At 70.7% G+C, this 57,671-nt stretch carries 42 protein-coding genes (2 of these 42 only partly in view); 17 read left to right on the forward strand and 25 right to left on the reverse strand.

What is annotated here, in order from left to right:
• Positions 1 to 179: the end of a serine hydrolase domain-containing protein gene (locus ACGFIO_RS06575; RefSeq protein WP_392822936.1), read on the forward strand. The gene continues 988 nt to the left of window position 1, outside the view; the window shows 179 of its 1,167 coding nt (coding positions 989–1,167); its start codon lies off the left edge, out of view; its stop codon occupies positions 177 to 179.
• 29 nt (positions 180 to 208) lie between these two features.
• Here ACGFIO_RS06575 and ACGFIO_RS06580 read toward each other — a convergent pair whose 3' ends face one another.
• The 7 genes from ACGFIO_RS06580 to ACGFIO_RS06610 form a co-directional block, all read right to left on the reverse strand.
• Complete coding sequence (locus ACGFIO_RS06580; protein WP_392822939.1) at positions 209 to 1,279, reverse strand: VWA domain-containing protein; 1,071 nt, start codon at positions 1,277 to 1,279, stop codon at positions 209 to 211.
• On the reverse strand, positions 1,279 to 2,232 hold the full coding sequence (locus ACGFIO_RS06585) for a VWA domain-containing protein (protein WP_392822941.1): 954 nt from the start codon (positions 2,230 to 2,232) through the stop codon (positions 1,279 to 1,281). The genes ACGFIO_RS06580 and ACGFIO_RS06585 overlap by 1 nt, the downstream gene beginning before the upstream one ends.
• Positions 2,229 to 3,116: a DUF58 domain-containing protein gene (locus tag ACGFIO_RS06590; protein WP_392822943.1), complete on the reverse strand. Its 888-nt coding sequence runs from the start codon at positions 3,114 to 3,116 to the stop codon at positions 2,229 to 2,231. The genes ACGFIO_RS06585 and ACGFIO_RS06590 overlap by 4 nt, the downstream gene beginning before the upstream one ends.
• Before the next feature lie 91 nt (positions 3,117 to 3,207).
• A complete protein-coding gene (locus tag ACGFIO_RS06595) occupies positions 3,208 to 4,188 on the reverse strand; it encodes an AAA family ATPase (protein ID WP_392822946.1) in 981 nt (326 codons plus the stop codon).
• A 13-nt stretch (positions 4,189 to 4,201) separates the two neighbouring features.
• Positions 4,202 to 5,041 carry a S1C family serine protease gene (locus tag ACGFIO_RS06600; RefSeq protein ID WP_392822949.1) on the reverse strand — a complete coding sequence of 280 codons (840 nt, stop codon included), beginning with the start codon at positions 5,039 to 5,041 and terminating at the stop codon, positions 4,202 to 4,204.
• Positions 5,042 to 5,171: 130 nt separating this feature from the next.
• Positions 5,172 to 5,798, reverse strand: coding sequence for a hypothetical protein (locus ACGFIO_RS06605; protein ID WP_392822951.1), 627 nt, complete (start codon positions 5,796 to 5,798; stop codon positions 5,172 to 5,174).
• A 113-nt stretch (positions 5,799 to 5,911) separates the two neighbouring features.
• Positions 5,912 to 6,172 carry a chaplin family protein gene (locus ACGFIO_RS06610; RefSeq protein ID WP_392822954.1) on the reverse strand — a complete coding sequence of 87 codons (261 nt, stop codon included), beginning with the start codon at positions 6,170 to 6,172 and terminating at the stop codon, positions 5,912 to 5,914.
• Positions 6,173 to 6,323: 151 nt separating this feature from the next.
• Here ACGFIO_RS06610 and ACGFIO_RS06615 point away from each other — a divergent pair, with 151 nt between their 5' ends.
• From ACGFIO_RS06615 to ACGFIO_RS06625, 3 genes are read left to right on the forward strand one after another with little or no spacing between them, the layout of a single operon-like run.
• A complete protein-coding gene (locus ACGFIO_RS06615) occupies positions 6,324 to 7,697 on the forward strand; it encodes an APC family permease (protein ID WP_392822956.1) in 1,374 nt (457 codons plus the stop codon).
• A complete protein-coding gene (locus ACGFIO_RS06620; RefSeq protein WP_392822959.1) occupies positions 7,694 to 8,704 on the forward strand; it encodes an acetamidase/formamidase family protein in 1,011 nt (336 codons plus the stop codon). Before ACGFIO_RS06615 ends, ACGFIO_RS06620 begins: the two co-directional genes overlap by 4 nt.
• Before the next feature lie 20 nt (positions 8,705 to 8,724).
• A complete protein-coding gene (locus ACGFIO_RS06625) occupies positions 8,725 to 11,100 on the forward strand; it encodes a ricin-type beta-trefoil lectin domain protein (protein WP_392822961.1) in 2,376 nt (791 codons plus the stop codon).
• A 92-nt stretch (positions 11,101 to 11,192) separates the two neighbouring features.
• Here the strand turns inward: ACGFIO_RS06625 and ACGFIO_RS06630 are convergent, their stop codons facing one another.
• Genes ACGFIO_RS06630 through ACGFIO_RS06650 form a run of 5 tightly spaced genes read right to left on the reverse strand, consistent with a single transcriptional unit; the run spans position 11,193 to position 26,727 of the window.
• On the reverse strand, positions 11,193 to 16,403 hold the full coding sequence (locus ACGFIO_RS06630; RefSeq protein ID WP_392822964.1) for a LysM peptidoglycan-binding domain-containing protein: 5,211 nt from the start codon (positions 16,401 to 16,403) through the stop codon (positions 11,193 to 11,195).
• A 19-nt stretch (positions 16,404 to 16,422) separates the two neighbouring features.
• Complete coding sequence (locus ACGFIO_RS06635) at positions 16,423 to 21,198, reverse strand: LysM peptidoglycan-binding domain-containing protein (protein ID WP_392822966.1); 4,776 nt, start codon at positions 21,196 to 21,198, stop codon at positions 16,423 to 16,425.
• Positions 21,195 to 22,628, reverse strand: coding sequence for a hypothetical protein (locus ACGFIO_RS06640; RefSeq protein WP_392822968.1), 1,434 nt, complete (start codon positions 22,626 to 22,628; stop codon positions 21,195 to 21,197). The genes ACGFIO_RS06635 and ACGFIO_RS06640 overlap by 4 nt, the downstream gene beginning before the upstream one ends.
• Positions 22,625 to 26,011, reverse strand: a complete 3,387-nt coding sequence (locus tag ACGFIO_RS06645; RefSeq protein ID WP_392822969.1) for a hypothetical protein — start codon at positions 26,009 to 26,011, stop codon at positions 22,625 to 22,627. Before ACGFIO_RS06645 ends, ACGFIO_RS06640 begins: the two co-directional genes overlap by 4 nt.
• Before the next feature lie 38 nt (positions 26,012 to 26,049).
• Complete coding sequence (locus ACGFIO_RS06650; protein WP_392822972.1) at positions 26,050 to 26,727, reverse strand: hypothetical protein; 678 nt, start codon at positions 26,725 to 26,727, stop codon at positions 26,050 to 26,052.
• A gap of 318 nt (positions 26,728 to 27,045) precedes the next feature.
• On the opposite strand from ACGFIO_RS06650, the gene ACGFIO_RS06655 reads away from it, so the two are divergent.
• A complete protein-coding gene (locus tag ACGFIO_RS06655) occupies positions 27,046 to 27,495 on the forward strand; it encodes a pyridoxamine 5'-phosphate oxidase family protein (RefSeq protein WP_392822974.1) in 450 nt (149 codons plus the stop codon).
• Positions 27,496 to 27,612: 117 nt separating this feature from the next.
• Positions 27,613 to 30,003, forward strand: a complete 2,391-nt coding sequence (locus ACGFIO_RS06660; RefSeq protein WP_392822977.1) for an ATP-binding cassette domain-containing protein — start codon at positions 27,613 to 27,615, stop codon at positions 30,001 to 30,003.
• Here the strand turns inward: ACGFIO_RS06660 and ACGFIO_RS06665 are convergent.
• On the reverse strand, positions 29,975 to 31,135 hold the full coding sequence (locus ACGFIO_RS06665) for a hypothetical protein (protein ID WP_392822979.1): 1,161 nt from the start codon (positions 31,133 to 31,135) through the stop codon (positions 29,975 to 29,977). The two genes, ACGFIO_RS06660 and ACGFIO_RS06665, sit on opposite strands and share 29 nt — an antisense overlap.
• Complete coding sequence (locus ACGFIO_RS06670; protein WP_392822981.1) at positions 31,132 to 31,650, reverse strand: SigE family RNA polymerase sigma factor; 519 nt, start codon at positions 31,648 to 31,650, stop codon at positions 31,132 to 31,134. Before ACGFIO_RS06670 ends, ACGFIO_RS06665 begins: the two co-directional genes overlap by 4 nt.
• Positions 31,651 to 31,750: 100 nt before the next feature.
• Here ACGFIO_RS06670 and ACGFIO_RS06675 point away from each other — a divergent pair, with 100 nt between their 5' ends.
• The 4 genes from ACGFIO_RS06675 (at position 31,751) to ACGFIO_RS06690 (ending at position 36,913) form a co-directional block, all read left to right on the forward strand.
• Complete coding sequence (locus ACGFIO_RS06675; protein WP_392822984.1) at positions 31,751 to 32,707, forward strand: alpha/beta fold hydrolase; 957 nt, start codon at positions 31,751 to 31,753, stop codon at positions 32,705 to 32,707.
• Entirely contained in the window at positions 32,704 to 33,735 is a 1,032-nt protein-coding gene (locus ACGFIO_RS06680) for a hypothetical protein (protein ID WP_392822986.1), read from the forward strand. Before ACGFIO_RS06675 ends, ACGFIO_RS06680 begins: the two co-directional genes overlap by 4 nt.
• Positions 33,736 to 33,802: 67 nt before the next feature.
• Entirely contained in the window at positions 33,803 to 34,747 is a 945-nt protein-coding gene (locus tag ACGFIO_RS06685; RefSeq protein WP_392822988.1) for an aminoglycoside phosphotransferase family protein, read from the forward strand.
• Positions 34,748 to 34,927: 180 nt separating this feature from the next.
• Entirely contained in the window at positions 34,928 to 36,913 is a 1,986-nt protein-coding gene (locus ACGFIO_RS06690; RefSeq protein ID WP_392822990.1) for an NACHT domain-containing protein, read from the forward strand.
• On the opposite strand, the gene ACGFIO_RS06695 is transcribed toward ACGFIO_RS06690, so the two are convergent.
• Positions 36,914 to 37,786: a CPBP family intramembrane glutamic endopeptidase gene (locus ACGFIO_RS06695; RefSeq protein WP_392822991.1), complete on the reverse strand. Its 873-nt coding sequence runs from the start codon at positions 37,784 to 37,786 to the stop codon at positions 36,914 to 36,916.
• A gap of 58 nt (positions 37,787 to 37,844) precedes the next feature.
• Between ACGFIO_RS06695 and ACGFIO_RS06700 the strand changes: the two genes are divergently transcribed.
• Together ACGFIO_RS06700 and ACGFIO_RS06705 are read left to right on the forward strand one after the other, a co-directional pair.
• Complete coding sequence (locus ACGFIO_RS06700; protein WP_392822993.1) at positions 37,845 to 38,828, forward strand: ATP-binding cassette domain-containing protein; 984 nt, start codon at positions 37,845 to 37,847, stop codon at positions 38,826 to 38,828.
• A complete protein-coding gene (locus ACGFIO_RS06705) occupies positions 38,825 to 39,652 on the forward strand; it encodes an ABC transporter permease (RefSeq protein ID WP_392822996.1) in 828 nt (275 codons plus the stop codon). The genes ACGFIO_RS06700 and ACGFIO_RS06705 overlap by 4 nt, the downstream gene beginning before the upstream one ends.
• 48 nt (positions 39,653 to 39,700) lie before the next feature.
• Here the strand turns inward: ACGFIO_RS06705 and ACGFIO_RS06710 are convergent, their stop codons facing one another.
• The 4 genes from ACGFIO_RS06710 to ACGFIO_RS06725 form a co-directional block, all read right to left on the reverse strand.
• Positions 39,701 to 42,913 (reverse strand): BTAD domain-containing putative transcriptional regulator, encoded by a 3,213-nt coding sequence (locus tag ACGFIO_RS06710; RefSeq protein ID WP_392822998.1) that lies wholly within the window; start codon positions 42,911 to 42,913, stop codon positions 39,701 to 39,703.
• 143 nt (positions 42,914 to 43,056) lie between these two features.
• Complete coding sequence (katG, locus tag ACGFIO_RS06715; RefSeq protein ID WP_392823001.1) at positions 43,057 to 45,300, reverse strand: catalase/peroxidase HPI; 2,244 nt, start codon at positions 45,298 to 45,300, stop codon at positions 43,057 to 43,059.
• Positions 45,300 to 45,719: a Fur family transcriptional regulator gene (locus ACGFIO_RS06720; protein WP_392823004.1), complete on the reverse strand. Its 420-nt coding sequence runs from the start codon at positions 45,717 to 45,719 to the stop codon at positions 45,300 to 45,302. The genes katG and ACGFIO_RS06720 overlap by 1 nt, the downstream gene beginning before the upstream one ends.
• Positions 45,720 to 45,972: 253 nt before the next feature.
• The gene (locus tag ACGFIO_RS06725; protein WP_392823006.1) at positions 45,973 to 46,497 is read right to left on the reverse strand and encodes a DUF4190 domain-containing protein; all 525 of its coding nucleotides are present in this window, start codon (positions 46,495 to 46,497) and stop codon (positions 45,973 to 45,975) included.
• 135 nt (positions 46,498 to 46,632) lie between these two features.
• Between ACGFIO_RS06725 and ACGFIO_RS06730 the strand changes: the two genes are divergently transcribed.
• The gene (locus tag ACGFIO_RS06730) at positions 46,633 to 48,255 is read left to right on the forward strand and encodes a S8 family serine peptidase (protein WP_392823007.1); all 1,623 of its coding nucleotides are present in this window, start codon (positions 46,633 to 46,635) and stop codon (positions 48,253 to 48,255) included.
• Positions 48,256 to 48,350: 95 nt separating this feature from the next.
• Here the strand turns inward: ACGFIO_RS06730 and ACGFIO_RS06735 are convergent, their stop codons facing one another.
• Positions 48,351 to 49,328 (reverse strand): AraC family transcriptional regulator, encoded by a 978-nt coding sequence (locus ACGFIO_RS06735; protein ID WP_392823009.1) that lies wholly within the window; start codon positions 49,326 to 49,328, stop codon positions 48,351 to 48,353.
• Positions 49,329 to 49,882: 554 nt separating this feature from the next.
• Here ACGFIO_RS06735 and ACGFIO_RS06740 point away from each other — a divergent pair.
• Complete coding sequence (locus ACGFIO_RS06740; RefSeq protein WP_392823012.1) at positions 49,883 to 50,650, forward strand: acetoacetate decarboxylase family protein; 768 nt, start codon at positions 49,883 to 49,885, stop codon at positions 50,648 to 50,650.
• Positions 50,651 to 50,992: 342 nt separating this feature from the next.
• On the forward strand, positions 50,993 to 51,835 hold the full coding sequence (locus ACGFIO_RS06745) for a mycofactocin-coupled SDR family oxidoreductase (RefSeq protein WP_392823014.1): 843 nt from the start codon (positions 50,993 to 50,995) through the stop codon (positions 51,833 to 51,835).
• Positions 51,836 to 52,082: 247 nt separating this feature from the next.
• On the opposite strand, the gene ACGFIO_RS06750 is transcribed toward ACGFIO_RS06745, so the two are convergent.
• Entirely contained in the window at positions 52,083 to 53,570 is a 1,488-nt protein-coding gene (locus tag ACGFIO_RS06750) for a fibronectin type III domain-containing protein (RefSeq protein WP_392823017.1), read from the reverse strand.
• 269 nt (positions 53,571 to 53,839) lie between these two features.
• Between ACGFIO_RS06750 and ACGFIO_RS06755 the strand changes: the two genes are divergently transcribed.
• Positions 53,840 to 54,745, forward strand: coding sequence for a hypothetical protein (locus ACGFIO_RS06755; RefSeq protein WP_392823019.1), 906 nt, complete (start codon positions 53,840 to 53,842; stop codon positions 54,743 to 54,745).
• Here ACGFIO_RS06755 and ACGFIO_RS06760 read toward each other — a convergent pair.
• The 4 genes from ACGFIO_RS06760 to ACGFIO_RS06775 all read right to left on the reverse strand — a co-directional run bounded on the left by ACGFIO_RS06760 (position 54,737) and on the right by ACGFIO_RS06775 (position 57,032).
• Entirely contained in the window at positions 54,737 to 54,913 is a 177-nt protein-coding gene (locus ACGFIO_RS06760) for a DUF4236 domain-containing protein (RefSeq protein ID WP_392823021.1), read from the reverse strand. The two genes, ACGFIO_RS06755 and ACGFIO_RS06760, sit on opposite strands and share 9 nt — an antisense overlap.
• Positions 54,914 to 54,979: 66 nt before the next feature.
• Positions 54,980 to 55,435: an Rrf2 family transcriptional regulator gene (locus ACGFIO_RS06765; protein WP_364316882.1), complete on the reverse strand. Its 456-nt coding sequence runs from the start codon at positions 55,433 to 55,435 to the stop codon at positions 54,980 to 54,982.
• Positions 55,436 to 55,512: 77 nt separating this feature from the next.
• Positions 55,513 to 56,415 carry a helix-turn-helix domain-containing protein gene (locus ACGFIO_RS06770; protein ID WP_392823024.1) on the reverse strand — a complete coding sequence of 301 codons (903 nt, stop codon included), beginning with the start codon at positions 56,413 to 56,415 and terminating at the stop codon, positions 55,513 to 55,515.
• A 185-nt stretch (positions 56,416 to 56,600) separates the two neighbouring features.
• Entirely contained in the window at positions 56,601 to 57,032 is a 432-nt protein-coding gene (locus ACGFIO_RS06775; protein WP_360288561.1) for an SsgA family sporulation/cell division regulator, read from the reverse strand.
• Positions 57,033 to 57,307: 275 nt separating this feature from the next.
• On the opposite strand from ACGFIO_RS06775, the gene ACGFIO_RS06780 reads away from it, so the two are divergent.
• Positions 57,308 to 57,671, forward strand: partial view of a TIGR02611 family protein gene (locus tag ACGFIO_RS06780; RefSeq protein ID WP_392823027.1) — the 5' portion only. Its footprint extends 44 nt past the window's final position; only the first 364 of its 408 coding nucleotides appear in the window; its start codon is at positions 57,308 to 57,310; its stop codon lies beyond the right edge, outside the window.

Consider the following 57,671-nt stretch of genomic DNA (forward strand, 5'->3'; position numbering starts at 1 on the left):
GCGGCTACTGGGGTCACCCCGGTGACGTGCCCGGCACCAGCATGGTCCAGGGCGTCACCCCGGACGGCCACAAGGTCACCGTTCTCTATCGCACCACCGGCCTGGCCGATCCCGGGAAGTCGGCGGCCATGGACGCCCGCTCCTTCGCCCTCCTCGACACCACCCTCTGCACCCCCTGATCGCACGCGGAGGTACCCGGGGCGGGGGCTCAGCGGCGGCGGGTGGCGCGGTTCCACCACAGCGAGAGGCCTACGCCGGTGAAGACCAGCAGGACGGCCGCCAGCACGAAGAAGACGCTGATCTCGGTCTCCTTCCGGTGCAGGCCGATCTCCTGCGGCAGGTCGCCCAGGACGTCGGTGAGCTGGCCGGCGTCCTGGGCCCGGAAGTAGCGCCCCCCGGTCTTGTCGGCGACCTGGGTCAGAGCGTCCTCGTCGATCTCCAGGGCGCGGCGGCCGCCGCGGAAACCGCCGCCGCCGAACATGCCGCCGGGGCGGCCGAACTGCGGGCCGGGGCCGATCTGGTCGGCCGTGCAGACCATGGGGGACGGCTCCGTGGTGCCGAAGCCGATGGTGAACACGCGCAGCCGGCGGGCGGCGGCCTGCTCGGCGGCGGTCACCGGGTCGACGCCGGTGGTGTTGGAGCCGTCGGTCAGCACCACGATGGTGTCCGGCTGGTAGGCCGCCTGGTTCTGGTTGGGGTCGGGTTCACCGAGGTCGACGCCGGTCCGGGCGACCTGCGGGTTCGACTCGGCGATGGCGTCGATCGAGGTGAGGATGGCCTGGCCGATGGCCGTACCCCTCGCGGTCTTGAGGGTGTCGATGGCCTCGAGCAGTTTGTCCTTGTCGGTGGTGGGCGGCACCATCAGGCCGGCGATGCCGGAGAAGGTGACCAGGCCGATCCGGGTGCCGCGGTCGGCCTTCTCGACGAAGTCGTGTGCCGCCTTGCTGGCCGCCGTGATCCGGTTGGGCTGGACGTCGGAGCTGCACATGGACGACGAGACGTCGATGGCGAGCAGGATCGAGGTGTCGTTGGACGGCACCGAGACGGTGGCCTGGGGCCGGGCGACCGCGCCGGCCAGGGCGATCAGGCCGGCGACGAAGAGGGCGACCGGCAGGCGGCGTTTCCACGAGCTGCGGCCGGGCAGGGCGGCACGGATCAGGGCGACGCTCGACACGGTGATCGCGGTCCGTCTGCGGCGGCGGTTGAACCACCACCGGGCCAGAAAGAGCAGGGGGACGGCGAGGACCGCGAGGAGAGCCCACGGCCAGTCGAAGGACATCAGACGATCCTCCCGTGCCAGCGGAGCCCGAGCAGCGCACCGGCCAGGAGCAGGACCAGAGCGGCCGCGGCGATCCCGGCGGTCAGCTCGACCGGCTCCTTCTTGGTGGTGAGGCGCAGGTCGATGGAGTCGGCCGCGCTGGTCAGCGCGGCCACGTCGCCGGCCCGGTGGTAGGCGCCGCCGGTGGTCTGCGCGACAGCGGTCAGCACCGTCTCGTCGAGGGCGGTGCCCAGCTGGTAGCCGTCCACCTCGACGGTGGTGCCGCGTTCGGTGCCGATGCCCACGGTCTGTACGCGTACGCCGGCCGCCGCCGCCAGCTCGGCCGCCGCCTCCACATCGGGCCCGCCGGTCTGCTGCCCGTCGGAGAACATCACGATCGTCGCCGACGGCCAGTAGCCGAGCGACCCGGCGGTGGATTCGGCCGTGATCGGTTTGCCGGTGATGGTGGCCAGCCCGACCAGGATGGCCTGGCCCAGTGACGTGCCGCCGCCGGTGCTGACCCGGTCGATGGCGGCGATCGCGGCGGCGTGGTCGTCGGTCGGCTGCTGGGTGACCAGCGCCTGGTCGCCGAAGGCGAGGACGCCGACGTCGACCGTGTCGGGCTGTTCCTCGACGAAGCGGGTGGCGGCCTGTTGCGCGGCGGCCAGCCGGGTCGGGGTCACGTCGGCGGCCTTCATGCTGTTGGAGGCGTCGAAGGCGAGCAGCACGGTGCCGGACACGCGTGGCACGGAAAGTTCGGCTTGGGGGCGGGCGAGGCCGGCGAGCAGCACCGGCAGGGCGGCCAGCAGCAGTGCGTACGGTAAATGACGCCGGAGCCGGCCCCCGGAGAGTGACCCGAATCCGGCCGCGGTCAACGCGGCCGTGCGGCGCCGCTGCAGCGTGACGTAGCCAACGACCGCGCCCACGGTGACGACCACGGCGACGGCCAGCAGCAGGGGGTAGAGGACGGTCATCGCCGCCGCCTCCCGGAGTACCGCACCATGCCGACCAGCGCCGACAGCAGGTCCTGGTCGGTGGTGATCCGGTGCGGGTCGACGCCGGCCCGCCGCATCGCCTCGGCCAGTTCGTCCTCGCGCGCGTCGACCTGCGCGCTCAGCCGCTCGCGCAGCAGCGGGTCACTGGTGTCGACCAGCAGCTGCTCTCCGGTCTCGGCGTCCTCGACCAGGATCGTCCCGAGGTCGGGCAGGTCCAACTCGGCCGGGTCGACCAGCCGCACCACGACCACCTCGTGCTTGTGGGTGAGCATGCTCATCGGCCGTTCCCAGCCGGGGTCGGCCAGGAAGTCGGACAGCACGAAGACGAGGCTGCGGCGGCGGGAGGCGGTGGCCGCGGCCAGCCTCAGCATCGCCCCCAGATCCGTCGTTTTTCCAAAGGCCGGCTTCGCGGGGGTACGCAGAAGCTCGCGCGCGATTCGCAGGATCTGGTCCCGGCCGGTGCGGGGCGGGATGATCTGGTGCTCGTGGTTGTCGAAGAGCACCGCCCCGACCCGGTTTCCGCCCTGCGCGACCAGCCGGGCCAGGCTGACCGCGAGTTCGGTGGCGACCGGCGCCTTGCCCTGGTCGCCGCCGGCCCGCATCGACGCCGACCGGTCGACGACCAGCCAGCAGGTGAGCTCCCGGTCCTCGGTGTACTGGCGGACGAACGGCTCGTCCAGCCGCGCGGTGACGTTCCAGTCGATGTGCCGGACGTCGTCCTCGGGCGTGTAGAGCCGCAGGTCGGTGAAGTCGATGCCGGTGCCGTGCCACACCGTCCGGTAGGCGCCCTGCAGGCGCCCGTCGAGGCGGCGGCCGAGTTTCCACTCGAGCCGTCGCAGCAGCCGGTCCGATGCTGTCGTCATGACCGCCCGCACCGAGCGGCAGGACCCGGCGGCTGCGGACGGCGTCGCCGGCGAGGGCCAGAAGGGCATGATATGAGCGGCTCAGCCATGTCTAGCGTCCTCGGCCCGCGGGCTCCGGGACGGCGGTGGCCGCCAGGATCTTGGCCAGGATGTCGTCGGGGGTGACGTCGTCGGAGAGGGCCTCGTAGGACAGCACGAGCCGGTGCCGCATCACATCGAGGGCGAGATCGGAGAGATCCTCGGGTACGGCGTATTCGCGGCCGCGCAGGAAGGCCAGTGCCCGGGCGGCCAGGACCAGGTTGATCGATGAGCGCGGGCTGGCGCCGTACTGCACGTAGCGGGCCAGGTCGGTGAGGCCGACCCGGGCCGGTTCGCGGCTGGCGTGGGCGAGCTGCACCGCGTACTCGATCAGCGACGGGTCCACGTACACCTGGTCGGCCTGCAGCTGGAGCCCGGCCAGGGTCTCGGGGTCGATGATCCGCTGGATGGTCGCGGCCGGCGTCAGCGACCGCTCGACCACGACGAACTCCTCGGTGACGCTCGGGTAGCCGACCAGCACCTTCATCATGAAGCGGTCGACCTGTGCCTCGGGCAGCGGGTAGGTGCCTTCCGACTCGATCGGGTTCTCGGTGGCCATGACCAGGAACGGGTTGGGCACCCGGTGGGTCTCGCGGCCGATGGTGACCTGGCGTTCCTGCATCACCTCGAGCAGTGCGCTCTGCACCTTGGCCGGCGCCCGGTTGATCTCGTCGGCGAGCAGCAGGTTGGTGAAGACCGGGCCCAGCGACACCTGGAACTCGCCGGTCGGCTGGTGGTAGACCCGGGTGCCGAGGATGTCGGCGGGCACCAGGTCGGGGGTGAACTGCACCCGGTGGAAGTCGCCGCCGATCGCGCCGGCCAGGGACTTCACCGCGAGGGTCTTGGCCAGGCCGGGCACGCCCTCGACGAGGATGTGACCGCGGGACAGCAGCGCGACGAGCAGCCGTTCGAGCAGCACGTCCTGCCCGACGATGGTCTTCTTGACCTCGTAGAGCACCTTCTCGATCGGGCCGGCCGATTCGGTGGGCGTCATGCGCACGTCCTTGTCATAGAGGTGGTCCACGGCCGTCTCCGTCCCCGTTCCCGCCGCCGAGGGCCGCGCCGATGGGTACGGCGAATCCGATGCCGATGAAGGTGCCGGCGTCGGTCGGGTTGGCCAGCGAGACGACGATCCCGACGACCTGGGCCCGGTCGTTGATCAGCGGACCGCCGGAGCTGCCGGGGTTGACGGCGGCGTCGAACTGGATCAGCCCGGCCATGTCGCCGCCCTCGCCCTTGGCCGCCCGGTCCAGCCCGGAGACGACGCCGTCGGTGGTGCTGGCGGTCAGGCCGAGCGGGTTGCCGATGGCCACCACGTCGTCGCCGACCTGAACGCCGCCGCCGAGCGCGGCCGGGACCACGGTCTCGGGGAGTTTGGCCGGGCGCAGCGTGGCGGTGTCCCGTTTCGGGTCCTCGCTCGCGATGGCGGCGGCCGAGCTGCCGCCGTCGGCGTACCGGACGGTGACCGCGTCGGCTCCGGCGATGACGTGCCGGGCGGTGAGGATGGTCCCGTCGGCGTTGACGATGACGCCGGTGCCGATGGCCGACTCGTCATTGGCCCGGCCCTCCCCCGACGCCTCGATCCGCACCACCGAGGGCAGCAGGGTCTGGTAGACGTCGGGCACGCTCAGCGGGCCGCCGGAGGCGGAGGGCGAGGGGGCCGGTACGGCGGCGGGCTGCTCGCCCCCGTTCCCGTCACCGCGGAAGAGGACGACGGCGGTGATCGCCACGGCCCAGACGACGATCGCCCCGATCAGCACCTTGCGCCGCAGGTCGGGCCGTTCCCAGGGGCGCGGACGGGCGGGCGCCGCCGGTTCCTCACCGACCACACCCAGGTCGGTGATCACGACGTGCCCGTCGTAGCCCGCATACCCACGACTGTAGGAGCGTTTCCTCGAAGTTGACCCAGAGCCGGTCCAGGTTGGGCGTGGTTGTCAGCCTTTACCCAGGAAAGTTGACGCTTCCACTATCACCCGGTCACCCAGCGTTCGCGTTCCACACCACGGTGTCGGCGTCGAACCCGGCGAACTTGATCACCTTGGTGATGGTGAGCCGGGCGATGTTGCCCTTGTCGGTCAGCACGCACAGCACGGTGCCCTTGCGGACGTCGGCGACCTCCTTGCCGCCCCCGGCCAGCGCCCGGTCCTTGCAGTCGGCGAAGGTGGGCGTGCCGCCATCGGTCCACTCGGCGATCCGGCTGCTCCGGTCGTAGTCGGTGACCGGGCCCTTGGTGTCGAGCATCGAGCTGACCCCGCCGGCCTGGATGTCGCCGTCGGCGTCGATGTCGGTCGTCCGCGGCGATTTCTGGTCGAGATCGGTCGAGGTGGCGAACTCCTCGGTGAAGGTGATCGGGCCGCGCCAGCGTTCGGTGCCCTCGGCCGGTGCGGCCGCCGACGGCGACGGGGCGGCCGGTGGGGTCGTGGGCGTGACCGGAGCCGTGGTGGCGCCGGCGGTGACCGCGGCCGGCGGCGCGGCGGCGGGCGGCGTGGACGGGGGCGTGCTGACCAGTTGCAGGACGGCCACCACGAGGGCGGCCACCGCGACCAGCACGCCGACAAACTGCCACCAGGGACGGCCGTGCCATCGGGCCGACGGATCGCTCATGTCCGGCAGTATCGGGCATGAGGGTGATCAATTTCCGCCCCGTTTTCGTGTAGGACGCGAGGGACGGCCCCGCACCCTGGGCGGGTGCGGGGCCGCGTAGGCGCGAACGCGCCTCAGTGGAACTTGTTGCCGCAGTTGCCGGAGCCGCCGGCCAGGCCCAGGACGGCGATGCCGTTGCCGCAGGCGTTGAGGCCGATGTTCACCGGCAGCTGCAGCTGGTTGCCGTTGAGCAGGCCGATGTTGCCGGCCGAGTGCTGGCTGTTGCCACTGCCACTGCCGTTGCCGTGACCGCCGGCCTGGGCGGGCGCGGCGAAGGCGAAGACGGCGGCGACGGTGATGCCGGCGACGGCCAGCACGGACTTCAGGGATTTCATCAGGGTTCCCCTCGTGAGGTTGGTGCGATGACCTCACGGTAAGGGGCGATTTGCGGCTTATGTGCCGAATCAGGAAATTAGCCGTTTTTGTCACTCAGGCGGCCCGGGATAGATCTTTCCCGATACCGGCAAACGGTCTACCGTCCGCCTCATGAGCGTCGAGCAGTTCGGCTACCGCCAGGAGCTCAGCAGGTCGCTCAGCTTCACCGACCTCCTGATCTACGGCCTGATCTTCATGGTGCCGATCGCACCCTTCGGGATCTTCGGCAGCGTCTACAACGGCTCCGGCGGCATGGTCGCGCTGGCCTACGTCGTCGGCATGATCGCGATGATGTTCACCGCCCTGTCCTACGCGCAGATGGTCAAGGCGTTCCCGATGGCCGGCTCGGTCTACAGCTACGCCGGTCGCGGCATCGCCCCACCCGTCGGCTTCCTGGCCGGCTGGGTCATCCTGCTCGACTACGTGCTCGTGCCCGGCCTGCTCTACCTGGTCGCCAGCGTCGCCATGAACTCGCTGGTGCCGCTCCCGGTCTGGCTCTGGCTGATCATCTTCGTAGTGCTCAACACCGTGGTGAACTACCTGGGCATCAAGATGACCGCCCGGGTCAACCGGGTCATGCTGATCGCCGAACTCATCGTGCTGGTCGTCTTCCTGGTCGTCGGCCTGGTCGCGCTGGCCTCGGGCAAGGGCCACGGCTCGATCGTCTCGCCGCTCTACAACAGCGCCACCTTCTCGTGGTCGGTCGTGTTCGGCGCGGTATCCATCGCGGTGCTGTCCTTCCTCGGCTTCGACGGCATCTCGATGCTGGCCGAAGAGAGCCGCGAGGAGGCGCGCCAGATCGGCCGGGCCATGGTCGGTGCGCTGCTGCTGGCCGGCACCCTGTTCGTGGTGCAGACCTGGGTGGCGTCGCTGCTCGTACCCGACCCGTTCGCGCTGATCTCCAACGGCGACCCGGACGGCACCGCCTTCTACGACGCGGCCCGCGCCGCCGGCGGCGGCTGGCTGGCCGGGCTGACCGCGCTGGCCACGGCGATCGCCTGGGGCTTCGCCAACTCGCTGGTCGCGCAGGCGGCCACCAGCCGGCTGCTGTACGCGATGGCCCGCGACGGGCAGATGCCGCGCTTCCTGGCCCGGATCAACGACAAACACAAGGTTCCGGCCAACGCGACACTGCTGGTGGCCGGGCTGTCGCTGGTGCTGGGCGTCTACATGGCGAACCGGGACGACGGCATCTCGCTGCTGTCCACGCTGGTCAACTTCGGGGCGATGACCGCGTTCCTGGCCCTGCACGTGGCGGTGGTCGTGCACTACGTCGTCCGGCGGGGCAGTCGCGACTGGTTGCGCCATCTGGTCGTACCCGTGATCGGGTTCTTGATCCTGTTGTACGTGGTGATCAACGCCAAGGTGGCCGCCCAGGTCCTCGGCTTCGCCTGGCTGGGCGTCGGCGTGCTCGTCCTGATCGTGTTCTACCTGACCGGCCGCCGCCCGGCGCTGTCCGGACTGTCAACCCGGGAGACCGAATGACCGACGTCGTCAGCTATCGGCCGTCGCCGGAGGAACTCGCCTACACGTTCGGCGGGCGGGAACCGGTGCGGCGCGTGCGACCCGGCACGATCCTCGAGCTCTACACCGAGGACTGCTTCGGGGGCCGCGTGCGTACGGTCGACGATCTGCCGTCCCAGGTCTGCGAATTCCCCTACCTCAACCCGGTGACCGGCCCGTTCTTCGTCGAGGGAGCCGCGCCGGGTGACACCCTGGCCGTGCACTTCGTGTCGATCACGCCGGCCCGCGACTGGGCCGTGTCGTCGACCTTCCCGCACTTCGGGGCCCTCACCGCCACGCACACCACGGCGATGCTGCACCCGCCGCTGGACGAACTGGTCTGGCGGTACGAGATCGACAAGGCCGCGGGCACCGTGCGGTACCAGGCCCGGCGGGGCGATTTCAGCGTCGATCTGCCGCTCGACCCCATGCACGGTACGGCCGGAGTCGCGCCCGGCGCCTTCGAGAGCCGCATGACGATCGTGCCGGACGTGCACGGCGGCAACATGGACACCCCCGAGCTGCGGGCCGGGGTCACCGCGTACTTCGGGGTGAACGAGCCCGGCGCCCTCTTCGCCCTGGGCGACGGCCACTGCCGCCAGGGCGACGGGGAGGTGTGCGGCACCGGCGTCGAAGCGGCGATGGACACGGTCGTCATCCTCGACCTGATCAAAGGCGCGACCACGCCGACGCCCCGCCTGGAGACCGACACGTCGCTGATGTCGATCGGCTCGGCCCGGCCGCTCGAGGACGCGTACCGGATGAGCCAGCACGACCTGGTCACCTGGTCGGGCGGGCTGCTCGGGCTGGACGAACTGGACGCCTACCAGCTGATCAGCCAGGCCGGCCAGGCCCCGGTCGGCAACGTCTGCGACCCCAACTACACGATGCTGGCCCGCGTGGACAAGCGTTACCTCGGTTCCGCCGTCGCGTACGAGAACATCCACGCCCGCCTCCGCGCCACCGCCGCGGACTACCTTTCGCATTGATGTAAATCTATGCTTTGGGGATGCTCGGCCGGTTCGTCGCGCTCGCCGCGACCACAGTCCTGACCATCACCGCGGCGGCGGCACCGGCCTCCGCCGCGGTCAGCACCTCGATCACCGTCAACGGCGGCGCCACCGGCCGCACCTTCGACGGCGTCGGCGCGATCAGCGGCGGCGGAGGCAACACCCGCCTGCTCCTCGACTATCCGGCCGAACAGCGCGCCCAGATCCTCGACTACCTCTTCAAGCCCGGCTACGGCGCCGCCGTGCAACTGCTCAAGCTCGAGATCGGCGGCGACGGCAACTCGACCGACGGCTCCGAGCCCAGCCACCAGCACACCCGCGGCGACATCAACTGCGACGTGGGGTACGAGTTCTGGCTGGGCGAGCAGGCGGTCGCCCGCAACCCCGGCATCAAGCTGGTGGCGCTCCCCTGGACCGCGCCCGGCTGGATCGGCGGCCACAACTTCTGGTCCGACGACATGATCCAGTACGACATCTCGTGGCTGAACTGCGCCCGCTCGCACGGCCTGACCATCAGCTACCTGGGCGGCTGGAACGAACGCGGCCACGACAGCGGCTGGTACAAGCGGCTGCGGTCGGCCCTCGACACGGCCGGATACACCTCGGTCACCATCGTCGGCGACGACTCCGGCTGGAGCATGGCCGATGAGTTCGCCGGCGACCCGGCCCTGGCCAACGCCGTCGGAGTGCTCGGCAACCACTATGTGTGCGGCTACCTCAGCCCCGCCGACTCCTGCTCCAGCACGGCCAACGCCCGGAACTCGGGCAAGCCGCTGTGGGCCAGCGAATTCGGTTCACAGGACGACAACGACGGCGTGGTGCCCTACATCCGTACCGTGAACCGGGGTTATCTCGACGCGGGCATCACCGGCTTCATGAACTGGCCGCTGATCGCCGCGATCACCCCCAACCTGCCGTACGCCACGGTCGGGCTGATGGACGCCGGCTCGCCCTGGTCGGGCGCGTACCGGGTCGGCCGGAACCTCTGGGCCAACGCCCACTACGCGCAGTTCACCCGGCCCGGCTGGCGCTACCTGACCGGCACCGCCGCCGGCTACCTGGGCGGCGACCGGGCCAACGGCAGCTACGTCACGCTCGCGTCGGCCGACGGACGCGACTACTCGACCATCTACGAGACCAGCGGCACCACCGCCGCCCAGACCGTGACCGTCCAGGTCACCGGCGGCCTCAACACCGGCGCCGTACACGTCTGGTCCACCGACATGCGGTCCGGTTCGACCGCCGACCACTTCATCCGGCGAACCGACGTCACCCCGTCCGGCGGTCGCTACACGCTGACCCTCGAACCCGGACACATCTACTCGGTCACCACCACGACCGGCCAGGGCAAAGGCGCCGCGTCCAGCCCCGCCGCCCGGCCCCTGGGCCTGCCTTACAACGACGACTTCGAGGGGTACGCCGTCCGCGGGCTCCCCCGCTACACCGAGGACATGCAGGGTTCGTACGAGGTGCGCGACTGCACCGGCAGCCGCACCGGGAAGTGCCTGCAGCAGGTCACGCCCGCGCAGCCGATCAACTGGCAGGACGACAGCGACGCGTACACGCTGATCGGCGACCCCGCCTGGACCGACTACACCGTGGCCACCGACGTCAACCTGCGGCAGGCCGGGACGGTGACGCTGCTCGGGCGGGCCGGCACCCAGCTGCGGCCGCAGAGCCGGCAGGCCGCGTACCAGCTCCGGATCAGCGACACCGGTGCCTGGTCGATCGCCCGGCACAGCGCCAGCCGGGACGTCACCACGACCCTCGCCTCGGGCACGCGGGCCGCCCTCGGCCTCGGCACCTGGCACCGGATCGCGCTGTCGATGTCCGGTAGCCACCTCACGGCCACCGCCGACGGGGTCACCCTCGGCGCCGCCGACGACACCGCGATCGGCGCCGGCCAGGCCGGTGTCGGCGTCGTGGGCTACCAGACCGACCAGTTCGACAACCTGTCGATCACCGCCAGCGGCCCCGGCGACGGCCTCCGCGGCGGCATCCTGCGCGGCGACGGCTCCGGCCGCTGCGTCGACGTGCCCGGCGAATCCCAGGCCAACGAGACGGTGGTCGCGCTCTGGGACTGCACCGACGGCCGCAACCAGACCTGGGCGGCCACCGCGGCCGGCGAACTGCGCGTCTACGGTACGAAGTGCCTGGACGCCAAGGGCGGAGCCACCACCGACGGTACGCCGGTCATCATCTACGACTGCACCGGCGGCGCCAACCAGCGCTGGACGGTCGCCCCCGACGGATCCGTGATCGGCGCCGCCTCCGGCAAATGCCTGGACGCCACCGCCCAGGCCACCGGCAACGGCACCCTCATGGAACTCTGGACCTGCAACAACGGCTCCAACCAACACTGGCGCCGCAGCTAGCCCCACCTCTCAGGTCAGCCCTCGCATCGCGATCACCGCGTCGCTCCCGCGTGTCGGCCCCGGCGCTGTCCTCGAGCGCTACGGCACACGTATCAGCGATTCACGACGTTGGACCAGTCGACAAAGCGTTCGGCGAGTTGGAGATTGTCGAACACGATCAGGGGCTGTCCGGTCAGTGCGGACAGGACCTTCACCCGCAGCAGGAAGCGGCCCTCGTTCGTGGCGGGCTGCTGGGCCGTCCACCAGGTTTGGATCGCTTTGCCGAGCCGGCAAACGAGCGGGCCGTCGGTCGGATCGAGGGGGCAGCCGCCAACGGGCACGACGAGGTCGGCGGCAGGATCGGCGGGCGTCGGCGCCAGCAGATAGACCGGCAGTTCGATGGCGTCGAGACCGGCGGCTGAGATGCCGTAGGCGTAGCGGCACTCCATCATGAGTGTCTGGTCGCCGGCCGGCGCGTGGGCAAAGACAGCCGCGAACAGGGCCGCCAGGTGATCCTGCGGGGTCCGGGTCGCGGGAGCGCCGGTACCGGTACCGACGGCCGCGACCTCGATCGGGGGCGCCGTATAGGTGTTCGTCGGGTATTGCGGGCTGGCGAAATACACCGGCTGGGTCCGGTACCGGAAGGGCTCGGCCGCGTTCTCGTTGCGGCCGATCCAGGCCGACGCCCAGGCGTCCTGGCGGGCGAGCACGTTGAGGCCACGGAGCGTCACCGTGCGCGGGCCGATCGTCTCGCCGACGAGCGCGGGGAGCCAGTCTCCGGTCGACGTTTCGACGTACCCGTAGGAAGCCGACCCGTCCGCAGCAGGCAGCGCCCGCGCTGTGCATCCGTTGATGTCGACCGCCACCGGCGCCGCCAGCGCTTCGGGGATGTCGGCTACGGTCACGAGCAGTGCCTCGACCTTGGTCGTGGGGTCGAGAATGCTGTCGAGTTCGACCGTCGCCTCCCTGATGGTGAACTCGTGGCTCTCGACCGGCAACGAGGCTCCCGGGCTTCGTCGGCCGGTGTCCGTGGCGAGGGCCGCGGTGACCGCGCCGACGAGTTGCGTAACGGTCGAGAGTGCGGCGTCCGCGTTGCGGAAGTCAGGGGATGCCGGGTCGATCCGGCTCGGGTCGACCGGCGCGACGTAACTGGCGAGGTCCAGCTGGACCTGCGGGTAGACGCTGACGAACTGAGCGAGCGCGCCCGCCGGACCGCCCGCCTCGGCCGACGTTTCCCGCCCGCCGGACCGCATCTGGGTGTTCGCCTGGTTGAACTCGACCGTCAGGTGGATCGCGTCCTGTTGATAGTGGAACGCCTCGCTGTAGACGAGTGAGTAGTCCCAGGACAGGGTCTGGTCGAGCCGCAGGTCCGGGGTGCGGTCGGGGACGCTCTGGGTGCCCGACTGGGCCCGCATCGTCGGCGGTGCCGGGAAGCCGCGCAGCACGAGCGGAATGGTCACCGAACCCAGCGCGGCGGTCAGCGGCCACGGCTCCTCGGTCCGCAGGAACGACAGCCAGGACGACGGCTGGTACCCGACGATGCCCGCAAGGGTGCCGATCTGGTGCTCGATGTCGGTTCCCCGATAGGAGAGCGGGAGCGTGATCGACGCCTCGGTTCGCGCAATGTCGGTCTGCCCGGCGGTGGTGCTCAGCAGGAACGTCAGGGTCGGTGACGAGCCGTCGACCGGCTCCGCCAGTGCGATTTTCGGCTCGCTGAACGTCACCGGTGCGGCGTTCACGCCGGTCTGCCGGAGACTGCCGAAGAGTTGCGGCGCGGTCACCGGGTCGGTGGACTGCGAGGACGCCGACACGGCGAGCTGCACGATCGCGTCGGTCGTGGAGAAGCTCGCGAGCTGGACACGCAGTTGCTGGCCGAAGGCACTCTGCGCGGCGCTCCGGTCGGGTGGCCGCGCACCGGGCGTCACCGGGATGACCAGCTGCTGGAGCGCTTGCGCGAGGTTCTCTTTCGCGGTCGCCAGTTCGTGCAGATGCGGCGTCCGGTCGGCCGGCAGTCCACTGTCGATCAGACCGATCGCGGTCGCGTAGCCGGGCGTCAGCAACGCGTCGACCGCCGCCAGCACCTGCGCCGCCCAGCCGTCGAGGTCGATCCCGGAGAACGACGTCGTGGTGGCCGGCCCGATCAGCCCGGAACCGGTCACGTAGCCGACGATCCGCGCGGTGCCGGTGAACGGCACGTTGCTGATCGGCCGCGGCGCGAACGTGACCGCGGTGTCCGGCGCCGCCACAGTGAAGCCGAGCGGTTGGCCGTCGGCGAGTCCCAGCCGTAGCGCCCACAACGGTGCGCCGGAGCCGGCGCGCTGGGCCAGATCCCGGTCGACGCCGACGGCGAGCTTCAGCCGCCACCGCCCGGCCAGCGTCATGGCGGCCTCGAACTGTTCGGCGAACGCCGCCAACGTGTACTGGCCGGTCGCTTCCCGGGCGCTGTGCGGCGGGATCACCGACAGGTTGTTCGCCGCCTTGGACTCGACGGTGAGGTCGGGGTCGACCAGTGCCGCCGGGCGGCTGAAGGTCAGCGACACGTCCAGCCGGAAGATCTGGTCGGTGGCGACCCCGGTGAGGTCGAACGGCACGACGATCGACGCCATGGTGGGTGCCGCCGGGAGGTCGCTGGTTCCGGCGGCCCGCGCCCGCAGCCAGGTGTAGATGGCCGCGGCGAAGGCTTGCAGCGGCGCCGGGTCGATCGCCAGCGGCCCCGACGGGAGCAGGCTGGTGTCGACCGCGACCGCGAGGCCACCTCCGGCTTCGGCCGCGAACTGCGACCAGATCCGCTGGTACACCACCAGGTCACGGCGGGCGCGTACGGCCGGGTCGACCTTCGGTGGGGTCGCTGGGCGTGGGCAGCCCTGCTCGCCGTCGACGAGGTAGGTGCAGCAGTCGAACGTGACAGTGATCGCCAACTGCGCCGTGCCCGGCGTTTGGCCCGCCGTGACCGTGTAGTCGAAGCCGATGCCCGGCCACTCCGAGAGGCCGACGATCGGGTCGGTGTAGAGCGCGAGCGCCGGCGGCAGGTTGAGTGCCGCCGCGGTGTCCAACGCCGGCTGCCTGAGCGGCGTCAGCCCGACGTTGCCGAACAGGTCGTTCCACTGGAACTCCAGCCGGATCAGCCCACCGACGCCCAGGTACGGGCTCTGCGTCGGGTCCGGGCCGCTTCCCGGGTACGACGGTTGCGCGGCCAGCCGCGAGTACGGAACCGCCTTCTGGTAGCGCCACAGCCCGTCGTCCACCGGCGCCCGCATCCTGCCCACCGCGCCGGTAGGTGGTCCGGTGAGCGGTCCCAGCGGCGGCCCGGGAGGCGACGGCGAGAAGTCGGCCAGCCCGGCGGGCACGCGGTAGCTGAGCAGGCTGTAGAGCCGTTCGAGGTAGTCCATCGGGTCGTCGTCGGACGGGGGTGCCGCCGCGGTCCGGGTGAGGCCGTAGGTGACGGTCCCGGGCGGGGAGGCGGCCTGACGGGTCAGCGGGCCGCCGCGTACCCGCAAGGGCACGCCGGTGAACAGCCCCGGAACGGAAGCGTTGTCGAGGGCCAGCCGCGCGATCCGGATCCCGTAGAACCCGGCCAGGTCCGCGAGCGTGCCGGTGCCGGGGCTGGTGCCCACGGTCAGGGTGAGCGTCGGCGGCAGCGTCACCAGGGTCAGCGCGGGCTGCGGTTCGGTCCAGGTGAGCGCCGGGTTGGCCGCCTGGATGGCGGCCTGCTCGACAGCGAACCGGGTGGCGATCGCGGCCAACGCTCCGGCGCCCGGGGTGGCCGGGACCTCGTACCGGCCGCCGTTCGCCGCGAGCCGCGCACCGGTGACGAGCGGCACCGCGGCGTTGTCCTCGGCAAGCTGGACCGCGTCCTGGTAGAAGCCGCCCGCGATCGAGGTCAGGGTGTCGGCGGCCACCGGCGTGTGGAGCTCGGCGACCTGGATCGTCTGACCGGCGAGAAGGCCCGCCACCTGCGCGTTGGCGTCAGCCAGCGCGTCGACGGTGGTGCCGTAGTACCCGGCGACGGTGCTCAGCGTCGTACGGTCGGTGGTGCCCGCCGGCACCGTCAGCGCGGGTAGCGTGATCGTCGACCACAGCGCCAGCGGGCCGCCGAAGCCGACACCCGGGTTCGCCGCTGCCAGCGCGGCCACGGTGGTCGCGAACCACGTCACGATCGCCGCCGGGGCCGCGCCCGGGGCCGCCGGGGTGACCTGGTAGCTGCCCTTCGGCACCGCGACCGGCGCGGCGAGCGGCACGGCCGCGTTGGCCGCCGCCAGCTCCGCCACCGGCATCCGGTACGACCCCGACAGACTCGCCAACGAGTCGGTGGAACCCGCCACGAGGTAGGCGGGCAGCGCGTCCGCCTGGGCGAAGACCGCCGTCGCGGACGGGTCGAGGTAGCCCGCGGTCACCGCGGCGTTCATGTAGCCGGACAGCCGCCCCCGTCGGGCCGGATCGGCGGGCGCCCCGTGCAGGAGCAGCAGCGTCAGCACCGCCTCGCCGCGGTCGTTGAAGATCGCGTCCGGTAGGCCGGTGTGCGCCACCGAGTCCGTACAGTAATAGAGGTAGAAGCCGCCGGAACGGGTGATGCTGCACTCCCACAGCAGACGTACGAAGTCGATCGGCGCCTGAGCGGCCGAGAGGCGCGGGGCCTCGAGCGTCCGGGTCGGCCCACCCGGTGGGCGGGTGACCGTGCTGAGGTTCGCCTGACTGATAAAGGACGTCACGCCCGCGCCGTCGGAGGCGAGGCCACCCGATCCGTCGGGCGACGTGTGCAGCAGGAGCAGCTCATCCACCACGAGGCCCGGAGCCGAGAGACCGGCCGCGGTCAGGAAACGCTCCAGCAGTACGACGTCGTACTCGTTCGCACCGACCAGCTCGTAGGTCGTCGCGGCCGCCGGGGTGGACGGGGCGGCCGCGATCCGCTTGACCGTGACGCCGATCCGGGTGGCCCAGCCGTAGCAGGATGCCGCCGCCGTCACGGTGGCGCCCGTGGATTCGTCGACCGAGGCCGTCTTCAGCGTGCAGTGCGGCAGCGGCGGGTCGGGGACCGCCGCGGTCGGCGAGCGCGGTACCTCGACCAGGCTGTCCGGGAACTGCCAGATCCGCAGCGCCGGAACGCCGTCCGGTGCGGTGCCGTAGGGCAGCGCCACCGCGACCGGACTCGCCCACGGCGTGGCCCCGGCCATCGTGTACGAGGCGTAGTCGAGCTGGTAGGACTGCTGGACGCCCAGCTCGAGCACCGGTGGGTCGATGCCGGTCGCCAGGCCCTGCGCGGCCGACAGCACGGCGTTCGCCGCCTGGACGTCGTCCGCGCCGATGGGGACGCTCAGACTGGTCATCGTGCGGTCCTCGCCTTCGTCACAGCTGGAGCCAGGAGGCGTCGGCCGGGCCGCTGAGCTCGATCGTGAACGGGCCGGCCAGCGGCGCGGTCCCGGTCGGGAGCTGCTGGCCGGTCAAGGCGAACAGCCCCTTCTCCGCGGTCCCGCTCATGTCGGTGGGCAGCCGTACGCCGTGCAGGAAGTAGCGGCCCACCATGCCCGACAGCTGCTGGATGGCCAGCGACTGCTGGGCCTCGGTGATCAGATCGCCGAGCCGGTACTGCGGCAGGTGGGGCACGTCGAGGTACTGCGACGCCCGGGTGTCGCCGGGTGCGAACAGATCGCTGAGCGAGGCGTTGCCGGTGACCGGATCGCCGAGCGCGGTGACCGGTACCCCGAACGTCGCCGCGATCGCCCCGAGCGTGTCGCCCGCCTCGGTTCGCCGGGCCACCGGCAGCAGCAGCACGATCCCGGTGGCGAGGGCCGCGTCGAGCACGTCGGAGTTGGCGATCAGGTCCGCGACCGTTACGTCGAGGTCGCTGGCGATCGTGGTCAGTGTCTCGCCCGCGACGACCAGGTGCGGCTCGTGGCCCGGGTACACCACCGAGCTGTCCGCCGTGAGCAGACCGGCCAGTCCCTGGTTGGCCGTGGCGAGCTGGGTGGCGGTGAACGGCGTGCTCAGCGTCGCGTACCGTCGTGCCAACCCGGTCAGGGTGTCGCCGGCGGCCACCGGGTACCCGATGTGCACGCTCAGCCCGCCGGTCAGCGGGTGCGCGGCGTTGCCCTCGAACAGTTGCGCCACCGTGTACGCCATCGGCCCCTCGAGGTGCCCCGTCGTGTTGATGGCGTCCACCGTGTCCTGGACCGTCCCGCCGCTCGGCACCGGAACCTTCAGGTCGCGTAGCGCGTCCCGGGCCGCGCCGGCGAGGTGGCGGGCCATCAGCGTGAAGTAGTCCGCGTACAGGAAACTTCCCACCGAGAGCTGCACGCCGTCGTCGGCGGCGGCCCCAACCTCGGCGGGCTCCTGGGCGACCTGGACGTCGAGCGCCGAGAAGTATTCCTGGAGGTAGCTGAGATAGCCGAGGTCGTAGCGGTTGAAGCCGCCGATCGTGTACGGCCCGATGCCCAGCGCCGGCACCTGGATCTGGACCTGCGGCGGCATCGGGAAGAAGGTGGCGGACGCGCTGCCCGCGCCGGTCGGCGCCGTCACGTCGATCACGGTGTTGCGTTGCAGGAACGTGTCGACGTCGGACGGTGCGATCGGCAGCGGGTTCGCCGGGTCGGCGAGGGTGGCGACGATCTGTTCGAGCGTGGCGTCCGAGACCACCAGGTCGTCCACCGCGGCGGCGGCGACCGGGCCGTTCTGGGCGGCCGCCACGGTCCAGCGCAGCACCTGCTTGGCGAGCGCCTCGAAGCTGGTGTCGGCATCGGTCGTCGGCCCGGCGTTCGGGTCGACCGAGGCGATCGAGAGCAGCAGCACGTACGCGCCCTGCTGCTCGGCCGGCGTGGTGGCGTCGTCGCCGACGACCGTGAACGCCGGGGCGCAGTAGACAGCGAGCCGCAGCGGCGTCGCTGGCGCTTCCAGGTTCGTCCAGGTGAGGGAGAGATCCGCCCGGGTCAGGGGGAGATCAGGACTCGCCTGTCGTGCCCGGATCAGGCGCCGGTCGCGGGCCGCCTGGAGCAGCCGGCGACGGCCGCCGAGGTCGGCGACCGCGGCCAGGGCGTCGCTGTCGTCCCACGGCGCGGTCTCGTCGCCGCCGACGGTGAAGGTTTCCGAAATCGAGGTCGCGAAGTGGAAGTGAAGGTGGATCGAGAAGAGACCGAGGTCGATCGAGACCGTGATCGAGACGTCGACCGACGCGCTGACGGTGATCGGGACGGCCCGGTACGACTCGTAGGTGAACGAGGCGGTCACCAGCAGCCGGACGTCGACGCTGGCCTTGACGACGGCGAAGTCGATGCTGCCGAACAGGTGCGCGGCGATGCCGGCGGTGCCCTGGAGCTTGAAGTAGTACGGCCCCTGGAGCTGGTCCGAGCCCTGGTCGTCGCCGCTGGGCCGGTATGGGTGGTAGCGCGCGATGACACCCTGGATGATCGCCAGGACGGTCACCGTGAGGCCGGCCGACAGCGGCCCCTGCTGGAACGTCTTGCCGACGCCGACCTGAAGGCCGATGCCGAACACGATGATCGGGTTGAAGGTGCCCTTGGTGGTCGCCGGCACGTTCGACCCGCCGGTGGCCGCCGACAGCTTGCCGAAGTAGAAGCCGCCCGAGCCGATGACCGGGATTCCCGGCGGCACGATCCCCTGGATCGTGAACGACCGCGCGAAGTCGTTGTTCCACGGGAAGCCGAGGTCGACCTCGAAGTCGCCGTTGGTGTAGACAGCGATCCCGAACGTCGGCAGGGTGAAGCTGAACGCCCCGACGTCGAACTGCCGCATCGCCTCGGGCAGTTGGAGCTGCGCCTGGTAGACCCCGATCGTGTCGGTGACCTTGCGGTAGAGGATGTCGAACGCCAGCCCGGCGAAGATCTTGGCGGCCGGCCCGGCCAGCGCGATGTGCAGGCCGTAGAGATCAGGGTCGTTGAAGACCAGTTGCAGGTCGAGGAAGTACCGCGAGCCGGTCTTCGGCGGCGGGTCGATCTTCAGGATGCCCAGCCCGGCGGCGATCAGCCAGTTGCTCGCCGAGGAATAGGAGATCGCTGTCGCATCGACCGGCAGTTCGTTGCCGGGCGGCACGGTCAGCTTGCCGACCGCGTTCACCAGGTCGGTCACCGAGTACGTCACCGGTGGGTGGTCGAGGGCGACGTGCTGGCCGAGTCCGAGCACCCGCAGGTCAAAGTATCTGTTGCCACCGCCGGGCGGGGACGGCGTCGTCGACGGATCGGTGGCGTCCCAGGTCAGCGGGGCGGTCGGGTCATCGGTGTTCCAAGGGAAGCGCCCGTCGAGGCGGACGGCCACCTTCCGGGCGGCCCCCGGGTCGTAGGTGATGGTGATGCCGTTGAGCGCCGCGATGCCGAGGTCGATGCTCAGCGGATAGGTGAACGCGATCATGCCGGCGGTCACGTCGAAGGCGAGCGTGCAGGTCAGCGGCACCGAGTTCAGGAGGTCCCAGGGGGACGCGAGGCTGTACCGGGCGCCGGACATCGCGAACGACACCAGTTCCTCGATCAACCCGCCGATCGTCCAGTCCTTGACCTCGATCTCGAGGATGCGATGGGCGGCCGGGTCCTTCGGTACCTTGTAGGTGCCGGTCAGGCCGTGCCAGGTCAGCGCGTAGACCTCGACGCTGGGCGCGAACGAGTAGCTGATGCCGAGCCCGAGGCCGGTGACCCCGAACGCCTCGTCGAGGGTCGCCGAGATCATGCCCGCGTGGTTCCGGCCGTCGTACGACAGCGACGCCGAGGCCCGCAGCGCGAAGCCGCCGAGGATGTCCCAGTTCGCGTCCGCCCGGCCGGAGATCGCGTACGCGCCGGTCTTCGGGGTCAGTGACAGTGCCAGGTCCTCGATGTCGAAGCCCAACGAGGCCGGGTCCGGTCGCCAGCCGGCGGGCAGATACCGGCCGATCAGCTGAACGAGCGGGATCGTGCCCTGGGTCTGGCGCGCGGCGAAGACCCAGCCGCGATCGGCGCCGGTGTAGCTCGCCGAGGCCCTGAACGTGACCGACCGCGCCGGGTCGGCCGGGTCGCCGATGACCGTCGTCCCATGCATCGACCCGGTCCGGCCGGCGTCGCTGCCCGCGACCGAGAAGCCCAACTGGACGATGTCGATCGTGCCGCCGCCGGGGATCGGGATCCGCCAGTCGGTGTCGATGCCGGCCGCGATGGCGTACTCATGCGGCGCCTGTACCCCGACGGTCATCGAGAATTCGGTGACCTCGGCGGCGAGCTCCACCGGGTGGCCGACGAAGCGGCTGACGAAGTCCGACAGGGAGATCGTGGTCGTCGGGTCCAGGCTCGCGCTGACCACCGGCGCCGGGTAGGTCGCCTGCACGTCGAGCACGCCGGTGCCGACCGCGATGGTTCCGGACAGCGTCCAGCTCACCGCCCGCCTGGTCAGCGGCGCGTCGACCGCCATCGTGATCGCGATCGACGTGACATCGGCGGCGTGCGCGGGCAGCAGGGGCCAGTCGACGCTCGTGCCGAGTTGGACACTCAAGAACGGGATCGACCCGGTGCGGGGCGAGTACGCCAGGGCGGCCTGGGTGAGGCTGAGCCCGGTGAGGTCGTTGATCGGGCTCGGCAGGTAGTTCGCCGGGTTGACGCCGCCGAGCAGCTCGAACAGGTGCGAGAGCCCGGTTTTCGGCGGGAACGTGCCGAGGAAGTACCAGGTGTCGGCCACCGGGCTGGGCGCCTGGAAGGCCACGGTCGCGGGCGGCGACCCGGCCCCGACCGAAACGCCGAGCAGGCCCGTCGCCGGCACCGAGGCGTTGTCGGAGACTTCCAGCTCGATGCTCGGGCCCTGCACCGACAGCCACGGCGCGAGTGGCCAGACCCAGGTCAGCGCGCCGCCAAGGCTCAGGTCGGCGACGAACGCCCCGCCGGCCGCCATGGTTGTGAAGGCGACGGTCGCGGTCAGCGCGCCCAAACCGAGTCCGCTGAAGGATCCGGTGACGGTGACCGTGGTGTACGGATCGGGGTAGCTGACGTCCGCGTCGTCGATGGTGAACGTGCCGGCCGCGCCGAGCGGTCCGAGGAAGGCTGTGATCCGCCCGGCCGGCAGTTGGGCGACCAGATCGAGCGATCCGCCCTGGAACGGCGCGAGCCTGTCGTAGAGGTCGGTAAGCGGCCCGGCGGGGGCGGTTTTCGTCGCGTTCACAGCGTCCACCCCGGAACCGACCTCAGGTAGCGCAACGCCATGCGCAGCTTGTCGTGTGCCGGATCGCGGTAGGAGGCGGCCAGGCTCCGGAAATAATCGAGCGCCCCGGGATCCCGCAGCAGCGCGCAGAGGGCGTTGGCGTAGCGCATCGACGGGAAATCGCTCACCACTTTGGTGTCGTAACGCGAGGCCAGGCCCTGGAGCGAGCTGACCACGGCGTGCGCCAGCCCGGCGGCCGGCGGCGCGTGCTCGTTGAACGCCGGTCCCGGAAAACCGTCACTGTTGGTACACAGGTAAGGCTGCCCGGTGTTGAGCACCAGGTTCTGAGTTCCCCGGCCCTCGAACACGCACGGCAGCGAAGCCGTGCCGTAGAAGTACCGGAAGATCTCGTCCGGGCAGCTCGGCATCGCCACGACCAGCAGCCGGTTCCCCTGGAGGTACGCCAGCTGGTCCTTCAGCGCGCCGGTGTCGTCGAGGTACTGGAATCCGAGGCGCCGGATGACCTTGTTTTCGACGACGTAACTCGTGAGCGGCCCGGGACATTCGTCGTCGTCGGCGGTGCCCGTCAGCCACGCCTCCATGAGCGGCCATTCGGGCTCCTCCATGCCGTCGAACACGAGCAGGATGATCGGGCGGACCGGCATGCCCAGCGAGGCCATCAGGTCCTGAGTCGCGAGGCCGCCGAGAATCAGGGTCAGCAACGCCGCCCATTTGCTCGATCGGGAGGCCAGACCGTAGGTCGGCTGGAGATAGACATCCGGCGCCGCGTCGGCGATCATCTTCGCCATCGCCACCCGCTTGGTGAATTTCGGCAGCGCACTGTAGCTGTCCCAGATCGCGTCGTTGCGGGCGGGTGGCAGCTCGGTGTAGGCGTGGAAGGTGTAACTCCGGCCGCCCAGGGTCGGCTGGCCGTCGAGGATCACGTTGGTCACGGCGCCCGACTCGGACTCCACGAAGAACAGCTGGTCGAGGCTCTTCCAGAACCACGGTTGCAGCTGAAGGTAGAAGCCGCAGTTGGCACCGGCGAGCCGCGCCTTCAGCTCCTCCGTCCCGGCCTCGGAGCCGCCGGAGATCAGCAGCGGCTGCGGATCCGGCGGCACACCCTGGTACTGGAAGTTGATGGTGACGCCCTGATAAACGAGCTGCGCCGCGCCCGCGGTGTAGCCGGGCAGAAACAACTCGAGCTTGGCGGCGTCGGTAAGCGCGACGAACACTCGCACGGGCCCGGTGAACCCGAAACCGATCGTACGCTTCAACATGTTCATCGTGGTCGAGTGGTGACCGAACTCGTTCGCGGTGTCGACCCAGACGCGAAGCTCATGCTTGCCCGCGGCGAGCGCGGCGATGATCTCGTTCCCGACGTCCGGGTCGACCCGCTCCCCCGCGACAGCCTCGCCGACCCGGTCGAAGACTCCGGTGAACTTCATCATGAGCTGACGCCCGACTCCTGGTAGATCGCGAACCAGCCGAGCGGTCCGCCGCCGCCCGACGGGTCGCCGAACAGGTAGAAGCTCGTGGCGCCGTTCGGTGGAAGCTTGAGCAGGCCGAGGAACCTCAGCGCGATCTCGGTCATCACCAGCATGAACGCTCGGCCACCGCGCTCGGCCGGCACGCGCTTGAGCAGAATCGGGCCGACCGCCAGTCGCAGCACACCCTGAAGGCTGAGCAGGCTGCTTCCCTGGGACGTGCCCGGCAGCAGTAGCCACACGCCGAGCGGCAGCGTGGTCGACCCCTTGGCGGGTGCGCTCCAGGCCAGCAGCACCGGGGTGGTCAGACCGGCCGCACCCGCGAGCGCCCCGGGAGTGCCGAGGTTGACCTGGAGCCGCAGTCCGTACCAGTCGCCCTGGACGCCGGCCAGGCGCGCCTCGGTGCCGACCCCGAGGTAGCCGAGGTCGGTCGGCGCCGCGTCGGCGCCGCCGAGGATCAGGCTGTCCACCTTCAGCGCGAGGTTGTCCGCCAGGCTGCCGGGACGCAGCGTGCTCCGCGCGGGGTCGAAGGCGATCTTGGTGGCGTCGAACGCGTACGCCGGGGTACCGGTCGGCTTCGACGGGTCGGCGGGCTCGTCGAAGCCCATCGTGATGCCGAGACCGGCGAAGGCCAGGCCCTGCCGCGGTGCGTTGCCGTCGGTGCTGCCGAACGACAGCAGGTCGAACGGCTCGCAGTCGGCCGTCACCGTCACGAAGTCGAGGAAACCGTAGAGGTCGAAACGGGCCGAGACCTCGGTGCTGCCGTCTTCCCGGGGAATCCGCCCGGTGGTGGCGAACTCGACCTGCGACACCTCGATCTTGTTGAAGACACCGCCGGCGAAGAAGAACGTCGCGTCGCCCTCGGCTTCCAGGCTGTACGAGCTGACGCCGTTCTGCTGGTGCAGCGACCCGCTCAGGATCAGCGCGTCGTACGGGTTCGCGCCCGGCGCGCCCATGTGGTCGACGGCCTGCTCGAACAGCTCGCCGAGGGCGAGCTGGGCGTAGCTCTCGAACCGCTCGACCGCGGCATTGGCGAAGAGCACCTTGAGGGTCAGGACGCGGAACTCCCACGGGGACGTCGCCGGCGCCACCGGTCGCGGGGTCGCCGCCGTCGCGTCGAAGGCCGGGTCGACGTAATAGATCAACCCGAACGTCGCGCTGTTGCCAGTCATCGCGACCGTCCCGGGATCGACCCTGGTGATCGTGAAGCCGAAGTGGTGGGCGTTGAACCGCGTCCGGTCGACCCCGCCGAGCATCCCGGTCAGCTGTGCGGGGACGGCCGCGATGTCGGCCTTGAGGACCAGCACGCCGGTCCAGGTGTCGTCCCGCACGAGGTGGTTGAACGCGGCGAAGTAGTCGGACGTCTGCTCGGCGGCGTCGCTGAGATAGTCCTGGAGCCAGCCGCTCAGCGCGGACAGCTCGGCGGCCTGCCCGCTCGCGCCGCCGGGAATCGCCAGCGACGGCTGGGTCCACGCGTCGGGCCTGGCGATCAGGTCGGCCAGCTTCCCGGTACGCCCTTTGACGATCAGGACGTTGCCGTAGTCGCCGTAGCTCTGGTGGCGACCGACGTCGGCGAGCAGCGCCCAGTCGCCGATGGTCATCGCGTTGTAGAAGGCGGTGCCGGCCGGTTCGGTCGACGGCCAGCCCGCGAGGGTGCCGAGGGCGTCGGCGTTGGCGACGACGAGGAAGAGGTCGCTGGTCTGGAACGCCTCGTGCATCGCCGCCGACGGCGACATCAACTTCATGACCACCGGGGGCGCCCGATCGGTGTCCTGGGCGAGGTCGATCTCGGCATAGGCACCATCGCCACCGACCTGGACGACGAAGCCGGCCGGCGTGGTGGCCGGGATGGTGGCCGGGCCGCCGCCGTCGCGCGACCGGGATCGGGACCGAGCCGGAGCCAGGCCCGTCGACGAGGCGGTGACCTGCCGCCGCCGCTCGGCCGCGACCACATTGGTCTCGACCGCGACGAACTCCGGCATCGAGTAGGTGTACCCAGTAGCCGCCGTAACCAGCCCGTACGGCATCAGGGGCAGCGGAACGCTGTCGGCCAGCGTCGAGCCGGGCTGGGTGCGGGTCAGCACACCCGCGTCGGCGCCGGCCGGCTTCGCGTACAGCGCCGCTCCTTTCGGCTGGGCGCAGTAGTGGCCGCCGTCGCCGGCGACGGTGACCAGGGCGCCCCATGAGGTGGTGAAGGTCGAGTCGAGCCGCGGGGCGAGCGGATCCACGGGCGCGGCGACCGGCGAGGACACGGCGTACGGGTACCGCGCCGCGAACGCCGGCTGCTGCGGCGTGAAGCGCATGGTGTCGCCGGCGGTGAAGCCGATCGTCTCACTGCCCGAGAGCCCACACAGCAGTTCGGGCTCGCTGGTGGCGCCGGCCGGCCGCTGCACGTCGACGGTGAAGTCGCCGACGGGGCAGGCCACGAAGTCTCGCTGGGCGGTCGAGTCGACCGGTGCCGGATGCAACCACAGCCGCGCCGGCTGACCGTCGGCCGGTGGGGTGACGACCGGGCACAGGGTGACCGTCCACCCGGCGCTGGTGCGGTAACCGCTGACGAGCGAGGTGGTGGCGTCGGCGAACGCGAACGAGGTCCGCTCGACACCTGTCGCGTTGAAGACGTCGAGCGGGTCCAGCGTGACCTGGATAGCGACCTGCGGGCCGGTGGCGCCGTCGGCCAGCGGATACCAGCCCAGGGTCTGCCCGCTGGGAGCCGCGCTGTCGGCCGCCACGGTCTGGAAGCCCCACGTCAACTGGTCGTGCAGTGCGGAGCGGTCCATCGCCTGAGTCAGTCGCACGCTGCCCCGGGCCGCACCGGCGCAGACGACGACGGCCTGGTCGAGGTATCCACCGCTGAGCGCCGCCGGCCCGGTCCAGGCGACCGGTGCCGCGCCACCGGTGGCGCTGGACAGCACCAGGCCCGTCTCCTGCACGCCGAAACCCGCGCCGTTGATGATGGTCAGCTCGAGATTGGCGCCGATGCTGAGGCCGGTGCCCATCCGCACCTGGCCGGCGGAGGCGTCGAAGGCGAAGGCGTTGGACGTGCTGGCATCGACCCGGTCGGGCCGCGCCAACCAGAACCAGCGTCGCAGGGTGTCGGTGAGCAGAGCCTTCACCTCCGCCACGAACGTGCCCGCGCCGTCACCGGTCAGGGTCGGCGCGGTCGAGGCGAACGTGAAGGAACCCGGATGCACCGCGACCGCGTCGGTCAGCGTGAACGATGTGAGGTCGGCCGGGGCGCCGGGGAGCACGTAGCCTAACCAGCCGGCGTCGTCGCCGGTGTCGGAGGCCGCGGCGTAAAGCTCGAACACAGTCGGCACCGGTCGGGTGAAGGTGACCACCGTCATCTGTCGTCCGTCGTGGATCCGCTCGCGGGGCCCGGACGTCAGGCCGGCACGACCAGGAAGGTCACCGTGGCGGCGACGTTGGCCGGCGCGGAGCCGGCCAGGTAGGCGACCGTGTAGGTCTGGCCTACGATCATCCGTACGCCGGTGAAACCCACCACGTCGTTGGGGTTGTCGGTCGTCTTCACCGTCGCGATCACCTCGGTCGTGCCCGGGATGAAGGTGTCGCTGTGCGCGAGGACGACCGTGTGCCCGAACGTTTTCGGATCCACGCCGATCGGCGTGGTGTACGCCACGGCGAGGCTGGTCGCGCCGACATAGGCGACACCGACCGTGGTCGTCTGCGGGGTGCCGGGGGTACCGCCGACGGCGATCGGGATGACCGCGGCCACGTTGTAATAGTTGGTGGCGTCCGAACCGACCGAGTAGGCGGCGACGTACGGGAGATTCGCCATCGAGAGACCCGAGAACGGCAGATCCCCGTCGGGCGTCGAGTTGGTCACTGACTGGCTGGATTCCGGCTTGGTGCCCCACGGCACCGAGCCGCTGTTCTGCCAAATCGCCACGAAGTCACCCGACTTGCTCGGATTGCGGTTGGGAACGCCCCGCCAGCTGATCTCGAGCAGCGTGCCGCCCTCCGCCTGGGCACTGATCTCGTACGCGTACGCGACGGTCGTGCCGATTTCAATCGCACGGACATCCGCTTCGGCCGTGGTCATGGCGCCTCCTCATGGCTCATCTGGATGCGGCGACACCGACACAGCACCGCTACGCGGAGTAGCCTAACAACTCCCTTGAGTCACACATTTCGCCCCGCCGGATCAGCCGAATATTCACCTGACGGTGTCCGCCCGGCAGTTCTGGGGCCGGCTCGATCGCGGCACGGTTCTGCCTTGCCTGCGGACAAGCGGGGGTCTGGCCACCGGCGGGACATCCCTGCGTCGCCGCGACCGGGTGTTGCCGGCCGATGCGGGACGGCAAGGACGCTGCGGAGTCAACCCGCCGGGGCCAGGCTGGGGGGTGCGAGGATCGTTGTCATGGCTACCTGGAAGGCGTTCGAGGACGAGGCCGGCGACCTCGCGGCAGCGATTCGGGGAAGGTTCGAGGCAGAGAAGACCCACGTTCTGGCGACGGTGCGCAGGGACGGTTCCCCTCGAGTCAGCGGGTCGGAAGTCGGCTTCCATGGTCCGGATCTCTCGTTCGGCTCCATGCTGGGCGCCCGCAAGGCTCGAGACCTTCAACGCGACGGGCGATGTGCGATCCACGCGCATCCCGGCGAAGGCGGCGACGCGAAGGTGGCCGGTGTCGCCGTCGAGCTCAGCGGGTCGGAGAAGGCCGCGCACACAACGGGAGACGAGCCGCCCGGTGACTTCCACGCATTTCGCCTGGAGCTCACCGAGGCTGTCCTCACCGCCGTCGAGGGAGACGAGTTGATCGTCACGCTCTGGCGTCCGGGAGAGGGCGTGCGGGAGTTCCGGCGGCGGTGAGCGCAGCAATGCCGCCCCCAGGCGAGCCGCCGGAGCGACCGCGTAGCGGCTCCAGCCACCGCGAAGAGGTCAGGAATCGAGAAACACTCCCCGGTACGCCCCTCTAGCATTGCGGCCATGACCAGGACACATGTGGCCGACAGCCATGATCTGATCCGGGTTCACGGCGCGCGCGTGAACAACCTGAAGGACGTCAGCGTCGAGATCCCGAAGCGCCGGCTGACCGTGTTCACCGGTGTGTCCGGGTCGGGCAAGAGCTCCCTGGTGTTCGGCACGATCGCGGCCGACTCGCAACGGCAGATCAACGAGACCTACAGCGCGTTCGTGCAGGGCTTCATGCCGACGCTGGCCCGGCCGGACGTGGACGTGCTGGACGGGCTGACCACCGCGATCATCGTCGACCAGCAGCGGATGGGCTCGGACCCGCGCTCGACGGTCGGCACGGCCACCGACGCCAACGCGATGCTGCGCATCCTGTTCAGCCGGCTGGGCGCCCCGCACATCGGCTCGGCCCAGGCGTTCTCGTTCAACGTGGCGTCGATCTCGGGCGCCGGCGCGGTCACCGTCACCAAGCACAACCAGCAGGTCAAGGAGCGGCGCAGCTTCAGCATCACCGGCGGCATGTGCCCTCGGTGCGAGGGCCGGGGCTCGGTCAACGACTTCGATCTGACCCAGCTGTACGACGACAGCAAGTCGCTCAACGAGGGCGCGCTGATCATCCCGGGTTACAGCATGGACGGCTGGTTCGGCCGGATCTTCCGGGGCTCCGGCTTCTTCGATCCGGACAAGCCGATCCGGAAGTACACCAAGCGCGAGCTCAACGACCTGCTCTACAAGGAGCCGACCAAGATCAAGGTCGAGGGCATCAACCTGACGTACAACGGCATCATCCCGGCCATCCAGAAGTCGATGCTGTCCAAGGACGTCGACGCGATGCAGCCGCACATCCGGGCCTTCGTCGAGCGGGTGATCACGTTCAGCACCTGCCCGGAGTGCGACGGCACGCGGCTCAGCGAGCTGGCCCGCTCGTCGAAGATCAACGGGAAGAGCATCGCCGACTGCTGCGCGATGCAGATCAGCGACCTGGCCGAGTGGGTCCGCGGGCTGACCGGCAAGTCGGTCGCGCCGCTGCTCACCAAGCTCCGGCACAGCCTCGACTCGTTCGTCGAGATCGGCCTCGGCTATCTCAGCCTCGAGCGCCCGGCCGGCACGCTTTCCGGCGGCGAGGCGCAACGGGTCAAGATGATCCGCCACCTGGGCTCGTCGCTCACCGACGTCACGTACGTCTTCGACGAGCCCACCATCGGCCTGCACCCGCACGACATCCAGCGGATGAACGACCTGCTTCTCCAGCTGCGCGACAAGGGCAACACGGTCCTGGTGGTCGAGCACAAACCCGAGACGATCGCCATCGCCGACCGGGTGGTCGATCTGGGACCGGGCGCGGGTACGGCCGGAGGAACGATCTGCTTCGAGGGCACCCTGGCCGGGCTGCGCAAGAGCGACACGGTCACCGGCCGCCATCTCGACTACCAAGCCAAGATCAAAGATGCTGTGCGTACGCCGGACGGCGCGCTCGAGATCCGCGGGGCGAGCACCCACAACCTGCGCGACGTCGACGTGGACGTGCCGAGCGGCGTACTCGTCGTCGTCACCGGTGTGGCCGGCAGCGGCAAATCCTCGCTGATCCACGGCTCGCTGGCCAAGCGGGACGGTGTGATCTCGGTCGACCAGGCCCCGATCCGCGGGTCGCGGCGGAGCAACCCGGCCACGTACACCGGACTGCTGGAACCGGTCCGCAAAGCCTTCGCCAAGGAGAACGGGGTCAAGCCGGCCCTGTTCAGCGCCAACTCCGAAGGCGCCTGCCCGGCCTGCAACGGCAACGGCGTCATCTACACCGACCTGGCGATGATGGCCGGCGTGGCCACCACCTGCGAGGAGTGCGAGGGCAAGCGGTTCCAGGCCGAGGTGCTGGAGTACCGGTTCGGCGGCAAGGACATCGACGAGGTGCTGACCATGCCGGTCACCGAGGCCAGGGAGTTCTTCGCCGCCGGCCCCGGCGCCCTCCCGGCCGCCCACCGGATCCTCACCCACCTGGACGACGTCGGGCTCGGCTACCTCCGGATCGGCCAGCCGCTGACCACCCTGTCCGGCGGCGAACGTCAGCGCCTGAAGCTCGCCACCCACATGGGCGAGAAGGGCGGCGTGTACGTGCTCGACGAGCCGACCACCGGCCTGCACCTGGCCGACGTCGGTAACCTGCTCGGACTGCTCGACCGCCTGGTCGACGCGGGCAAGTCGGTGATCGTCATCGAGCACCACCAGGCCGTGATGGCCCACGCCGACTGGATCATCGACCTGGGCCCGGGCGCCGGCCACGACGGCGGGCGGGTGGTCTTCGAGGGCACACCCGCCGACCTGGTGGCTGACCGGTCGACGCTGACCGGTCAGCACCTCGCCGAGTACGTCGGCGCCCCGGCTACTTCCGGTCGGCGCAGTTCCAGGTGACCACGCCCATGCTCACCGTGTGGCCCTCCTTGTCGGAGGTGACGCGGCTGCCGGCGACCAGGCCGGTGTCGGACAGGTGACCGGCGAAGGGCGGGTCCTCGTCCCCGGCGACGTGTTCGAGCTTCACCGTGCCGTCGGGGCGCTGGATCGTGTCGTCGACCAGGATCCAGCCCCGGGAGTTGATGGCGTTCGCCGGTGCGTGCAGTTTGAGGTCGGTGACCTCGCCGGTGCGGGTGTTGACCCGCACCGCGGTGCCGGAGGGCCACAGGTTGCCGGTCACCCATTCGCCGCGGGCCGTGTTGACCGACAGGTCCTGCCCGTCGCGTGAGACGAGCTTCTGACCCTTGCCGCTCTGGGCCCAGGTGTAGGAGGTGACCTGGCTGTTGGTGATCACCGCCCCGATGATCCGGCCGTCATCGGTGAACCCGTTGATCTGGGCGCGGGCCGGAAGCGGCAGCTTGGTGGCGGCGGTCGAGCCGGCCTTCCAGAGGAGTACGCCGTGCTCGTCGTCGGCGGCCACGATGTCGCCGCCCGCGTTCACGTACAGCCCCTGGTTGAAGGACCACTTGCCGGGCGGCGTGGCCAGCTTCTGCGGTGTGCCGGCCACGTAGCGCAGCACGGTGTCGAAGGTCTTGCCGTTGCCGGCCACCGCCGCCACCACCCCGGACGCGTTCACCGACGACGGGATCACGGTCCGGTACGAGCCGGGCAGCCGCTGCGGGCGGCGGTCGGTCCACAGCACCGCCTGGGCGGCCGGGAGACCGTCGACCTTGCCGGTCTTCGGGTTCGTACCCTCCTGCTCGGTGGTGTTGAACCCGGTGATGAACCGGCCGCCCGGGTCGATCCCGTTCACCAACACGTCGTTCATCCCGGCCGGGACGTCCAGCGAGGTCGGCACGCATGTCGTGGTCCGGACCGAGGCGGGCGAATCGCCCGGCGCACCCCGCGCTCCGAAAACCACCGACGGCACCCCGACCAGCACGCCTACCGCGAGGACGGCCCCGGCCGTCACCCGCGTGGTCCGGCGCCGGCCGGCCTGGCGTCCGGCCGCCAGCACCGATTCCGTGTCCAGCCGCGACGGCGGCACGTGCACCGCGCCCAGCCGCTCCCGCAGGTCTTCTTCGATCATCACGCCAGCCCACCCATCTTGATCCGATGTTCCTCACCCAGCGCCTCGCGCAGGGCGGCGAGCCCCCGCGAGCATTGACTCTTCACGTTGCCGACCGAGCAGTTCAGGGCCTCCGCGGTCGCCTCGACCGAAAGATCGTCGAAGTAGCGCAGCACGATCACGGCCCGCTGCCCCTTGGGCAACTTGCGCAACGCGGCCATCAGCTCGTCCCGGTCCCCCATCCGCTGCTCCGCGCCGGCGCCGCCGGCCGTACGGTCCGGCACATCCCCGAGCCGCACCCGCGACCAGCGCAGCCGCCGCTCGTCCAGATAGCGCCGCACCAGGATCCGATGGGTGAAACCGTCGATGTTGTCCGCGCTCGCGGCTTTCTTCCAGTTGACGTAGAGAGCGGTCAGGGTGGCCTGCACAATGTCGTCGGCCCGGTGCCCGTCCCCGCACAGCAGGTAGGCCGTCCGGTGCAACCGGGCCAACCGCCCCCGTACGAACTCCTCGTACTGTCGTTCAAGCTCCGCGCGCATCCCGCTCCTTTCGACGAACGCCGTCATCTTGACTGTCGGCGGCAACGTCGCGGAAGGTTGCACCTTGACTCATGAATTGATGAGTGACGATATAGAGGGTGTGACCGAAATAAGGAGCAGGCACCTCGACGTCAACGGCATCCGGATCCATGTCACCGAGGCCGGCAGCGGGCCACTCGTACTGCTGCTGCACGGCTTCCCCGAAACCGCGTACTCGTATCGGCACCAGCTCACCGCCCTGGCCGCCGCCGGCTTCCACGCGGTCGCCCCGGACCAGCGCGGATACCCGCACACCGAGCAGCCGCCGTCGGTCGGCGACTACACCATCCACCACCTCATCGGTGACGCGGTCGGCCTGATCAACGCGCTCGGCGCCCCGGACGCGGTCACCGTGGGACACGACTGGGGGTCGCCGGTCGCCTGGGGCGTCGCGCAGGCCCGGCCCGACCTCGTCCGCGGTGTCGTCTCGCTCAGCGTCCCGTTCGGTTCCCGGCAGCCCCACGAGCCCCTGGACCGGATACGAGCGGCCTACGGCGACAACTTCTACCAGCTGTACTTCCAGGAACCGGGCGTGGCCGAGCGGGAACTCGAACGCGACCCCGGCACCGCGTTCCGGAAGGTCTTCTACGCGTACTCCGGTGACGCACCCGAGATCGGCGACCTGATCTGCGACGAGAACGGCTGGACCGGCCCGCTCACCGACCCCGTGAAGCTGCCGGGCTGGCTGACCGAGCAGGACATCGCCGTGTACGCCGAAGCCTTCACCGGGCACGGATTCACCGGGGCACTCAACTGGTATCGCAACATCACCCGCAACTGGGAGCTGACCGCCGCCTGGCAGGGCCTGCTGATCGACCGGCCGGCGATGTTCCTCGGCGGCGACCGGGACCCGGTGGTCAACTGGTTCGACCCGGCGGCACTGCGGCCGATCATGGCCGCGACGGTCACCAACCTCACCTCGTACACCCTGCTCGAAGGGGCCGGGCACTGGATTCAGCAGGAACGCGCGGCCGAGACCAACGCTGCCCTGATCGAGTTCGTGAGCTCGGTGTCATGAACCTCGGCGGACTGCTGTCGGTGCTGCTGCTGGTGCTGCCGGCGCCGTCGACGGCGGCCGGGTTCACCAACCTGTTCCAGGCCCGGAACGACTGGACGTGGAGCGGCGGCGACCAGGTCACCAGCTTCCGGGCAGGCAACGGGCTGACCTACTGGTCGTTCGGCGACACTGTGATCGGCGAGGAGGATCCGGCCACCGGCGCGTACAAGCCCGGCTGGCGGATGCTGCCGAACACGATCCTGGTCGACCGCAACGGCGCCCTCGGGGCGACCACCTGGGAGGCCGCGGTGCCGAACGCCGCCGACGGCGACCGCTACTGGACCCAGGGCATGTTCCAGGTGGGTGCGTCGCTCTACGTGCTCTGCCAGCGGGTACGCAACACCAGCGACTTCTTCCAGCTGCGCGGCGTCGAGCTGGCCCGGTTCTCGTTCAACGCCGACGGCTCGCTCGCCTTCCAGGGCATGCGCAACACCCCGTCGACCGGCCTGATCGACGGCAACTCGGCGGCCACCGCCCAGTACGGCGCGGACGGCATCGTCACCGGCGGCTACGTTTACGTTTTCGGCTACGCCAACGCGCCGGACGACCCGTACGCGCCGCATCGTAGTTATCTCGCCCGCGTGCCCACCGGCGCGGTCGAGACCCCCGGCGCCTGGCGTTTCCGCGACGCCTCCGGCGCCTGGGTGACCGACCGCGCCCAGGCCGCGCCGATCCTGTCCGCCCAGATCTCCAGCGTCCGCCTGATCGGCGCGAAGTGGATCCTGGCCTACAAACCCTGGAACGGCTGGGGCGACACCGTCTTCATCGAGTCCCGGGCCACCCCGTGGAGCGCACCGACCGGCACGGTCACGATCAGCTCACCGGCCGGGTCCAACTATCAGACGTACGCTCCGCAGCTGCACCCCGAATACCCGATGGCCTCGGGCCGGCTGCTGGTCAGCATCGCCTGGAACGGCAAGACCCTGACCGACATCGCGAACGACGCCGACCTCTACAAGCCCCGCTTCCACGAGATCCCCATCCCCTGACGCCGACTTCGCCGGACACCTCCAAAATCGCTTGCCGCCGGTGGACCGGGTGAGGTTGAGTCCGGTCGTGGCGCAACCTCTGCACGCTGACGAGATTCTGGTCGACGTCGAGTTGGTCCGTCGTCTGGTGGGCCGGGCGATGCCCGAGCATGCCGCCGCACCGGTGCGGCGGTTGAGATCCAGCGGCTCCACGAACTCGCTGTTCCGTCTCGGTGACGACTTGCTCGTGCGGTTGCCGCGCCAGCCCGGCGGTTCGGCGGCCATCTCGAAGGAGGCCAAGTGGCTGTCCGCGTTCGCGCCGAGGCTGCCCGTCTCCGTGCCCGAGGTGGTGGCGGTGTTCGGACCGGACCGCGACTTCCCGGAGCGCTGGTCGGTGGTCCGCTGGATCGAGGGTGAACACCCCGGAGTGGTCGATCAGGGGTCTCCGGCCGACCCCCGGCGTCAGGACCTCGCGACCGACCTCGCCGCCGTGCTGGAGACACTGTGGCGAACAGATCTGCCCACGGGCGCCGAGAGTGACCCCAGCCTTCGGTGGTACCGCGGTGAGCCCTTGGCGACGATGGACCAGGTGACCCGGGAGAACATCGAGCGCTGCCGGTCGCTGCCGGACTTCGGGCTCGACCTCGACGCCGCCGAACGCGTCTGGGATGAAGCACTGGCACTGCCCGGAGCGGCGCAGCGTGCGGCGCCCAGGTGGTACCACGGGGACCTGGCGGCCGAGAACCTGTTGCTGCGGAACGGGAGGCTTACCGCGGTGCTGGATTTCGGTTGCCTTGCGGTCGGGGACCCCACCGTCGACCTGGCCGTGGTCTGGGAGATCCTCGACCCGCCGGCCCGGGAAGTGTTCCGGAAGCGGCTGGGCGTCGACGACGCGGCGTGGCTGAGAGGCCGGGCCTGGGCCCTGAGCATCACGCTCATGATCTGGTATTACTGGACGACCATGCCGGACCGGCGGGCAAGCCGCATCGCCATCGGTCGCAACATCCTCGCCGACGCTGGCCATGCGGTGTGACGCGTTCGCGCGCCCTCGCGGCCCGCGATCCCACGGCGGGACCCGCGCCTGAGTCCAACATGCATGGCCCGGTGACTGCCGTCAGCCACGTCATCCTTACGGATGGTGCGACCGGCATCGGGAATTGGCCATCATGGCAGGGTGCCGGAGTGGTGGAGACGTCCTCGCGTCCTGTTCTTCTTGCTCCTGACGGCATTCGTGGTGGCGGCGGGTTGCTGGGCGTGGTTCCTGACGGTCGAGGGCCGCGAGAAGGCCGACCAATGGTCGAGCAGCCTCGGCACGGGACTGGCCGCGGTCACCGGCGCGGTCGCGGTGCTGGTGTGGTTGTGGCGCCGGCCCGCGGCGGAATCGAATCTCGGCGATCTGGTCGCGAGCACGGTGAACGGGCTGGTGCAGGTCCAATTCGAACAGTGGACGGTCGAGCAGGCCGCCCGGCAGGTCATGGATCCGTATCCGCTACCGGTACGTTGGCTGGTCAGCGGCCGGGCGAAGGCGGTGATGGCCAGCTGGGCCGCGATCCGGGGCCGGCCCGGCGGGGGCCCGGTGCCGGTGAAGGGCAGCTTCGCCGAGATCGCCGCGGTGTTCACCGGGCCGGATTCGCCGCGGCGGCTGGTGATATTGGGCGAGCCCGGCGCCGGCAAGTCCGTGCTGGTGTTGCGGCTGACCGTCGATCTGCTCACCGCCGCCCGGGCCGAGATCGAGCGGGGCCGGCCACCGGCCGACCCGGTGCCGGTGATGTTGCCGCTCGGCGGATGGGATCCGCAACAGCCCTTGCCGCAGTGGATCGCTGGGCGGCTGGCCACCGACAACCCCCTGTTGCGCCGGATGGTGACCGGCTCGGACGGCCGGCGGCGCAGCCTGGCCACCGAACTCGTCGCCACCGGCCGGATCCTGCCGATCCTCGACGGCCTCGATGAGATCGCTGCCGCACAGCACCGGGCCGCGTTGATCGGTGTCGAGGAGATGGCCGGTCAACGGCGACCGTTCGTGCTGACCTGCCGCACCCAGCCCTATGAGGAGGTGGTCGGCGAGCGCGGGCCGCTGGCCGGCACCCCGGTGGTCGAAATCCAGCCGCTGACCACCGGAGAGGCGAGCCGCTACCTGGTCGAGGGCACCGACGACGGTCCCGAGCGATGGGCTCGGGTCACTCAGCACCTGCGGACCCAGCCTGACTCGCCGCTGGCGAAGGTCCTGACGACACCGTTGCACACGTGGCTGGCCCGGGTGGTGTTCCGGCCCCGCCGTACCAGCCCTGACCAGCTGCTGGGTATCGCGAGCGCCGGAGGCGCCGAGAACCTCACGGACGACATCGAGCAACATCTGCTCGACCGGTTGATACCCGCCGCCTTCACCGCCGCCACCGGCGGGCATCCCGCGCGCACCGCGGCGCAGGTCGACCTGGTCCGCCGCTACCTGGCCCACATCGCCGGGTACCTCGACGCGCGCCGCACGTACGACCTCGCCTGGTGGCGATTCCACCAGGCCCTGGCCTACCGGTATCCCCGGCTCGCCGTCGGGCTCGCGGCCGGCTCCGTGGCCGGGGTCGGTGCGGGGGTCGCCGGCGGGCCCGTCCCCGGCCTGGTGATCGGGCTGGCCATCGGGCTGGTGGGCTGGTGCGCCGGCGTGTCGGACCCGCAGAGGGTCAAGATCGACGCCCGCGGGCTGACGGTCGGGCTCGTGGGTGGGCTCGCGATCGGACTCGTGGGCGGCCTGGCGATCGGGCTGGTCGGAGGGGTCGTGGTCGGCGCCACCGGCGGGCTGGCGGTCGGGCTCGTCGTCGGATTGGTGGTCGGGCTGGTCGGTGACGCCGACGACGGGCAACGTGCGATCAGCCCCACAGCCCTTCTTCGTGAGGACCGCGTCGCGACGCTCGTCGGTGCGCTGGTGGGTGGGCTCGCCGTCGGGCTCGTGGGCATGCTGGCGGCCGGGAGCCCGGCCGGACTCGCGATCGGTGCCGCGGCCGGGCTGATGGGCGGACTCGCGGGCCCGTGCGGACGGTTCCTGCTGATCCGCGCGCTGTTGGCCGCATCGGGGCGTGCCCCGCTGCGGCTGGTGGCCTTCCTTCAGGAAGCCCACGACCGCGGCGTGCTGCGCCAGGCCGGCGGCGTGTATCAGTTCCGCCACGCCCGTCTGCAGGACCGCCTGGCGCAGACCCGGACCCCCTGATCAGGCTGGTGGAAGAGTTCGCACGGCACTGCGGGCGAACGGGACAAGGACCGCCGACAGGGCCGTTCCCAGCAGGACGAACAAACCCGTGTCGCCGGCCAGGTATTCGTTGACGGCGACCGGATGGGTGGTCGTGATGGCGTACGTGCCGAGCCAGGCGAATGCCGCGTTGTGGGCGAAGTGACCGAGCACGGCCGGCCACAGGCTGTTCGAGCGCAGGCGCAACCGGCCGAACAGGACCGAGAAGGCCAGCACCGAGCACGCGAACAGACCCAGCACGGCGGCCCGGTTGCCGTCGTGGTGGTAATAGGGCGTGAGCAGGATGTACGGGAGGTGCCAGGCGATCCAGACCAGGCCGCCGACCAGCAGCGCCGCGCCTTCACCGAGCCACAGCAGGCGGGGCAGCAGGTAGCCGCGCCAGCCGAGCTCCTCGGCGTACGCGAGAACGGGCCCGGTGACGCACAGCGCGAGCAGATCGCCCAGCCCGGCCCCAGACGGCGTCGCGAAGCGTGCCAGGCCGGCGACCACCACCCCGGCGGTGGCCAGCACCGAGACACCGGCGGTGGTGAGCAGGGTGAGCGGCCAGTCGCGGAGGCCGAGCCGGCCCATGCCGAGCCGGCCCCAGCCGTCCCGCCGCCACCCGTCGCGGGTGACCACCAGCAGCATCAGCAGGGTGACCAGCAGCGGCGAGAAGGCCAGGATGAGGCCGCCGAGGACGCGTGCGGTGCCGAGCGAGACGGCCAGCACGAGGGCGATGAAGGTGAGCGCCAAGGCGCGGTCGGAGAGTTGTCGGAACACCCGGGTGAGTTTTCCGGCGCGTACGCCCGGCCACATCCACCCACGGTCGTAGTGCCAGCGGCGTACCAGCGGCATGTGCGGGCCGTGTCAGCGCGGCCGGGCACGCTCCTTCCCGAACGGAAGGAGACAGATCATGAGCGATCTCGTGGTACGCGCGGAGGGGCTCCGCAAGCGCTTCGGGAAGACGCAGGCGCTCGACGGGGTGGATCTGGCGATGCGCCGCGGCACCGTGCTCGGCGTCCTCGGCCCGAACGGCGCCGGCAAGACCACCGCCGTCCGGGTGCTGGCCACCCTGCTGCGCCCGGACGAGGGCAGCGCGTTCGTGGCCGGCATCGACGTACTCAAAGAACCTCAACGGGTACGCCGCCGAATCGGCCTGACCGGCCAGTACGCCTCGGTCGACGAGGATCTGACCGGCACCCAGAACCTGGTCCTGATCGGCCAGCTGCTCGACCTGACGACCCGGGACGCCAAGCGCCGGGCGGCCGAGCTGCTGGAGTGGTTCGGGCTGACCGAGGCGGCCGGCCGGATGGCCAAGACCTACTCGGGCGGCATGCGCCGGCGCCTCGACCTGGCCGCCTCGCTCGTCGGGCACCCCGAGGTGATCTTCCTGGACGAGCCGACGACGGGCCTCGACCCGGCCAAGCGCGAGGACATGTGGGGCGTGGTCCGCACCCAGGTGACGCAGGGGTCGAGCGTGCTGCTGACCACCCAGTACCTGGAAGAGGCGGATGCCCTGGCCGACGAGATCGTGGTGATCAACCAGGGCCGGGTGATCGCGCACGACACCCCGGACGGTCTCAAGCGCCGGGTCGGCGGCCTGACTCTGCGGGTACGCCCGGCCGACCCGTCCCGCCTGCCCGAGGTGCTGCGCATCCTCGACGCCGTGGCCGCGCCGGGCACCTCGGCCTCGCCGGACACCACCGCGGGCGCCCGTCCGGGTGCGGGTTCGGTGCCGGTGACCGGCGACACCGCCCTCGACGTGACGGTTCCGGCCCTGCGCCGGGCCGGTATCGAGGTCAACGATCTGGGCCTGCACCTGCCCAGCCTGGACGAGGTGTTCCACGCGCTGACCGAGGGGTCGGCGCCGGCCGCGAAGGAGGGTGAGCTGGTATGACGACGCTCGATTGGCCGGTCCGCCCGGCCACCGACGACATCGATAAACCGCGGGGTGGCGCGGTGGTCGCGCTGGTCCGGCACGCGGCGGCTCTGATGCGGCGCAGCCTGATCAAGACGGCGCGTACGCCGGAAGCGCTGATGGACGTGACCCTGCAGCCGGTCATCTTCCTGCTGCTGTTCACCTACCTGTTCGGCGGCGCCATCTCCGGCGGCGACCGGGCCGGCTACCTGCAGTTCCTGCTGCCCGGCATGCTGGCCCAGTCGCTGGCCATGGGCGGCATCGCGCTCGGCCAGAACCTGAACGCCGACATCGAGAAGGGCGTCTTCGACCGGTTCCGGTCCCTGCCGGTGGCCCGGTCGGCGCCACTGGTCGGCGCGGTCGCCGCCGACGTCATCCGCTATCTGACGGTGTGCCTGGTCATGCTCGGATTCGGCATGATCATCGGCTTCCGGGTGGAGACCGGCCTGGTCCCGGCGATCGCCGCGGTCGGGCTGTCGATCGGGTTCGGGTTGTGCTTCTGCTGGATCTCGGTGTGGGTCGGCATGCTGGTGCGTACGCCCGGCGCCGTCCAGGGCCTGATGTTCCTGCTGGTGTTCCCGCTGTCGTTCGGCAGCAACGTGTTCGTGCCGACCGACACGCTGCCGGGCTGGCTGCAGTGGTTCGTGCACGTCAACCCGATCACGCCGCTGGTCAGCACGATCCGCGGGCTACTGGTCGGCGGCCCGGTGGCCGGCCACCTGCTGGTCACCCTGGCCTGGATGGCCGGCCTACTCGTGGTGTTCGTACCGCTCGCCCTGCGGGCCTACAACCGCCGCGCGTAGGACCTGTCTCAGATTCGCTTCCGGGGCGCTTCAACTGGGACTGAATCTTCAGACAGGTCCTAACGGGCGCAGCCGGGCCGGGTCGACCTGGGTCGTGGCCGCCTTCCCGTCCAGCTCCCACCCCTGGGAGTAGGCGGCTTCGAAGGCGGCCTCGCCGAGGGCGGCCCGGCTGCCCGCGCTCAGCTCGATGACCTGCGGATCGCTCCGGTCGTGGGCGCCGCGCAGCCGGGCCGCCGCGCCGAGCAGCTGGGCCGCCTCCCGGTGCAGCCCGTAGAAGCCGGCCAGCGCGGCCGCCGCCACGGTGACCATCGACAGCATCGGCATGTCCCGGCTCTCGATCCCCGCCGCATAGGCCGCGGTCAGCGCCGCCTCGGCCCCCGGGCCGTCCCCGCGCCGGACGCACAGCCACGCCTTGACCGCGCCGATCAGCGCCCGCCCGTGGTCGCCGGGGAAGTCGAGCCGATCGTCCATGTCTTTCTCGGCCCGGGCGATCAGCTCGGCCGCCCGGTCCAGGTCGCCGATCCGCGCCCGCAGGCCCGCCTCCAGCCCGTCGATCAGCATGGCCAGCTCGGGGGTGGAGCCGCGCAGCGCCTTCTCCCGGGTCGCCTGGGCCATGGCCAGCGCCCGCTCGGTGTCGCCGCGCCGCATGCTGAGGTCGACCCAGCGCAGGTCGATGAAGATCTCGTCGCCCAGGCTGAGCGAACCGAACTCCCCGGCCAGCGTCCGGGCCCGGCTCAGGTCGGCCAGCGCGCCGTCCAGGTCACCGTCGTACTCGCGCAGCACCGCGCGCATCGGCAGCGCGGTCGCCAGCCCCCAGCGGTCGCCGACCTCGGTGAAGCAGTCCAGCGCGGCCGCCACGTCGACGCGGAGCTGGTCGCCGTGGCCCTGGTTCTCCGCCAGCTGGCAGCGGAACAGCCGCGCCAGCCCGGACAGCCACCGGTCGGGGCCGTCGACGATGCGCCTCAGGATGACCAGCGCGCCGTCCTGTTCCTCGAGGAAGAACAGCGTCAGCGCGGTCATCACGGCGGCGATGCCGGGCAGGTCCGGGTACGCGAGCAGCCGGTCGGCCAGGGCCCGCAGCTCGGCCTTCTGCTCGGCCGCGGTCTCGACCGTCGCCCCGGTCCGGTTGGCGATGACGTTGAGCAGCCGCACCGCCTCGGCCAGGTCCCGTTCCACCCGCCGGCGCGGGCCGAGCGGCACGGTCAGCGCCTCGCCCAGCCAGTAGCTCGCGTCGGCGTGCCGCCCGAACATCTGCCAGTACCAGGCCAGGTCGAGGGCCATCCGGACGGCGTCCGGGTTGCCGGTGTCGCACAGGTGGCGCAGGGCGGCGAGCGCGTTGTCGTACTCGGCCTTCATCACCCGCATGGCCGTCAGCTGCCCATGCGTACGCAGCAGCGGATCGTGGTGGGCGACCAGCTGCCGGAGGTGGCCGGCGGCGAGCCCACGGACCGCGGCGAGCACGCCCCGCTCGGCCAGGCGCTCGGTGCCGTACTCGCGGAGCGTCTCCAGCATCCGGTAGCGGCCGGGCTCGGGCGCCAGCTGCAGCAGCGACCGGTCGACCAGGGCGGCGAGCAGGTCGGGGACGTCGGCGGCGGGCACGCCGGTGCCGGCGCACACCGCGGTGGCCGAGGCCGGCGTTACACCGCCGGGCAGGACCGAGATCCGTTCGGCCACCGTACGCTCGTGCTCGCCGAGCATCTCCCAGCTCCAGGCGATGACCCCGCGCAGCGTACGGTGCCGCGACGACGCCGTGCGGCTGCCGGTGGTGAGCAGCCGGAACCGGTCCGAGAGCCCGGCCGCGAGCTCGGGCAGGGCCAGCGTGCGCAGCCGGGCGGCGGCCAGTTCGAGGGCGAGCGGCATCCCGTCCAGGCCGCGGACCACACGCACGATGTCGCCGAGCGTGTCCGCTGTGACGTCGAACCCCGGGCGTACCGCCGCCGCTCGTTCCACGAAGAGCCGGACCGCCGAGGTACGCCGGGCCGGCTCGACGTCGTCGTCCGCCTCGGGCAGGTGCAGCGGGCCGAGCGGGACCAGCGCCTCCCCGTCGACCGCGAGCGGCTCCCGGCTGGTGGCCAGCACCCGCAGCCCCGGGCAGCGGGTCAGCAGCGCCGACATCAGCCCGGCGACCGCGTCGATCAGGTGCTCGCAGTTGTCGGCCACGAGCAGCGCCTCGCGCCCGGTCAGCTGTTCGACCAGTTGGTCGAGCTCGTCGCCCTCGGTCCGCATCCGCACCTCGAACAGCGCCGCGCCGCGCCCGCCGATCGCCGCCAGCACCGCCGCGCTCACCTTGGCCGGCTCGGTCACCGAGGTCAGGTCGACCATCCAGGCGCCGTCGCGGAACTCGTGCCGGTGCCGCCGCGCCGCCTCGACGGCCAGCCGGGTCTTGCCCGCGCCGCCCGGCCCGACCACGGTGACCAGGCGGCCGGAGGCGAGCAGGGTGTCGATCCGGGCGACGTCGTCGTCCCGCCCGATGAAGCTGGTCAGCGGCGCGGGCAGGTTGCTGGGTGCGGCTTCCGGCGCTGTTTCGGTACGCAGCAGACGAAGGTGCCGTTCGCGCAGGGCGGCGCCCGGGTCGGCACCGAGGCGATCGGCCAGCTCTTCGCGTACCCGCTCGAAAAGGTCCAGGGCCTCCGCCTCCCGGCCCTGGACGGCGAGCGCGTCCATCAGCAGCGCCGCCACCCGCTCGTCGGCGGGCTGGGCCACGAGCAGGGCGTGGAGGCGTTCGGCGGCGGTGTCGGCGCGGCCCAGGCCCAGTTCGGCCTCGGCCAGATCGACCGCCACCTCGACCGCGGCGTGCTCGAGCCGGGTGGCGGCGGCCGGTGTCACCGCGGCGACCGCGGCGGGTTCACCCCAGAGCGCCAGCGCCTCGCCCAGCAGCGTCGCCGCCTCGGCCCGGTCACCAGTCCGCAGCCGGTCGCGGCCGTCGGCGGCAAGCCGCTCGAACCACAGCGCGTCCACGTCGCCGGCCTCGACCGCCAGCCGGTAGCCGCCGTCGGCCTGGGTCACGGCGTCGGCCGCGCCCAGCGTCCGCCGTGCTCGTGACACCAGCGACTGCAGCGCGTTCACCGGGTCGGCCGGTTGCTCCTCCGGCCACAGCGCGTCGACCAGCACGCCCGGTGCGACGGCCCGCCCGCCGGCCAGCGCCAGCCGGGCCAGCAGCCCACGCACCCGGGCCCCGGAAACGGGCACGACGTGCTCGCCCCGGCGCAGCGCGAAGCCGCCGAGCAATGTCACCCGCAGCCGCGCGACCGAGTCCCCCACTCCCCGATCATCCCACCCGCCGAGAAACCCCCAGTGGTAGCCCAGGGCGGTCTCCGGGTCCCGGAGACCGCCCTGGGCCACCACTGGACCGCTGTTCACACGGAAGGCCCGGCCGAGCGGCCGGGCCTTCCGGTGCCAATACCTCAGACGAGGTCGAACCGGTCGTTGTTCATGACCTTGGTCCAGGCGGCGACGAAGTCCGTCACGAACTTCTCGCGGGCGTCGGCCGAGGCGTAGACCTCGGCCAGGGCCCGGAGCTGCGAGTTGGAGCCGAAGATGAGGTCGACCGCGGTGGCCGTCCACTTCAGCTCATCGGTGGCGGCGTCGCGGATCTCGTACACGTGCTCCTCGGTCGCCGACGCCTTCCACCGCGTACCCGGCGACAGCAGGTTGGCGAAGAAGTCGTTGGTCAGCACACCGGTGCGGTCGGTGAGCACGCCGTGGGCGGCCCCGCCGGCGTTGGCGCCGAGCGAGCGCAGACCGCCGAGCAGGGCGGTCATCTCGGGCGCGGTCAGGTTGAGCATGTACGCCCGGTCGATCAACAGCACCTCGGGCTGGGTCTTCTCGCCCGGCCGCAGGTAGTTGCGGAACGCGTCGGCCCGCGGCTCCAGGACCCGGAACGACTCGACGTCGGTCTCTTCCTGGGTGGCGTCGGTGCGACCCGGCTGGAACGGCACGGTCACCGGGACGCCCGCGTCGGCCGCCGCCTTCTCGACCGCGGCCGAGCCGGCCAGCACGATCAGGTCGGCCAACGAGACCTGGGCGCCGCCGGAGGCGTTGAACTCCTGCTGGATCTTCTCCAGCGTGCCCAGCACGGTGGCCAGCTGCTCCGGCTGGTTGACCTCCCAGCTGCGCTGCGGCTCGAGGCGGATCCGGGCACCGTTGGCGCCACCGCGCTTGTCGGTGTGCCGGAAGCTCGCCGCCGACGCCCACGCGGTGGAGACCAGCTGGGCGACCGAGAGGCCGGACTCCAGCACCTTGGTCTTGAGCGTCGCGACGTCGGCGTCGCTGACCGACTGGCCGGCGGCGGCCGGGACCGGGTCCTGCCACAGCTGCGCCTCGGCCACCCACGGGCCGAGGAAGCGGCTGACCGGACCCATGTCGCGGTGCAGCAGTTTGTACCAGGCCTTGGCGAAGGCCAGCGCGAACTCGTCCGGGTTGTCGCGGAACCGGCGGGAGATGGCGTCGTAGGCCGGGTCGACGCGCAGCGACAGGTCGGTGGTCAGCATCGTCGGGCGGTGCTTGCGGGCCGAGTCGTGGGCGTCGGGGATGATCTCCTCGGCGTCCTTGGCCACCCACTGCTTGGCGCCACCGGGGCTGGTGGTCAGCTCCCACTCGTACCCGTAGAGGATCTCGAAGAAGCGGTTGCTCCACCGCGTCGGCTGGTCGGTCCAGGTGACCTCGAGGCCGCTGGTGATCGTGTCGCCGCCCTTGCCGCTGCCGTGCGTGCTCAGCCAGCCCAGGCCCTGCGACTCCAGCGGCGCACCCTCGGGCTCGGGGCCGATGTGGTTGTCGGCGACGGCGGCGCCGTGCGTCTTGCCGAAGGTGTGGCCGCCGGCGATCAGCGCGACGGTCTCCTCGTCGTTCATGGCCATCCGGCCGAACGTCTCACGGATGAAGTGCGCCGCGGCGGCCGGGTCGGCACTGCCCTTCGGACCCTCCGGGTTGACGTAGATCAGGCCCATCTCGGTGGCGCCGACGCCCTCGGACATCGTGCTCTCCGAGGCGTAGCGCTCGTCGCCCAGCCAGGTGTCCTCCGGGCCCCAGAAGATCTCCTCGGGCTCCCACACGTCGACCCGGCCGAAGCCGAAGCCGAAGGTCTTGAAGCCCATCGACTCCAGGGCCACGTTGCCGGCCAGGACCAGCAGGTCGGCCCAGGAGACCTTCTGTCCGTACTTGGCCTTGACCGGCCAGAGCAGGCGGCGGGCCTTGTCCAGGTTGGCGTTGTCGGGCCAGCTGTTCAGCGGGGCGAACCGCTGCCCGCCGTCACCGGCGCCGCCACGGCCGTCGTGGATCCGGTACGTGCCGGCGGCGTGCCAGCTCATCCGGATCATGAGGCCGCCGTAGTGCCCGAAGTCGGCCGGCCACCAGTCCTGCGACGTGGTCAGAACGTCGGTGATGTCCCGTTTGAGCGCCTCGACGTCGAGCTTGGCGAACTCCTTGGCGTACTCGAAGTCCTCGCCCAGCGGGTTGCCCTTGCTGGAGTGGGCGTGCAGCACCGAGAGGTCGAGCTGGTTGGGCCACCAGTCCCGGTTGGTGCGCGGGCGGCCACCGGTCTTGGGGGTCGGCGCGTCGATCGCCGGGTTCTCGCTCTCGCTCCCGTGCGCCGTCACGGAGTCGTGGGCGACCGGGCAGCCTTCGGCCTTCGGGTCCAGGGTGTCGCTCATCAATTTCCTTCCGAACAATCGGGACACGTGCCCCAGTAGACGACTTCGGCCTCGTCGACCACGAAACCGTGGTCGCCCGAGGCGGTGAGACAGGGTGTGTGGCCGACGGCGCAGTCGACGTCGGCGATGGCGCCGCAGGAACGGCACACGACGTGGTGGTGGTTGTCGCCCACCCGGCGTTCGTAGCGGGCGGTGGCCCCGGCCGGCTGGATGCGCCGGATCAGCCCGGCGCCCGCGAGCGCCCGCAGAACGTCGTAGATTGCCTGGTGGGAGACGTGCGGACGGTCGGCTCGGACGAGCTCGATGACGGTGTCGGTGTCGACGTGCGGATGATCATGGAGGGCCGCCAGCACGGCCAGCCGGGGCTGCGTCACACGCAGCGAGGCCGCCCGGAGCTCGTCGGCGAGGTCCGCGATCACCCGATCAACATAGGCCCTTTTCTGGACCAGTTCAAGTTTGTCCGCGGCCCACGCCGGCCCTCTCCTTCAGCCGTCGGGGGTGCCACCGGCCCCGCCGGTCAAGGGCAAACACCAGCGTCGCAGCCACGCGGCACGGCGGCCCGGCTCCGCCGGGGTCAGCGCGGGCGGCCGGGTCGGATCGATCTCGGAGCCCGTGACCGTCCATCATCGACCGCCGGGGCCGCTCCAGTGGAAGCGGCCCCGGCGGGACTTCTCAGCTACCGACGGTGCACAGCTTGTCGAAGGCCTCGGCGTCGGCCTGGAGCTTCTCGTTGATGCCGTCCGGCAGCTTGCCGGCCTTCACGCCCTCGACCATCTTGGCGTAGTCGTCGGCCACGGCCTTGGTCGCCACCTTGACGTCGTCGTGCTTGGCCTTGCCGGCGGCCGCGTTGAGCTTGTCCACCGTCGCCTGCAGCGAGGCCGGGTCGGCCGCGCTCGGGCTGTCCAGGATCGCCGCCTTGGCCTCGGTGCAGCCCGGGTCGGCCACCGTCGAGTTGGCGATGACCAGGCCGGCGGTGACCGCGCCACCGATGGCCAGCAGCGAGATGACGAGGCCGGCGACGGCCAGGCCCCGGCCCTTGCGGCGGCCCGGGCCGGTCTTGAAGATGGCGATCAGGCTGAGGATGAAACCGATCGGCGCCAGCAGGAACGCCAGGATGAGCCCGGCGACGGCCAGGCCACTGGTCCCCGGCTGGGGCGGTGGCGACTGATGCGGCGGGGCGTGCTCGTCGAGCGACACTATGTATGTCCAATCAGGTGGGCGAAATTGAAACTGGCCAGACCGTACTGGTTCTTCCGCCGGCTCATCGCCCCATTTCGGTGTCCACCTTCCGACTCCCTTGCCAGCGTCGACACTTCTCGATGTGATGTGCGGATGAGCAAACCGTTAATCGCCGCCGTCGCCACCGCGACGGGCCTGGCGTCATTCCTGGCCGTGCCGGCGGCCCCGGTCACCGCGGCCACCGCGATCGAATACGTCGTCGTCGCCGAGGACGGTGTCACCCCCGACGCCGCGGTCGCCGCCATCCGCAACGCCGGCGGTTCGGTCGTCGCACGCAACGACGCCGCCGGCATGTACACCGTGGCGTCGGCCCGGACCGACTTCCGGGCCAAGGCCACCGCCGACGTCGAACTCATCGGCGTGACGCAGAACAAGGCCATGGGGTACGCGCCGAGCGCACCCAAGCTGGAACAGCCGCAGGTGGCTCCGATCGGCCGCCGCCCGGCCACGACCCGCCCGTACGTCGTCCCGGTGACCGACCGGCAGCCGGCCGCCGATCCCCTGGACGACAAGCTCTGGGGCCTCAAGATGATCCACGCCGACCAGGCGCACGCCGTCGAGGCGGGCGACCGCGGCGTCACCGTCGGCATCCTGGACACCGGCGTGGACGCGTCCAACCCCGACCTCACCGGCCACTTCAGCCGGCGCCTGAGCCGCAACTTCGCCCCCGACCTGACCGACATCGACGGCCCGTGCGAGGTGGCGGGCTGCGTCGACCCGGTCGGCACCGACGACGGCGGCCACGGCACCCACGTGGCCGGCACGATCGGCGCCGCGGCCAACGGCGTCGGCGTCACCGGGGTCGCCCCCAACGTCACACTGGTCGAGCTCAAGGGCGGCCAGGACTCCGGCTACTTCTTCCTCGCCCCCGTGGTCAACGCCCTGGTCTACGCGGGCGACGCCGGCATCGACGTGGTCAACATGTCGTTCTACGTGGACCCGTGGCTGTACAACTGCCGGGCCAACCCCGCCGACACCCCCGAGCAGCAGGCCGAGCAGCGGGCGATCATCGCCGGCATGCGCCGCGCCCTCAACTACGCCCACAACAGCGGTGTCACCCTGGTCGCCGCCCTGGGCAACGCCAACGAGGACCTGGGCCGACCGCCGACCGACACCTCCAGCCCCGACTACCCCGACGGCGCCGCCCACCCGCGGCCGATCGACAACGACTCCTGCTGGGACCTGCCGGTCGAGGGCCCGCACGTCATCGGCGTCTCGGCGGTGGGCCCGTCCGGCAACCGCTCCTACTTCTCCAACTACGGTGTGGAGCAGATCTCGGTGGCCGCCCCCGGCGGTGCCCTCACCGACGGCGCGTCCAACAGCATCACCAACGAGATCCTGTCCACCTTCCCGAAGAGCCTGCTGCAGTCCCGCGGCTGGGTCGACGCCAACGGTGACGTGATCCCGGCCCGCGCCAACTCGGTGTTCAAGTCGTGCACCAAGGCCGGCGTCTGCGGCTACTACACGTACCTGCAGGGCACCTCCATGGCCTCGCCCCACGCGGCCGGCGTGGCCGCCCTGATCGCCAGCCGCTTCGGCACCTTCGACGCCCAGCACGGCGGCAAGACCATGAACCCGAACGCGGTCGAACGCAAGCTCACCAACACCGCCACCGAACGCCCGTGCCCCGCCGCCACCCCCGAGTGCGAGGGCACCCCGGAGTTCAACGGCTTCTACGGCAACGGCATCGTCGACGCCTACCGAGCAGTCCGCTGATCGAGACCCCGGCCGGTCGCCCCTTGACCGGCCGGGCCTCTTGATACCGTGCCCGCCGTCCGGTGTTGCGGCGTGACCCCTCAGCCGAAAGGATTTCAGCCCCGCATTCGCAAAGTCTCCGAGGGTGAGACGCCGAAGAGCTTTCGATATTCGACGGAGAACCGGCCGAGGTGCGAGATGCCAAACTGGCTCGCGACCGAGGAGACGGTGGTTTCGAACTCGTTCGCAGCCTGAAGTGCGGCGTGGATCCGTCGTAGCCGAGCCTCCCTCAGGTACGCCATCGGGGTGGTGCCGAGATGCTTCCTGAAAGCGGTCTGCAGAGTCCGTGCATCGACGCCACAATGAGCCGCCAGGGAAGAGACGGCCAGGGGATATGCGAGGTCTTCCTCGATCTTCTGGATGGCCTTCCGAACGGTCTTCGGCACGACCGTCCGGGACGGATCATCGGCAACTGCCGGGTACTTGTGATCGGTAGCCGCCAAGAAGCCGCGGATAACCCCGTCCATGGCCCCCACCGGTCCCGATGCGCTGAGGAGCAGACGCTCGAAATCCCCCGTCGCCTGCACCATCTGAGTCCATCGCCAGAGGATTTCGGTGACGGCGATGGGTGACTGGAATTCAAGTGGAGGAACTGCCTCGAGACCGAGAATCGACCCCACCGCGTTTTGCAGTACGTCGCCTCTGAAGCCTACCGAAAACACTCTGGACCGGCGCGTCCACTGTTCTACCTCGAGCGCCTCCCCAGGGCCGAGTATCAAGCTCGTACCAGCGTCGAGAATGGCCGACCGGTCGCGATGATTGACGCGAAGTGATCCACTCAGGGGGAGCAGGAACTTGTACCCCGATCTCAGCCCTCTGACTTGAACCGCCACGTCCTCGCTCACGGACATGTCGGAAATGCTTACCCCGCCGATTCGCACCCGGTCGACCTCGAAGCTGAAATCCCCGTGCGAGCCGATATGTTGGATGTCGTAGCCAGTCAGGCATTCATTCAACAAGGGCTGAGTTTCGTCGATGCTCGCGAATGCGTACCGACCTCTGGATGACGGAGTATTCGTCGGTGATACCTCCATTGGCCATTGACCCCTTCCGCGCGACCGACGCCGGACAAGTGTAGTCCGAGCCGTCATCACCTCTGCGGTCGCACGACTGAGCCGCCTCACCGTGACCCTGTTGGTCGCGCAACGGCGCCGCCTCCGGCACGACCTTGTAACAGGACGTGATCGAGGACGCGGGAAGAAAGTCTCTGGCGCATCGCTCGAGGGACAGCATCCGTCGTTTTTTGGATGGCGGGCTCCCGGGCGCTCCGGTTCTAATCGATCCACAGCTCCGGAAGCAATTTGGTTCGAGAAGCCGGGCCTGAAAGGGACCAGTTGACCTGGGGCTTCGAGTTGCCGGGCCTGAAAGGGACCGGTTGACCTGGGGCTGAGGGCGGCGCGTGTCCTGCCGCGCACTGGCACGGGAGACGCGCTATTTAGTGGTCTCGACAAACTTCGAGAAGATATTCGGTCACAGATGGAAGCCGCACCCTGCGGTCAGGAAAGGGCAAACCGTAATGTCGACCAACTCGATGGTACCGCCCTCCGGGATCCCGGTCGCCGTAGTCGAACGGCTCAAGGGATACACCTTGCCGCTGACCGCCAAGGGCAACTCCAGCTTGGCCTCGGCGCCTCCCTGGCACTACGTCGGCGATCTGATCGGGGTCGAGTTCTGGGCCACGGCCGCCGCGGCCGAGGCGTCGTTGCCGAGTGGGCTGGACCCCGATCCCACCGATTCCGGGCACGGCCATGTCCTCTTCATCGACTGGCAGTTCAACGGTTCCGGAGACGAGTATCTCGACCCTGTCCGTAGCCGGTACAGCGAGTGCATGGTGCTGCTCGACGCCGCGTATCAGGGACAGACGGTGGCCTGGTGCCCCTTCATCTTCGTGGACAACGACACGTCGATGGCGCGGGGATGGGTGCAAGGCTTCTCGAAGAAGCTCGGGCAGGTTCATCAAACCCGGGCGTACGCGGTGGCGAGCCAGGCCGGCCCGGTGCTCGGCGCGGGCGGCACGTTCGCGGGTACCCTCTCGGTCGCCGGCCGTCGAATAGCCGAGGGGCGGGTGACCTTGACCGGGCCGTCGACCTCGCCGGCCGCGCTGAGTCGCCCGATCGTCAACCTGAGGCACTTCCCGCGGCTGCAGGCCGGGCGCCACGACGACCCCGTCGTGCACGAGTTGGCCATGTCGGTGCTGGAAAACGTCGAAGTTGCCGGCGCTTGGACCGGCACCGGCTCGTTGAGCTTCTTCCCCGCGCCGGGGGAGGAACTGGCTGACCTGGTCATCCAGCGCACCGGGGCCGGATTTCGCAGCACGTTGTCGTTCACCGTCGCGGATTTGAAAATCCTCGACTGAGCGTCACCGTTGAACGAGGTGGCCGACCGGACAAGGATGGTCCGCCGCCGGTCGCGGCCGGCATGCGAGATCGCATACGCCGTTCGGTGGCCCGGCGGGCGACCGGATCCCACGCTCCCGGCCCACGATCTCCCTGCTGCGATGAGTAGAGCCAGGCTCGCCACCACGCAGGGCCGCGCGCCCGGCCACAAGAGTGGCAGCAACAAGCCCCGACCAGAGGAATCGTCGTGGGCTTGCCGCGACCGAGTGGCCCGCGGGCAACCTCGCCGGGCCGGCCGGCGACCTTCAGCCACGTACCGCCAAATAGCCCCCGCGAGGGCAACCGAGACAGGAGTCGAGACCATGACGATCAGTTCAGAGACTATGGCCGCGGAAGGCGCCGGTGGCCGGGTCGCCCACAAGGTCGCCCTCGTCACCGGGGCCGGCCGCGGCCAGGGACGCAACCACGCGGTCCGGCTCGCCGAGGAGGGCGCCGACATCATCGCGGTGGACATCTGCGCCCCTGTCGCCGGCATCGACTTTCCGATGGCGTCGGAGGAGGATCTCGCGCTCACCGAGAAGATGGTGCGCGACCGGGGCCGGAGCGTCATCGCGGCGAAGGTCGACGTCCGCGACCGCGGCGCCCTCACGGCGACCGTCCAGCAAGGCGTCGCCGCGTTCGGCCGGCTCGACGTCGTCGTGGCGAACGCCGGGGTGATCGCCGCCGCGCGCTTCGAGGACCAGACCATCGAAGAGTGGCAGGCCATGCTCGGCGTCAACGTGATCGGCACCCGCAACACGTGCCTGGCCGCCATGCCGCACCTGGTCGCGGCCGGCGGCGGGTCGGTCATCACGATCAGCTCGGTGGCCGGACTCGTCGGCGGGTCGATGCTGTCGGCGTACATCTCGTCCAAACATGCGATCGTCGGCCTGACCAAGGCATTGGCCATCGAGTGGGGCGGGCGCCGGATCCGCGTGAACACGATCAGCCCCGGGCCGGTCGCCAACACCGGCATGACGGCACAGCTCCAGCCGTTGCTCGACGCCCTGAGCGCCAAGGAGCAGGCGTCGTACGTCACCGCGCTGCCCACATCCTTCGTGATGCGTGACGACACCAGCAACGCGGTCATCTACCTGGCTTCGGAGGAGTCACGCAACGTCACCGGCACCGTGATGGAGGTGGACGCGGGCATGGTCGCCATCTGACCCACGGCCCGGGTGGTCCACGACAACGACGTCGTGCCCAACGTTCCCCGGCCAAGCCTGCTCGGCGGCGACCCGCACCACGTCGTCAGCCTGGTGCGGGTCGCCGCCGAACGGAAGGACCGGCCGAGCCGGCTCCTCGGCTACGTGAGCACCCTGATGCTCGTCGCCGGCCCTGGACAGCATCCCGACCGATCGCGTCACCCCCGACCCCACCGGCCAGTCCTGACCCGACTCACCAGCGCGGCACTCAGCGGTCCGTACAGATCGGATCAGTGCTGGCCACCCGGTCGGAGGAATAGACGACGGCCACCGAGAAGCAGTAGTCGAGGCGGTCGTTGAGGCCGTACGCGATGTAGTCGGAACTGCCCGGGGGCATCTGCTGGAAGACCTTGCGCTCCTGGCCGGCACGGCCGCCGGAGATCAGCACCGGCCCGTCGGCCGCCTTCGGGTAGACCCAGGAAATCACCACGGCGTCGCGGTTGTCGCGCAGTTTGAGCTCGGTCGGCGCGCCGTCGCTGCCACCGCCGCCGGTGGGCTGGGACGGGCTCGATGCGGGGGCACTCGCCGATGTGGCGGGGGCGCCGGTGGCCGGCGCGGCCTTCGGGCCCGGGTCGTTGCGGGGCAGGGTCGCGGCCACGACGGCCGCGGCCACACCCACCCCGGCCACGAGCACGGCGGCCAGGATGAAGGGCTGCCGGGAGGTGCCCGGTTCCGCTTTCCTTCCGGTGGGTACGGGCAGCCGGCCGTCCGCCTCGCCCACCGGCGCGCTGCCCACCGGGACGCGGCGGCCCTCGGGCGTGTACTCGGGGATCCGGGCGCCCGGCATCGGCAGCGGCGTATCGGCGCGGGCGTGCCGGCCCGTCAGGTCACCCGGCGCCTGATGCACCTCGCTCAGGTAGAGCGGCTGCTGGTAGAGCCCGCCGTTCGGGTCGGTGGGACGGTTGTCCGGTTCCGGCTCCGGGGGTGGTTCCGGTGGGGCGTTCGGCCGGTACGTGGGCTGCTCCGGCGCCTCGTCCGGCCCGTCCGACGTGGTCACCCGGCCACAGACGTGCTTGCCGCCGGCGGGGGCGCCGGCCAGCCGGTCGACCTGCTGCACAAGCGGGTGGCCGGCCGGCAGGTAGCGGGCGCACAGCTCCTGGGCCATCGCCACGTGCTCGTGGGCCTCGGTGCGGTGGCCGCACTCGCGTTCCATCACGGCCAGCCGGGCCAGCATCTTGATCCCGGCCGGGGCCGAGTCGCCGTAGGTGTCGCGGTGCCGGATCCAGGCGTTCTTCATCCGGGTACGCGCGACCGAGCACTGCCCCGACCGGTGCTCAGCGGTGGCCAGGTCGGCCTCGGCCGCCAGCACCCGCGGCGAGTCGGCCGGGTCGACCGCCTCCAGCGCGTCGAGCAGGTCCCGGTAGACCTGGGCCGCCCGCCCGTGGTGCCCGATCCGGGCCAGCACCGCGGCGTGCGTGGCGGCGGCCGCGATGGCCCGCTCGTCCCGGGGTCCGTGCAGGCGTTCCTCGGCGGCGTGGGCGAAGCCGGCCCACGTCTTGGCGGCGTGCGGGTCGCCCAGCGCGATCAGCACCCGGGCGTGCAGGGCGGCGGCGGTGGCGAGGTCGGGCGAGGCGCGGCGCGGGTCGGTGTCGGACTGGTCGAGGGCGCCGTCGAGCACGTCGCGGGCCGCTTCCAGGTCACCCGCGGACGTGAGGCTCTGCGCCCGGGCGGTCAGTTCGGCCAGCGGTGGTGCCACGTGCCCATAGTGCTGGCCTGAACACACTATGTACAAGTCCTGCAGCGTAACGACCCTCCGTACCCTCCCCCGCCGCCGCATTCCCGCCCTCACCCACCACCCCCTTTGTCATTGGTAGCCCCCGGGCGCTCTGGGCGGGGCGGATGCCGCGCTGACCTACCACCGGCTCTTCCAGTGGTAGCCACGGGCGGGGTGGCTACCACCGGCGGGGTGGGCGGGGCGGACGGCGGGGTCGGCTACGGCTGGGGGTGGGTGCGGTAGAAAGGGCTATGAGTGTGGGCGACCTGAAGCGTGAGGTGCTGGTACGGCACCTGGAGATCTGGACGCCGGGGGCGCTGCACAAGCGGCGGGCCGCCTATGTGCACGGCGGGGCCGACGCGGACGGCGGGGTGCTGGCCGAGGCCGCGTTGCGGGTGTTCGCCGAGCAGTCGGATCTGGTCCGCGGTCGCGAGCTGACGATGGTGGCGATCGGCGAGGACACCACTGAGGTCGACCGCCGGCTGGGGACGGTGGGGGTGGGGAACCCCGCCCTAACCGTGCACGTCGTCACCGGCGGGACCGATGCGCGGCTGGCAGCCACACTGAAGGCGGTAGGAGCTGCGCGCGTACCCATCTTGGGATTTTTGGACGCGACCACCTCGGGCCGGGCGCCGGAGCCGGACACCATCGCGGCCTTCGCCGCGGGCAAGCCCGCGGAAGTGATCGTCGGGCTCGCGCCGGGCGCCGTGACCGACGTGGACGGCTACCGATCGGCGCTCCGGGAGGCCGGGTTTCCGCTGGTCGCGGCGGTGGAGTTGGCGGTCGGGGACGAGCCCGGAGAGCTGCTCGTGCTGGCCACGACGCAGGGGAAGAGCCTGGAGGCGTTCAAGGAGACGCTGTGGGCGGTGGACGAGTTCGCCGGGGTGCGCTATCGCGACCCCGGCGACCCGGAACGGCATCTGATCGACATCTCGCTCACGCCCCACCCCGGTCCACTGCGCCGGGAACTGCTCGCCCACCTGGCCACCGTGGGTGCCGCCACGGTCACCGAACTGCGGACGTTCGCACTGACCGAGACGGTCTACCGTGCGGCCGACGCCACTTCGGTGCTGCAAAAACTGGTGAGCTCGGGTGCGGTCATCCGCACGCCGCCGGCCGGTCGGCTCGGCGGCGACGTCGAGATCCGGTCAGCGTGACTTGTCCTGCTTCCAGGACAGCGGGCCGGGCAGGTCGACGCGGTGCGCCTTGGCCCGGGAGTTCCACGACCACGGGCCGATCTTGATGCTCCAGGACGAGAAGCCGTTCTGGGTGAAGTTCAGGATCAGCGGGCCGAACTTCTTACGTTGACGGAACAGGACAGGCATCGGAAACGTCCTCCTTGGACTTCGCCTCGACGCCCCCCTACTTCCCGACGATCACCGTTTACAAACTCAGCGCGGCTGCCACGCGTCGGGGCGGGTGGTCAGCTTGCGCACGTGGGCGGGCATCCGGCCGCTCAGCAGCTCGGCCAGGCTGACCTCGTCGACCACCTCGCGGACGGCCGCGCGGACGGCCACCCACAGGTTGGGCAGGTTCTCTGCCGCGCCGGAATATTGCGTCTCTTCCGGACGCATGCCCCGGACGCCGGCCAGCGGACCGTCCACCGCGCGCAGGATCTGGCCGATCGTGACGTCGCGCGGCGGCTGCGACAGCGTGTAGCCACCCTCGGCGCCGCGCTGCGCACGGACCACGCCGGCGCGGCGCAGGTCGGCCAGGACCGCCTCGAGGAACTTTCGCGGCATCTCCTGGTCCTGGGCGATGGCCTGAGCGGACATGAGGGACGGGTGAGCTTTCGCCAGGCTCAGGGCGGCCCGGACGGCGTAGTCGCCACGCGCGGAGATCTGCACTCGTACATCATGCCGCGCGTGTTCCACCCCTGGTACGTCCACCCCCAAATCCATGGGGATATAGGGATTACGAGCGGTTACGCGTCGACGACACGCTGCTGCGGGACGTGGTTGTCCCAGGACTCGCGGATCAGCATCCGGAAGGCGCCCGGGCTCTGCCCGACCTCGCGGTGGAAGAACCGGCCGAAGTTCGTCGGCTCCGGGAAGCCGAGCACCCGGCCGACCTCTGCCACCGAGTCGTCGGTGCAGGCCAGCAGACGGCGCGCCTCGAGGGCGACGCGGTCGTCGACGACCTGCTTGGCGGTGCGGCCGGTGATCGCCAGGCTGGCCCGGGTCAGCGTACGGACGGAGCAGTCCAGCTGGGCCGCATAGTCCTCGACCCGGCGGCTGGCCGCGTGGCCCTCCTCCAGCGCCCGGCGGAACCGGGCGAACGTGCGACCCTCGGCGCTCGGTGGTGACCCGCCGTCCGGCCGGGCGATCAGCGCCATCCGGAGCAGGAGTACGACCAACTCGTGCCGGATCAGCGAGGCGGCGACCGGGCCGGGGTCGAGCCGGCCGCAGTCGTCGGCCAGCCGGGTGAAGCCGGACCCGATCGCCTCCGAGTCGGCGCCGGTCAGATCGCGGCTGGCCGTCGGGCCGGCGTCCTCGACGGTCAGGCCGGGCAGCTGTTCGCCGGTCAGCAGGTCATGTTCCCAGGCGACCAGGTTGGCCTCCAGGCCCGGCTGCCCGCCGAAGCGGAGGGCCTGGCCGGGGCGGATCCAGACGACCGTGCCCGGACGGCAGTCGCGGGTGTGGAAGTCCACCTCGACGGTGCCCTGGCCGGCGGTGGCCAGGACCATCAGGTGGTACGTGAGACGGCGCGGGACGGGCTGCCGGACCGCCAGGTCGGTCTCCGGCAGGGTGCAGGCGCCGACGCCCGCCCAAGCGGGGGCGGGTGGCATGGCGGCGGTGTGCCGGGTGCGCTGGCCGATCGAGAACATCGAGGCGACCGTATCCGCTGGTGACAAGGGATGCACGTGCTACTTCACGAGAGATCGTTTTGCTGAGCGGAAACGGTCGATAACCGTACGTCTGGGCGTTTTCTGTTTTTTGCAGTAATGCCCGATTCGAGAAAAAGGCCCGCATGGAGCGGCAGTCTCCACGCGGGCCTTTCCCTATTCGCTGTTTATCGTCCGGCCAGCAGCCGGCTCACCGCCGCATCCACATCCAGGTGATCGGATTCCCGGCCCCGCGGCACCACCACATAGGTGCGCCGGAGGAACCGGACAAGGACGCTGCGTGGCACTTCGAACAACGCGTTACCGTCCGGGGACGACAACGCCAAAGCGACGAAGTCACCCCTCGGTGTGGCCCACGGCCACACCCGGACATCGCCGATCCCGGCCGGCTCATCAAGGCCAGTAACCAGCAGTTCCCGCGCAAAGGACCAGCTCACGGCTTCCCCACCGGCTGATTCCGCGTGGAACAAAACATGGACCGCATAAGGATCCGCGGGGTCGTAGCGGAGACTGGCGCGCACGGGCAGGGCCGTCGCGTCAGGTGCTACTAGCCGCAGCGAGGTTTCCACCTCGACGGTCGTCGGACGAATGGTACTCATGGACGAACTCCCCCCGGCACCGCTGCGAGGTCGGTAACCCCGCGTTTCCCATACTCAGGTGATCCCTGTCATTACGCTCCGCCATACGCTGATCTCACCCAGTAGTGGGAAGACGGCTCCGATTCCCGCTCAGAACGGGTCGAAAGACGCTATCTTGTGCTGCTCTGCCCAGGTACTCGGTTCCGCCCGGCGTCGGGTGGTCCAGCCGTTGACTTACTCCGGTAACGTCCATTCCTCCCGGGTAGTGACGGGGCTCCGGAACACTGGGGGATGAAATGGCCGAGAAACCGGACGAGCGGGCGCACTCCGTCGGAGTCCTGGACAGAATCCGCGCCACCCCCGGCGGCCGCCACGCCCTCAAGATCGCCGTCGGCATCGCCGGCGCCCTGATCATCGCCGTCGGGGCGCTGCTCATTCCGCTCCCCGGCCCCGGCTGGGCCATCGTCTTCGTCGGCCTGGCCATCTGGGCGGTCGAGTTCCCGTGGGCCCGCCGGGTCCTGAACTTCGCCCGGCGCTACGTCCAGGCCTGGACGCGCTGGATCGGCCGGCAATCCTGGCCGGTACGCGGCCTCGTCGGCCTCGCCTGCCTGATCTTCGTGAGCGCGATCGTCTGGGAGTCGGTCCGCTTCACCTTCGGCG

Origin of the sequence: Actinoplanes sp. NPDC049265, assembly GCF_043197135.1 — a bacterium.
GTDB lineage: Bacteria > Actinomycetota > Actinomycetes > Mycobacteriales > Micromonosporaceae > Actinoplanes.

Excerpts from the sequence above, each read along its gene's own strand:
- ACGFIO_RS06645 (WP_392822969.1), bottom strand. The coding sequence starts at position 26,011 with ATGACGGTGGTCACCTTCACCCGACCGGTGCCGACTGTGTTCGAGCTT.
- ACGFIO_RS06610 (WP_392822954.1), bottom strand. The coding sequence starts at position 6,172 with ATGAAATCCCTGAAGTCCGTGCTGGCCGTCGCCGGCATCACCGTCGCC.
- ACGFIO_RS06735 (WP_392823009.1), bottom strand. The coding sequence starts at position 49,328 with ATGGAGGTATCACCGACGAATACTCCGTCATCCAGAGGTCGGTACGCA.
- ACGFIO_RS06620 (WP_392822959.1), top strand. The coding sequence starts at position 7,694 with ATGACCGACGTCGTCAGCTATCGGCCGTCGCCGGAGGAACTCGCCTAC.
- ACGFIO_RS06680 (WP_392822986.1), top strand. The coding sequence starts at position 32,704 with ATGAACCTCGGCGGACTGCTGTCGGTGCTGCTGCTGGTGCTGCCGGCG.
- ACGFIO_RS06655 (WP_392822974.1), top strand. The coding sequence starts at position 27,046 with ATGGCTACCTGGAAGGCGTTCGAGGACGAGGCCGGCGACCTCGCGGCA.
- ACGFIO_RS06745 (WP_392823014.1), top strand. The coding sequence starts at position 50,993 with ATGACGATCAGTTCAGAGACTATGGCCGCGGAAGGCGCCGGTGGCCGG.
- ACGFIO_RS06670 (WP_392822981.1), bottom strand. The coding sequence starts at position 31,650 with ATGCGCGCGGAGCTTGAACGACAGTACGAGGAGTTCGTACGGGGGCGG.
- ACGFIO_RS06755 (WP_392823019.1), top strand. The coding sequence starts at position 53,840 with ATGAGTGTGGGCGACCTGAAGCGTGAGGTGCTGGTACGGCACCTGGAG.
- ACGFIO_RS06605 (WP_392822951.1), bottom strand. The coding sequence starts at position 5,798 with ATGAGCGATCCGTCGGCCCGATGGCACGGCCGTCCCTGGTGGCAGTTT.
- ACGFIO_RS06625 (WP_392822961.1), top strand. The coding sequence starts at position 8,725 with ATGCTCGGCCGGTTCGTCGCGCTCGCCGCGACCACAGTCCTGACCATC.
- ACGFIO_RS06595 (WP_392822946.1), bottom strand. The coding sequence starts at position 4,188 with ATGACGCCCACCGAATCGGCCGGCCCGATCGAGAAGGTGCTCTACGAG.
- ACGFIO_RS06705 (WP_392822996.1), top strand. The coding sequence starts at position 38,825 with ATGACGACGCTCGATTGGCCGGTCCGCCCGGCCACCGACGACATCGAT.
- ACGFIO_RS06660 (WP_392822977.1), top strand. The coding sequence starts at position 27,613 with ATGACCAGGACACATGTGGCCGACAGCCATGATCTGATCCGGGTTCAC.
- ACGFIO_RS06760 (WP_392823021.1), bottom strand. The coding sequence starts at position 54,913 with ATGCCTGTCCTGTTCCGTCAACGTAAGAAGTTCGGCCCGCTGATCCTG.
- ACGFIO_RS06630 (WP_392822964.1), bottom strand. The coding sequence starts at position 16,403 with ATGACCAGTCTGAGCGTCCCCATCGGCGCGGACGACGTCCAGGCGGCG.
- ACGFIO_RS06640 (WP_392822968.1), bottom strand. The coding sequence starts at position 22,628 with ATGATGAAGTTCACCGGAGTCTTCGACCGGGTCGGCGAGGCTGTCGCG.
- ACGFIO_RS06730 (WP_392823007.1), top strand. The coding sequence starts at position 46,633 with ATGAGCAAACCGTTAATCGCCGCCGTCGCCACCGCGACGGGCCTGGCG.
- ACGFIO_RS06770 (WP_392823024.1), bottom strand. The coding sequence starts at position 56,415 with ATGTTCTCGATCGGCCAGCGCACCCGGCACACCGCCGCCATGCCACCC.
- ACGFIO_RS06695 (WP_392822991.1), bottom strand. The coding sequence starts at position 37,786 with ATGCCGCTGGTACGCCGCTGGCACTACGACCGTGGGTGGATGTGGCCG.
- ACGFIO_RS06590 (WP_392822943.1), bottom strand. The coding sequence starts at position 3,116 with ATGACGACAGCATCGGACCGGCTGCTGCGACGGCTCGAGTGGAAACTC.
- ACGFIO_RS06650 (WP_392822972.1), bottom strand. The coding sequence starts at position 26,727 with ATGACCACGGCCGAAGCGGATGTCCGTGCGATTGAAATCGGCACGACC.
- ACGFIO_RS06585 (WP_392822941.1), bottom strand. The coding sequence starts at position 2,232 with ATGACCGTCCTCTACCCCCTGCTGCTGGCCGTCGCCGTGGTCGTCACC.
- katG (WP_392823001.1), bottom strand. The coding sequence starts at position 45,300 with ATGAGCGACACCCTGGACCCGAAGGCCGAAGGCTGCCCGGTCGCCCAC.
- ACGFIO_RS06580 (WP_392822939.1), bottom strand. The coding sequence starts at position 1,279 with ATGTCCTTCGACTGGCCGTGGGCTCTCCTCGCGGTCCTCGCCGTCCCC.
- ACGFIO_RS06615 (WP_392822956.1), top strand. The coding sequence starts at position 6,324 with ATGAGCGTCGAGCAGTTCGGCTACCGCCAGGAGCTCAGCAGGTCGCTC.
- ACGFIO_RS06775 (WP_360288561.1), bottom strand. The coding sequence starts at position 57,032 with ATGAGTACCATTCGTCCGACGACCGTCGAGGTGGAAACCTCGCTGCGG.
- ACGFIO_RS06700 (WP_392822993.1), top strand. The coding sequence starts at position 37,845 with ATGAGCGATCTCGTGGTACGCGCGGAGGGGCTCCGCAAGCGCTTCGGG.